Raw genomic sequence first — 57,671 nt, 5'->3', positions numbered from 1 at the left:
CTTCCCGGCCCTTGCCTGTTTACCCGCACGCGCGTGCACCACATCGCCGTCCTTCAGGTCGAGCACCGGAACGACGGCGAAGGACGCGAGAGGCTGATTCTCGGAAACTTCAGATGTCGGCGCCATGGCGAAAATGCCTTTCGAATCTCAGGGCCATCATGACGCGTATTGTCGGCATGGGAAACGTTGTCTTGTGGTTCTATGTCTTGTGAAACGATGTTCGTTCAAATGAGGTTTCAATGCCACTGTCGTTTGGGTGGGATCTGGGCGGTGTTAACCTTAAGCTGGCCCAAGCGCAGGACGGCCGGATCTTGTCGGTCGCACAAATCCCCTGCCCTGCTCTCACTGAACCCCGCAAGTTCGATCGAGCCGTCGAAGAAGCGCAAGTTTTCGTGGGTGGTCGCAATGCGACCCATGCGATCACCATGACCGGGGAACTTTCCGACGTTTTCGCCAACCGCTACGAGGGCGTGGCTTACTTGGTTGCGTTGATGCGCCAAGCGGTCGGCGAGTCGGCAAGATTTTATAGTCTTGATGGGTTCGTGGATGCACATGGCGCTGTTGCGGATTGGCAGAATGTGGCCTCAGCCAACTGGCATGCTAGCGCAGCGCTCGCAGCGACCGTTGAAGACAGTGGCCTCTTAGTCGATGTGGGCACGACGACGACAGATATCATTCCGTTCAAAGACGGTCGCGCTTGCGCCGTCGGACGCAACGACGGGGATCGCCTTACCGAAGGCGAACTCATCTATCGCGGCGTAGTCCGTACACCCGTGATGGCCGTTGCTGGCGAAGCCCCATTTAGAGGTCGTATGCAGGGGCTTGCTGCCGAGCGGTTCGCCACGATGGCCGATGTCTACCGCCTTACCGGCGAACTCCCAGACGATGCGGACCCGTTCGCAACTGCTGACAATCGGAGCAAAGACCTTGAGGACAGTGCGGCGCGTTTGGCGCGCATGCTTGGACGCGATGCCGACGATGCGTACTTCGTAGCGTGGCAAGCGCTCGCCCATTTCCTTGCACGCCGTCTTCTGGATCAAGTCGAGGCGGACGCCCGAGCGGTCATCGAGCGAGAAGCACTAAACCCGAAAGCTCAGATCGTTGGCGCTGGGTGCGGCCGGTTCTTGGCAGTCGCTCTCGCCGAGCGACTTGGTCGCCCATACCGCGATTTCGCCGACCTTATCCCTTGCTCAGACACCGCCAGGGAAATGGTCTCCCGTTGCGCGCCGGCCTCAGCCGTGGCACAGCTTGCTTGAGAGCCCGTATGCTCCCACATTGGGAGGGCTCTCGATTTTGATTCTATGGAGCCGCTATCTCGCCGTGACAGGGATAGCTGCTTGAACTGCAAAGGAATTATCGTAAACATGGCAAGCGAAAACCAGCCCGCCAACGTTCATGACGACATCATCTATCCTTCAGCGATTCCCTTTTTGTTGGTTCATCTTGCCTGTTTCGGCGCCATTTGGTCGGGCGTAACCTGGGAAGCAGCCATTCTCGGCATATCCCTCTATTGGTTGCGCATCTTCGCCATCGGGGCCGGCTATCACCGGCTTTTTTCGCACCGCGCTTACTCCACGAGCCGAGCTTTCCAGTTCGTCCTCGCCTTGCTGTGTCAAAGCACCGCACAGAAGAGCGTCTTGTGGTGGGCCGCCAAGCACCGGCATCACCACCTTCATTCGGACACCGAGCTCGACACGCACTCGCCTCGCCAGCATGGCTTTCTCTATAGCCATCTCGGGTGGATTTTCGCCAAGCAACACGACGATTTCGACAAGGATAAAGTCGCTGATCTGATGCGCTATCCGGAGCTCCGTTGGCTCGACAAATACCCGCTGGTACCTGCGTACGGTCTCGCGGCGATCTGCTTCCTTGTGGCCGGTTGGCCTGGCCTGTTCGTAGGCTTCTTTTGGAGCACCGTGGCCGTCTATCACGGCACGTTCTGCATTAACTCGCTCGCGCATGTTCACGGCAAGAAGCGCTACGTAACGGGTGACGACTCCCGCAACAACTGGCTGTTGGCGATCTTCACAATGGGCGAAGGCTGGCACAACAACCACCACGCCTTCCAAAGCAGCGTGCGGCAGGGCTTCCGCTGGTACGAGTGGGATCCGACCTACTACATCCTGAAGGCGATGTCCTGGGTGGGTCTCGTTTGGGATCTGCGAATGCCGCCGAAGAAGGTTGTGCGCAACGAGCACGGCCTCGGCGTGGGCGTCATCAATCGCGCAGCTGAGCAACTCGCGGGTCACTTCAATTCGGCCAACATTGCGAGCACGATCTCGTCGACACTGAGTGGCGTCGAGTTAGATGCCCTCCGCGATTCCTTACATCAAGCCCTAGCGCGCGCGCAGGATCGCACCCAAGGCGCTTTGGCCAATGTACATATCCCGCAAATGCCAACGCGTGAGGAACTCGAGGCTAAGGCCAACGCGATCTTCGCGCGCACGCAATCGCTCGAAGAGATCGTTGATCGCGCCTACCAGCTGCTCTTGTCGTCGGTGAATTCGTATCTGGCCGAGCCCGCAAAGGCACGCGCCTAGCCACGTGCGAGCCTTGCCGCGAAGACGCAGGAGATGCAAGCCATCGCACTAGTCGGCAGACGGTGTGCGCTTGTAGAAGTTCTCGATCTTCTCCACCAGGATTCGCCAAGCCTCGTGTTCGCGAGGGCCTGCTGTCTTCTCGACGGCAATCTGATGATAGGCTAGTTCCGTCTCGATTTTTTCACGCGGCAACATTGTGAGACGCGTGGCAAGGATCGCCGTTTCGATGACCGCCGCTTGCGCCCGGTTGAACCCCTTGAACGGCGCGTGGTTACCTTCATACACCACGTGGCAGTGAAATCGCGGCCTCAGCTCGTCTTCCTCGACGCGCTCTACCGCGAGCTCGATATGCGCCAATGCGTTTTCGAGAACGTGGCCTCGAACATGCGAGGCTAGCCTGGTTGGCCAGTTCTTGTTGCCGGTGAGACAACCCGCGAAGACCAAAACGTCGTCCGTAAAACTCGCGACGGCAAAGGGTGTGGTTCTAAGATTGTCGAGAGTCGTCGAGGGACGGAACGGCGCAATGATCCATCCCTCCCTGTCCTGAATGAGTCCTAGGGGTGCCATGTGCATCTTGCCCTCGTCACTGAGCGTGGTGACGATGGATTCACGTATCATGGGCATCCCGGCACCTCGTTCGACATTACGGCAGCTCCCGTTTCTTCTTCATTGCGAGCGTATGGCCCACCTCCTTGAGGCGCGTTCTGTCTTCCCGTGGTGCATCCGCGGCAACGCCCCAATCGAGCGGCTCATCCTGGGCATACCGCTTACCGAGACGCCAGGCGATTTCGGCCTTCGCTAGCTCTGCACCGAGATAAAATGCGTGCCCCGTGTCTCCATCAACTTCGATTTTGGGAAAGAACTCGAAAATGTCCTCCGCCGTGTGATGACCATCGCGGTTGTAGATGTGGACACCGTCTTCAGCGACCTCAATGCGAAAATTCCTGTCCCGCACGGCGGCCGCGTTGTCCGCGATTTCCTGCGGCGTTGATGAGAACGGCCGCTTCGCATGGAGTCCAAGCAGCTCATCCGTATAGCCCTTTGGCAGTTCTCCGTCCGCGCGCGACGCGTACATCAAACGGCGCGCGGCATCGTGCTCCTCATAAGTGCGACGTGTATGGGGGCTCACCTGCACCACGAGCACGTTTCGAATGTTCAACTCGGATGCGATGCCAATCAGCATGGCGGTAATGCCAGTCGTGTCCGCTTCGGTGAGTTCAGTGAGGTTCCCTGTCCCGAGCAGGATGTCCACATCAGGCCGCTCACGCCGCAGGTCGGCATATCGCTCAAGCGATGCCATAAAGCCAAAATTGATAGGATCAAGGACGGGGTCGGCCAGATACGGCAAGCCCCTGTCGTCTAGTACCGCCATAGCGCGGCGCAGCGACTCCATGTCTCCGTGAGTCGCTGGGATCAAGACGGGTACGGAGGACACTTCGTCCGCGATATGGAGGCGCGTCTCATCCAGGCTCAATAGATAATCCGCGCCGGCCCGACCGCCGCGAAGGAGCTCGTCTGGGTTGGCGGAATCAACACTGACCTTGTAGCCATAGGTCTTGAGCGCCTGGACCGTGTCTTCGAGATGGGGGAACGGCGTATCCGGCAAGCAACCGAGGTCGATCACATCAGCGCCCCGGTGGCTGTAATCCTCGGCGCGCGCCAGGATATCCTCGATACTCATGGCGGTGGCATCGATAATCTCGGCGAAAACGTTGATATCGTATTTCGACATGTCCGAGGCCCGGCGCGCACGGCCAAAAAATACCGGGATGTCCTTCACCTCATCGGGGCCACGTTCGACCGGGACCCTATAATGGGAAGACAGCTTGTCGAGATCGCCGCGGCATCTACCCGGTAATAGAATCCGATCGGCACCGTGGGCATCGGGAAGACGCCGCATGATGATGTCTTCGGTCATCAACGCTGCAACTTTCACACCGATATCGACGACGCGCCACTCGAATTCAGCGTCCATGCTCTTGAGAACAGCTTCAAGCCTCGGCTCAGCCAAATGCCCCGTGAGAAACAGGATTTTTTCGGCCATACCTGGCACGCTCACACAGTGACCGGACTCGGCACAGGCTGCTGACCTGCAAGAAACGCCGTGAGATTATTTTCGTCGCCCTGTCCGAAGACCATGGTGGCTACACCCGTTTCTCTGAGCATGGCGGGAAAGCCCTGATCGACGATGCCCTCATCACTCAGCGCCGTAGCACTCCAGCTTCGCTGCGATATAGGGGCCGATTTTACGACGCAGCAAAATGCCGCCTCTAGCCTCCCCGCCAACCAAAGCGCGAGACTATCGGAAGTCAGTCGCCAAGTCGGTTCAACATCCGGCCTGTTCGAAAGAAATGCGGACGGAGCCCAGACGGCGATGTGTCCACGCCTTAAGCTTTGGCGAAGGTCTTCTTCGGTTGTGCCCACTTCGCAACCATCACGTACACCCGCAATCGCCCAAGCGAGCTGATCCATGGCCAAGAGCGCCATTCGATGGGCCGTGACGTCACCGAAGCCCAATTGGCGCTGACAATCCCGCACCTCATCGGCTAGCGCGCCACCGCCTGGTACAAGAACGATTGGACGCTGGATACCCACCAAAGCATCGAGCCAACCTACAAGCGAGCCACTGCGCACCACGCTGCCGCCGAGCTTGACGACAACGGGCGGGGCATCAGACGAGCTTCTCTCGAATGCAGAGGCCTGCACTGCAGAGCTCATGATTGCGCCCCCTACTTCTGCCGGACAAGTCGAACCCCCACGGCGCCGGGATCCTTGTCGAGCTTCTCAACGGTCACCTCGACCCGCTGCGCGCGGGGATGGGAGACACAATGCTGCGCGACGTCTTCAGCGAGCGTCTCCACCAGGTTGATATGGCCGCGAGAGATGATCGCCTTTATGCCATTGATGACATAGTCGTAGTCCAGGGTCTGGTCTATATCGTCATCAAGTGTTTCAGGGTCCAAGGCAATGTCAATATCGACTGAGAAACGGACGCGCTGGGTGACGCCCTTTTCGTGATGGTGAACACCAATTTCTACTTCAAGCACATAATCGTGCACGAAGATCCTGTCTAACGGCTCACCTGTCCCGCTTACCGTACTCACATGTCCCAGTCGCTGTTCCATTCTGCGCTCCGGTCTCCTCCTAGCGTCTTTCCCGCGCCTCTATCTGAACTGAACCGATGCTCTAGCACATCGCTAAGGTCATACGCTCCTCGAAACGTGCAGTGCAATCGCCAAGACCGCCCGCCACGAGACGACCGATATCGGTACAGGCGGCGACGTCCAAGCCTTGGCCGCGGGAACCCTGCTCACAAAGCGCGCCGCGAAATCCCATCACGTCCGGGCGAAGCTGAAGCAGCGGCTGCACATGGCGGGCACGAAGCGAGCCGGCAAGGCCGACCTGCAATCCAGCACGGCGCGCCCGATCGACAAAACGCTCAATGTCGGCGAGCGGCATGTGATCGATCAGCGATCCGCGCGACTTGTTCGCCGTATCCAGCATCACGCCGGTTGCCCGGCTCGCCTCCGCTGCCTCTAGTGCGTCCATGTCTGGCAACGCATCTGCAAAAAAGACGAGCACGCGGTCTACATGTAGACGTAGGGCGCGTAGGGCATTGAGACAGCCCGAAACGTCGCCACCGGGCTGAATGCCGATCTTGACCGTATCGACACCGAGGCTCGCTGTGGCCGCCACAGCCTCTGCGATGGTGTCCGGTACCATTGGCAAGTCGCCCACGGTCGCGCTAACCGGCTTACGTCCCCCAACGGTCTTAAGGCAGTTCTGAATTTCGGCAGGCGCTACAGCGCCAAGCGCTCCCGCCGAGGGTTCCTTGAGGTCAACAATGTCAGCGCCCGCCGAGAGCACAAGCTCTGCCTCTTCCGCGCACCGAACGCTCGCAAGAAAATAAGTCATCCAGAATGTGTTAGCCCGGAAACCGACGTGCTGCCAGGGTCGTCTGCAAACACATCAACGGAACAGCCAGCCGAACCCGCCGCCGCTGCTTCTTCCACCGCCGCGGCGGCGTGACCGCGGGCGCTTCGGCGGACGCTGTTGCTGTGCATAACCACGGAAGCCATCGCCACGAGGACGCCGAGCCACGGGTGCCGCACGTTGGCGCTGCGGACGCAACGCCACTTCGCTGACGTTACCATCGGGGTCGGTGACGGATAGCGCGGCCGTTTGCCATTCCCAGGTCGCCGCCTTATCGCCCCAGCGCTCGGGTTCGATCGATAAAACCAACCGCTTGCGCGTATCGACGACGGCGACATATTCGAAGGCCCCATCGGACTTCGAGGCACCGGCGTCGTATCGCAGGAGTCCAATACCGGACTGCGCACCTTTGAGCGTCTTCCAGGACAAAATCTTCGGCCGCCCATCACCGAACATCTCCATCGGGACAACAACGCCGCGAATGTCAGGGTTGGTTGCCACGTAGCGGCCAGGTGATTTTTCGGAGATTACCCAGCCCTCAACTGGTTCCCCGATGCGCTGTCGATTATTGACGGGCACCGGAGCGCGAAGCTTTTCAAGGGCGGCACGCGCCTGGCTTTCGAATGGGTCCAGCGATGCGGCCCTCTGATAGTCGGAGATTGCGTTCTCAGTCCGCTTCTGGGCGCGGAAAATATCACCTCTCACGCGCAAGGCCAGGGGATAGTCGGGCTGTATGATCAGAGCGATGTTGGCGTCGATATAGCCCTGGTCTGGCTTTCGGTCGGACAGCTTGGTCTCGCCCCGAAGCGCGTACGCCTTGGGGTTCTTTGGCTCTAACTCCAGCACCTTATTGAAGTCCCGGATGGCGGCGTCGTGGCGCCTGTTCTTAGCGAGCAGGGCCCCTCGCTCCATTAAAGCATCGACTTTTTCGGGCTCGATATCGAGAACTCGGTCAAAATCCGCGACGCCCTCGCGAAATCTGTTCAGCCCCGCGTTGGCGCGAGCGCGCAGCATTAAGAGCTTCGATTTGTCTTGTTCGGGTTCAAGTTCAAGCGCCTGGGTCGCATCATCAGCGGCGGCCGCGAAGTTGCCCAACGCATAGTTGGCACTCGCGCGATTGCGGTAAGCCGCAGCGAGCTTCGGATCGAGTTTGATGGAGCGGCCAAGATCGCGCACAGCAGCGTGATACCGGTCCTTTTCAATGTGTGCCCGGCCTCGACCGTTGTAAGGTGCAGCAGTACGCGACAACAGCGCCGTCGCTTTTCGGAAGGATTGAAAGGCTGCCTCGTAATCCTTCAAAGAGGCATATGCGTTACCGCGATTGTTGAACGCTGCGCCGTAGCTGGGATCGAGCGCGATGGCGCGATCGAAATCCTTGATCGCTTCTTGCGGGTGGCCGAGATCCATCAGCGCATTGCCACGGTTGTTGAAGACAATCGCGTTGTCTGGCGCCAGCTGAATGGACTTATTGAAATCGTCGATCGCTTCCTTCGTCTTCTGCATGCGCCATTTGGCGACGCCACGATCGCTGTAAATGCTGGCTAGCACGAATTTGGAAACGTCCGGCGTACCGAGTGCCTCGTCGTACAGTGCTACGGCCTGATCGTATTGGCCGCGGAGCATTGCTGCCGTGCCTTCGCGCGCCTGAAGCAACACCTGGTCCGCAGCCTGAGCCGTGCTTACCGCAACCGCTGCGATAGCGGCGCAGAGTAGAAGCATCGTTACGGTCAGGCGGCTTTTCGAGTCGCGATTGCGGCTCATGATCGTGAGCGATCCTTCGCTAGAACGATTCCCTAGTCCCCAGAGGCACGACCAAACGTGATGCCTCACCAGCTGTCTCTCATAACCAGCGACTGTGTCAATAAACGGTCGCGAAAACAACACGATACAGCCTAACGGGCTGCTTGATATTCCTCAAGTTCTTCAAGGACTTCGGGGATCAGCTCCGGCAGGTCTTCTGCAATCAGGCCCGGACCGAACTGCTTCGCGGCCTGCCCATGCATCCAAACTGCTACGCAAGCTGCATCGAGGCCCCCAAGGCCCTGCGCCAGCATCGCAACGACCATACCCGCCATGGCGTCGCCTGACCCCGCTGTGGCGAGCCATGATGTGCCGTTGGTGTCGATGGCCGCATATCCGTCCGGTGCGGCAATCACGGTATCGGCCCCCTTCAGAACAACAGTCGCCCCGGAGCGGGAGGCGGCGGTTCGCGTTCGGTCGACTTTCGAGGCTCCGGGCACATCGCCGAAAAGCCGAGCGAACTCTCCCGCATGTGGTGTCATCACAACCGCTTGCTTTCGACGTTGAATCGCAGCGAACAAGATATCCGGTGTTTCTGCAAACGATGTCAGCGCATCAGCGTCTAATACGACCGCCGGTTCCGCCTGCAAAGCTGCCAGAACCATCTGCCGCGTTTCCTCACCCACGCCGTGGCCTGGACCCATTAGGAAGGCATTCTTGCGCGTATCTGATAGCAGCGCTGTGAGCCCCTGTGGCCCATCGGCCTCCTTCAACATCACCGCAGTTAGATGCGAGGCATTGACGGCCAGTGCATTCCGCGGGGACGCGACGGTTACAAGTCCGGCCCCTGCCCGCAAAGCACTCCGTGCTGCCAACCGGGCGGCCCCTGTCGCGTCGGTAGGACCTGACGCCACAACTGCATGGCCACGCAGATATTTATGGCCTAGTTGCGTGGGCCACGGGTACCGATCCAGCCACAGGCCAGGCTCGTTTGCGTACAGTATTGGCTTTACTGTCGCGAGGACCTCGTCTGGTATGCCGATATCGGCAAGATGAAGCTCGCCGCAGTGCAGATGACCCGGCGAGAGCAGATGCCCAGGCTTGAGTCGAAAGAAGGTGACCGAGCTCACGGCGCGTATGGCCGTTCCGAGGATCGAGCCCGTGGTGCCATCGACGCCGCTCGGCACATCGATCGCGATGATTGGTATGCCACTCTCGTTCGCGGCGTCCACAAGCGCACCCATTTTGCCATCGACAGGCCGCGACAGGCCGGCGCCGAACAAGCCGTCAACAATGACATCGGCGTTGTCCAGCAACGCGCTCTCGAGAGGATGGACTGGTCCGCTGTACCGCTCAGCCATGGCGGCAGCATCGGGCGGCAGCTTGCGCGGATCGCCATCAAAACCGACCTGAACGAAATAGCCTCGCTCGACAAGCAGGCGCGCCGCTACAAAGCCATCGCCTCCGTTATTGCCTGGTCCGCATAGTATCGCGACGGTGGAGGCATCGGGAAATCGGAGCGAGACCTCGTCGGCGACACTTCGGCCCGCATTTTCCATGAGCACAGCTCCAGCAACACCGCCCTCCATGGCGAGTTTGTCTGCCTGTCCCATCTCTTTGGCGGTTAAGAGTTCCAACATTGTCTTGATCATGTGCTAACTGGTTCGAAACACGAAGCGAGATGTCCCTGAAGTCTCGCGACACAATGCATGTGCCTTGTTTTTGTGCGTATTGCCTATTGAAACGCCACTCAGTCTTGCTTTGCCGCCTCCACAATTTGCGAAAATTCTCTAAGTTTATGATTCTACTACAGAATCGTCCGCCCATTAGATTGGCACAGCGTGTGCTAAGGCTTGTTCCTGAGCACGATCTGCAGCGCGGCGCACGAGACGGCAAGGCGCTGCAACACTAGACCGGGAGGTAGTACCTAGAATGAAAAAGATCGAAGCGATCATCAAGCCGTTCAAGCTTGATGAGGTGAAAGAAGCCCTCCAGGAGATCGGCCTTCAGGGCATCACGGTCACCGAGGCTAAGGGCTTTGGCCGCCAGAAGGGCCACACCGAGCTCTATCGTGGCGCCGAATACGTGGTGGATTTCCTACCGAAGGTAAAGCTGGAGCTCGTGCTCGTGGACCGTATGGCCGACAAGGCCGTTGAAGCCATAGTAGGGTCCGCAAAAACCGGTCGGATCGGCGACGGAAAGATTTTTGTATCCCAAGTTGAGGAAGCTGTTCGCATTCGCACTGGCGAGACTGGAGACGATGCGATCTGAGTGCAATTGGGCTAGCTCATTCGATCCATTTCACTCATAACACCCACATAAATTGAGCAACGTAGCGCTCGCCTTGTTCGGGGCTGCTACGCAACACTCTGTACACAGGAGGTCACATGGCAGACGCAAGTAGCACCGCCAAGAAGATTAAGGACGAGGAGATCAAGTTCGTCGATCTGCGCTTCACCGACCCTAGAGGCAAGATGCAGCACGTCACGATGGATGCGAACCTCATGGATGAAGAAGCTCTCGCCGAAGGCGTGATGTTCGACGGGTCTTCGATCGCCGGGTGGAAGGCAATCAACGAGTCCGACATGAAGTTGATGCCGGACTGCGACTCGGCAGTCGTCGACCCCTTCTTCGCGCAGAGCACGCTCGCTATTTTCTGCGACGTACTTGAGCCGCTGACTAACGAGCCCTACGAGCGCGACCCGCGCGGTATCGCTGGTAAGGCTCAGGCCTATATGCAGCAGACCGGCGTCGGCGACACCGCCGTGTTCGGTCCCGAAGCCGAGTTCTTTGTGTTCGACGATGTGCGTTTCACCGTCGAGCCCCATAACTGCGGTTTCCGCATCGACTCGACCGAGCTGCCGCATAATACGGGCACAGAATATGAGATGGGCAATCTCGGGCACCGCCCGCGCACTAAGGGCGGCTACTTCCCCGTTCCGCCGGTCGACTCAGCGCAGGATTTGCGTTCGGAGATGCTCTCCGTGATGGCCGAGATGGGGCTCACCACCGAGAAGCATCACCACGAGGTGGGTGCGTCTCAGCACGAGCTCGGCATCAAGTTCGGGCCCATCATCCAGACTGGCGATGCCTTGCAGGTCTACAAGTACGTGATCCACAACGTGGCCCACGTCTACGGCAAGTCCGCTACCTTCATGCCGAAGCCCGTCTTCGGTGACAACGGCTCGGGCATGCATGTGCACCAGTCGATCTGGAAAGACGGCGCGCCGACCTTTGCGGGCGACAAATACGCCGATCTGTCGGACACGGCACTGTACTACATCGCCGGCATTCTGAAGCACGCGAAGGCACTGAATGCCTTCACCAACCCGAGCACGAACTCGTACAAGCGGCTAGTTCCCGGCTACGAGGCGCCAGTGCTTCTGGCGTACTCGTCGCGCAACCGCTCGGCCTCATGCCGTATTCCGCTCGGCACGGGTCCGAAGTCGAAGCGTGTCGAGGTCCGCTTCCCTGATCCCACCGCCAATCCATACCTGGCCTTCTCGGCCATGCTTATGGCAGGTCTCGACGGGATCGAGAACAAGCTCGACCCAGGTTCGGCAATTGACAAGAACCTGTATGACCTTCCGCCGGAAGAACTGGAGAAGGTTCCGACCGTGAGCGGCTCGCTGCGCGAAGCTTGTGAGTCGTTGGATTCAGACCGCGCGTTCCTCAAGAAGGGTAATGTGTTCACTGACGATGCAATCGACGCGTATCTTGAGCTCAAGATGGAAGAAGTCGAGCGCTTCGAGATGATGCCTCACCCGGTCGAGTTCGACATGTACTACAGCGTCTAGCCCTCAACCGGCAAAACGCAATCGGAAAGAAAGTGGGGGCGGCCGCAAATTGCGGTCGCCCCCTTCTTTCGCCCGGCCTTGTCGAACCTCTGGCCTTTTTAACTTTCGCATTCCCTCGTCGGATGCGAGGCCTTTCGGTTCATACCAGGCTCCCCCAAAACTTCTCAACCGTCCCCCGGTTTCGCGCAGCGCTCACGCAAGCGCGTACACCCCCAAAACCATCAGAGCCGAGGCGGCGACCAATAGTGACATTCTTTCGCCGACCCATGCCTTCAGCGCTGGCGGAACAGTGATCGCGGCTTCGCGCCAGACCGAATAAGCCGCTGCCGCCATAAACATCGCTAGCGCCCATACGGGCACGTTGGTGCCAAACCCGCTCTGTCCTGCGTCCATAAGGATCACGCCCGTGTTCGCCGCGCCGGGAGTGATGGCGCCCAGTAGCGAGACGACGACTACCGCCGAGATCTTTGCGCAAAACATCAACATCGAGTCCGAAGTCCTCTCAAATTCGAGACGAATTTTAGGGACCCGCGAGTAAAGAAACGGGAAAGCAATACGCTTAAGTCCGGGTTAATCGGGCTGAGTTCCAGAGTCGCGGTAAGCACCCCAACATGCTCATAATCTTCGCAAATCTGTTATGTCGTCCCAGTAGCGTCTTCTATTTCAGGCAGGAGAGACAAGGGATGGGTCTTATGATCAGACGCGTTGTTGTACTGCTGGGTCTCATGGTTGCGGCGTGCTCACCGACAAACGCAGCATTTCAACTAGACAGTCGCTATCAGGACAACGATGGCGACTTGATTGCGGATATTCCGACGGACCCCTCTCAACTGGTGGACCCCTCGACGCTCATTTTCGCCTACACCCCGGTCGAGGATCCGGCTGTCTACGTAGACGTTTGGAAAGAGTTTCTTGACCACCTTTCCGACGTCACAGGAAAGCCTGTGCAGTTCTTCCCCGTTCAATCAAACGCTGCCCAGATCGAAGCCATGCGTGCCGGGAGGCTGCACGTGGCGGGAGTGAACACCGGCTCCAACCCACTCGCTGTCGCCTGCGCTGGCTATCGACCCTTCGCCATGATGGCGAGCGACGACGGCAGCTACGGCTATGAGATGGAGATCATTACCTATCCTGGCTCCGGCATCGAGAAGCCCGAGGATCTCAAGGGACGTGCACTGGCATTTACCGCGGAGACCTCCAACTCGGGATACAAGGCCCCCTCTGCCCTTCTCAAATCCGAATTCGGCTTAGAACGCGATAGAGATTTTGAGCCGCGCTTTTCTGGCGCCCATGACAACTCGATCCTTGGCGTCGCCAACAAGGACTATGACGCAGCGGCCACGGCCAATTCTGTAAAGGCCCGCATGATCGACCGCGGTGTGGTCCAGGAAGACCGCCTAAAGACGATCTACACATCGCAGACGTTCCCAACGACGAGCTTCGGCGTCGCGCACAACCTGACACCGGAGCTCCAAGACAAAATCAAGGAAGCTTTCTTCACTTTCGACTGGGAAGGCACAAAGCTCTTGGAAGAGTTCTCGAAGTCTGATGACACCAAATTTCTCCCCATCACGTTCAAAGACAATTGGGCGGTGATCCGCCAAATCGACGAAGCCAACAATGTCCGGTATTCCTGCAATTGACGTTGCCCTGTAGCCAGCCTCCAGGCATGTCTTTGCGCGGCTTTAACCTTTCTCCTACGATGGGTCGCTGTCCACGCCTCCGATGGGCGGTGCCCGGTTAGTACATGCTGCGCGTTTCCTCACTTTCCAAACAGTACAAGGGTGGCGATGTAGCGCTGGTCGACGTCTCGTTCGAGGTTCCAGCCGGTCAGGTCGTCGCCCTCATCGGCCCCTCGGGTTCTGGCAAGTCCACGCTGATCCGCTGCATCAACCGCCTTGTACGGCCGACAAACGGCTCAGTTGAGCTGAACGGCGTCGAGATCACCCGTCTTGGTAGCCGTGGTCTTCGTCGCGCACGCCGGCTTATGGGCATGATTTTTCAGGAATACGCGCTGGTCGAGCGGCTGACTGTTATGGAGAACGTTCTCTCCGGGCGCCTCGGTTACGTATCCTTCTGGCGATCCTTCCTGCGTCGCTTTCCGCAAGGTGACGTGGACAAGGCATTCGCACTACTCGACCGCGTGGGGCTATCTGACCAGGTCGACAAACGGGCGAGCTATCTTTCAGGCGGCCAGCGGCAACGGGTTGGCATAGCTCGGGCTCTTGAGCAGGACCCCACGTTGCTCTTAGTAGACGAACCAACGGCGTCGCTCGATCCAAAAACCGCTCGGCAGATCATGCGTTTGATCTGCGAAGTCTGTAGAGAGCGCAGCTTGCCTGCAATCATCAGCATGCACGATGTACCGCTCGCTAGGATGTTTGCCGATCGCATCATCGGTCTGCGCGCAGGTGAAATCGTTTTCGACGGGTCTCCAGCAAAACTCGACAAGAGCATCTTGACTGAGATCTACGGCGAGGAGGACTGGACGCAGATCCACGACGACGAAGAGGTGCCAGCTCAGGGCAATGCTGAGGACCGGCACGCCCGCGAAGAACGTATGGCCGGTCTAAGATGAGGACCGGTAGCGCTTCCGCCGGCTGGAGCCGGCCGCCACTCATTCGCAACCCATGGCTCCGCTGGAGCCTCTATGCCGGCCTCTTCGTCTATCTCATCGCTGCGGTCTCTACACTGGACGTCAATTGGGCGCGCGTTCTCGATGGAGTGAGTAACGGTTGGCGTGTACTCGAAGGTTTCTTCGCGCCCGACTTCACAGCTCGTTCACGCGACATTTGGCGGGGCATGGAAGAGAGCTTGACCATGACCCTTACATCCACAGTGGTCGGATGCCTTGTCTCCATCCCAATCGGCCTTGGCGCCGCACGCAACATCGCCCCCCTCCCCATTTATGTTGTGTGCCGATCAATCATCGCGATATCGCGCGCGTTCCAAGAAATCATCATCGCCATCCTATTTGTGGCAATGTTCGGATTTGGGCCCTTCGCCGGATTTCTCACCCTGGGCTTCGCCACGGTCGGCTTCATGGCGAAGCTGCTGGCCGAAGACATTGAGGATATCCAGGAGACACAAGCGGAAGCCGTCCGTGCCACGGGTGCATCCTGGTGGCAAGTGATCAATTACGGCATTCAGCCTCAGGTGATGCCACGGCTTATCGGCCTCTCCCTCTACCGGCTCGATATCAATTTCCGCGAAAGCGCCGTCATCGGCATTGTCGGTGCAGGTGGCATCGGGGCGACACTAAATACGGCGATGTCCCGTTACGACTACGATACCGCTGGTGCGATCCTAATCATGATCATCGCGGTGGTACTCGTCGCGGAGTACGTGTCCAGCCACTTAAGAAAGTGGGTGCAGTAATGCCGGTGACGACACTCGATGACCGCCTTGTGTGGCAAAGACGAACACCGCTCGCCCAATGGGCCATCTGGTTTGGCTGGTTAGCGCTCGCTGTCTTGTTCGTCCTGTCGTGGCAGGTCATGAACAAGAACACCATATGGCTGTTCGTAGAAGATGCTCCTCGGCAAGCGGCGGATCTGTTGTCGCGCGCGTGGCCGCCCCGCTGGTCCTATCTTGAGACTCTCTGGGTTCCACTCTGGGACACGATCAATATCGCAACACTCGGTACGGGGTTGGGAATTGTCCTCGCGACGCCGATTGCGTTCCTGGCGGCCCGGAACACGACGCCAAGCGTGGCGGTCCTTAGGCCACTTGCGCTGCTTATCATCGTCACATCGCGATCCATCAACTCGCTTATCTGGGCGCTGCTGCTGGTGGCCATTATCGGCCCGGGCTTGTTGGCAGGGATCGTCGCCATAGCGCTCCGATCGATTGGTTTCATCGGCAAGTTGCTCTACGAGGCCATCGAGGAGATCGATGAGGCCCAAGTCGAGGCGGTACGCGCTACAGGAGCTTCGCGATGGCAGATCATGGATTATGCCGTATGGCCTCAGATCGCCCCTGCTTTCGCCGGAATCTCCGTATTTCGTTGGGATATCAATATCCGCGAGTCAACGATCCTCGGACTTGTGGGCGCAGGAGGTATTGGGCTGCAGCTTCAGTCGTCGCTAGCGCGCCTGGCCTGGGCCGAGGTGACAGTGATCTTCCTTGTAATCTTGGCAACCGTCGCCGTATCCGAGTGGGTATCGGCAAGGGTCCGAGCTGCAATAATCTGAGAGAGTTTGATGGCAAAAATGACATCTGACGCGGGCAAGCTGACGCAAGTAATTTGGTTGTGCCCTGCGAGCTAACGATGTCCAGCCCCCGCGATTATCCGAAACGCAACAGCGCGCCGAGACGCCCGGGCGGCGAAACCATCGGTGACGTCATCGCGCGGCGTTACAACCGGCGGGACATCATGAAAGGTGCTCTCGGTGTCGGCGCCGTTGCCGCGCTGTTTGGGACGACGTCTCTTGCAGGATGCAGTTCCGAAGAGGTGATCGAGAGCAACCCAACGACTTTCACGCCCTCGGGCTTTTCGTTCAAGGAAGTGAAGGCCGGTGTCGATCAAACACACCACGCAGCCGAAGGATACGAAACGCAGTACCTTCTGCGATGGGGAGACCCGATTGTCGACGAGGCGCCAACATTTGATCCCTATCGGCAGACTGCTGGGGCTCAAAACCGACAGTTCGGCTACAACAACGACTACATCGCCTACTTCCCGATGGACCGAAACGGCAACTTCATCGAGGGCGAGCAGACGGCAGACGGCAATGAGCGCGGTCTCCTTTGCGTCAATCACGAATATGCATTGAGTACGATGATGTTCCCTGGCGTGCTGCACAAGGATGACAGTGTTGACTTCGCCTCAATCCGAGACTGGATGGTTGACGTTGAGATGTCCGCCGTCGGCGTCACCGTCGTCGAAATCGAAAAGGACGGAGATAGCTGGCGCGTCGTCGAAGACAGCCCCTACAATCGTCGCATCACCGCAAGTACGCCAATGAGCGTCGACGGCCCTGTTATCGACAAAGGCAACGAAGAAGGCCTCGATCGTTTGAAGACGAGCTACGACAAAACGGGCAAGAGGCTCCGAGGTACATACGCAAACTGCGCAGGCGGAATAACGCCATGGGGTACCTACCTCACCGCAGAAGAGAATATTCAGTTTGCATTCTATACGGAGCACACGGACTCCGAGGGGCAGCCTGCCCTCAGTGGCGAACACAACGTCCGAAAGGACAAGTTCGATGCTTATCAGATCCCGATCCGAGGATATGTCTGGGGGCGCGAGTACGACCGGTTCAATCTGGATAAGGAACCCAACGAACCAAATAGATTTGGCTGGATTATTGAAATCGACCCTTTCGATCCGAAGCCCATGCCCGTCAAGCACACAGCTCTAGGCCGCTTCTTCCATGAGGGCGCGGAGACATATCTCAGCGAAAATAATCGCGCTGTCGTCTTTAGCGGAGACGACTCCAGGTTTGAGTACGTCTATCGTTTTGTCAGCGACGGCATCTACAAGCCTGGCGACAAGCAGGCCAACATGACGCTCCTCTCCAAAGGGACGCTGTCCGTGGCAAAGTTCAATGACGACGGCACGGGGGAGTGGATACCGCTCGAGTACGGGAAGGGTGAACTTGCCGAGGCCAGTGCTGCAGGTAAGTTCAAAAACCAAGCAGACGTGGTCATCGATGCTCGTCTTGCGGCTGATGAGGTAGGCGCCACGAAGATGGATCGGCCGGAGGACGTTCAGCCGAACATCAAGACGAAGCGCGTCTACGTTATGCTCACAAATAATACGAGTCGTTCTCCCGACCATCCGGCAGCTGCGGCCAATCCGAGAGCGAACAATAAGTTCGGCCACATCATCGAAATCACCCCTGACGGCCTCGACTTCGCTGCCGACTCCTTTCAGTGGAAGATCCTCGTTCTATGCGGCGATCCGAACAGACCCTCGCTCAAAACCAATTGGAATCCGGAGACTTCCGAAGACGGCTGGTTCGTCACGCCAGATAACGCTGCCGTTGACGATCAGGGGCGGCTCTGGGTCGCGACAGATCAGGGGCGCAATTGGCCCCGCACGATGCGAGCTGACGGCCTTTATGCTTTGGACACGGACAGCGTTGGCGGCCCCACGCCGCATCTGTTCTTTCGCGTTCCCGTTGGTGCGGAGCTTTGCGGCCCCTGCTTCACACCGAATGGAGAGACGCTGTTTGTCGCCGTACAGCATCCCGGCACAGACGGCGTCAAGAACTTCCACGGGATCGACGCTGACGCGAAAGACGAAGACAATGCGAGCGTTACCGGCGAAGGCGCTTTCGATCCCAGCAAGCCGGTGAGCTTCAACAATCCCGCGACGCGCTGGCCTGACTTCAAAGAAGACATTCCGCCCAGGCCGTCCATTGTCGTTATCACCCGGAAGGGCGGCGGCAAAATCGGTGGCTGATGCGGAACCGGTGAGCCGCGGACCCAGACTTGCTCCCTGCCCCTTGAAAACAGACGGGCTCCGTGTCAGCTAGAATCGCGGCCAGAACTCTACTGATTCTTTGCCTTTTTAGGGCCGTTGCGCTCTGCCTGGAGGAATAGACCGATCGCACCGAGACGAAAATCCTCAGCCACGAACGACCTGTTCGACGCCCCGCCACGCAAACCCGCGCGTGCAAAACCCGCTAAAGCACAGCCCACGAAAAGCGGGAGAAGCGGCAGTGCGGAGGCCGGCTACACCGCCGCGGATATTGAGGTGCTCGAGGGACTCGAGCCCGTCCGCAAGCGGCCCGGCATGTATATCGGCGGGACCGATGAGAAGGCGATGCACCACCTTTTCGCCGAAGTGCTCGATAACGCGATGGACGAGGCTGTTGCGGGCCATGCGAGCCGGATCGAAGTGTCCCTCGACAAAGACGGTCTTCTGACCGTCGCGGACAATGGTCGCGGCATACCAATCGACCCGCACCCAAAGTTCAAAAAGAAGTCCGCTCTCGAAGTCATCATGACCACGCTTCATGCGGGCGGAAAATTCGACTCAAAGGTTTATGCCACCAGTGGCGGCCTTCACGGCGTTGGCGTGTCCGTGGCCAATGCCCTCTCCGAAACGCTAGAGGTAGAAGTCGCTCGCGGTCAGAAGCTCTATCGGCAGAGCTATACGCGTGGCGTTCCCGATGGCCCGCTGCAGAAGCTGGGGCCTATCAAAAATCGGCGAGGCACCAAGGTCCGGTTCCGTCCCGACCCAAACATCTTCGGCAAGGGCGCCGCGTTCAAGCCAGCGCGCCTTTTCCGGATGTCGCGCTCCAAGGCCTATCTCTTCCGGGGCGTCGAGATCCGCTGGTCCTGCGACAAGAGCTTGATCTCCGCAGGCAGCGACGTACCCGAGAAGGCTGAGCTCCACTTTCCCGGTGGCCTTAAGGACTTTCTCGCCGACAGCATCAACGGCCAGACAACCGTGACGAACGACATCTTTACCGGCCGCGTTGAAAAGTCGGAAGGTCATGGCTCGGTGGAATGGGCCATCTCTTGGGTCGCGAGCGCCGACGGTTTCATGAGTTCCTATTGCAACACCGTGCCCACGCCCGATGGCGGTACACATGAAGCGGGCCTGCGCGCAGCCTTGACCAAGGGTTTGCGGGCCTACGGAGAACTGACCGGCGTCAAACGCGTTTCTCAGGTCACTGGCGACGATGTGCTTGGAACCGCCGCCGCCATGCTGTCCGTCTTCATTCGCGAGCCGGAGTTTCAAGGCCAAACGAAGGACCGCTTGGCGACCCAAGAGGCCGCCAAGATTGTCGAAAGTGCCGTCCGAGATGCCTTCGACCATTGGCTCACTGGGCACCCCAACCAAGCTGGAAAGCTCCTCGACTGGGTTGTGGATCGTTCCGAGGAACGCCTTCGCCGCCGAAAAGAAAAAGAAGTCAGCCGGCAAACGGCCACGCGACGCCTCCGGCTTCCGGGCAAACTTGCCGACTGCTCGTCGACAGGATCGAAGGGCACAGAGATCTTTATTGTTGAAGGCGACTCGGCTGGCGGGTCCGCCAAGCAGGCCCGCGATCGGGCCACGCAGGCAGTCCTGCCGTTGCGCGGAAAAATCCTCAATGTCGCCAGCGCAAGCTCGTCAAAGCTGGCCGACAATCAGCTCCTCAGCGATCTGACACAGGCTCTTGGTTGCGGCACCCGAACTCGGTATCGCGACGATGACCTACGCTACGAAAAGGTTGTTGTGATGACCGATGCCGATGTGGACGGGGCCCATATCGCGTCGCTTCTCATTACTTTTTTTTACCAAGAGATGAAGGGGCTTATCGAAAACGGCCACCTTTACCTTGCCGTGCCCCCGCTCTACCGGCTGAGCCAGGGCGCGAAAACGGCCTATGCGCGTGACGACGCTCACAAAGACGCGCTCACGAAAGAGGTCTTCAATGGCCGTGGCAAGATTGATGTGAGCCGTTTCAAGGGCTTGGGCGAGATGCTGCCCAAGCAATTGAAAGAGACCACCATGAACCCCACCACCCGAACGCTGCTGCGCGTAGAGATTGACGAGGACGACCGCCCCGGCACGACCAAGACTGTGGATCAGCTGATGGGAAACAAGCCTGATGCGCGCTTCAAGTTCATCCAGGAGCGGGCGGCCTTCGCCGAAGCTGACGATCTGGATATCTAAAGCGGCGTGCAGGTGGCGCGACCCAACCCTTCAGAGCCATCGCGGAACTTGTCTTACATAGTAGCGATAGTCTTCGCCGAACTTCCAGTCGAGGTAGTCTTCTTCGCGTTTCACCACACCCCGGTGGAGGACAATGACGGCTGGAACGAGCAACAACAGCATCCAAACACTCGTCAGAACAATGCTCAGGCCGAAATACAACAAGATCAGCCCGATATAGATTGGGTTTCGCGTGACCCTATACAGCCCATCTCGGACGAGCACGGTCGACGCTTCGCCAGGCATAACGCTAGTACCAGCCCTTTGAAATCGCCGGGCGGGGAAGATCGCAAGGCCAAAGCCCAGCACCACGAACGATAGCCCAACAGCCAGTCCCAACCCATTTGGCTGGGCGATGCCAGGACCGATGGGGAACCAGACCGTCAGAAGGCAGCCAAGCAATAGCGCGCCTAGAAAAAGGATCGGTGGCTTGATGGCCACGTCCGCGTAGTCCTTTGTCCTCATCCACTCAACTACCCTGTTAAAAGCACTCTTTACCGCTGCACCATTCTAACGCTCGGATCTAGTGCGAACTTTTGCCTCTTGCGCCGGGCGGCAATGCCGCCTATGTCATTTAGGCATTATCCACGGTCATTTGGCCGTAATGTTTGGGTGCTGTGTTGATCGCACCCAGCGAATCGTAACAGCTAATCTTTGTAGCGGTAGAACAAGACGCAGAGCTAGCGCCCGCGTCGCATTTTTTCTAACTCATGAGCTTTTCTAATCTTGGCTTAAGCCCAAAAGTCGAATCTGCGGTCGAAGCGGCCGGGTTCGAGACGCCGACCCCTATTCAAGCACAAGCAATACCAGTGGCCGTCGCAGGCCGGGATGTCCTCGGGATCGCACAGACGGGGACCGGCAAAACAGCCTCCTTCGTGCTGCCAATGCTGACGCGGCTGGAACGTGGACGCGCCCGGGCGCGCATGCCCCGGACATTGATCCTTGAGCCGACACGCGAACTTGCAGCACAGGTCGCAGAAGCCTTCGAACTTCTGGGCAAGAACCACAAGCTCACGGTCGCACTACTGATCGGCGGTGTATCCTACGAGGAGCAAAACAAGAAGTTGGACCGCGGGGCCGATGTTGTGATTGCCACTCCCGGACGCCTGCTAGACCACCTAGAGCGCGGCAAACTCTTGCTCAACAGCATCGAGATCCTCGTCGTTGACGAAGCGGACCGAATGCTGGACATGGGCTTCATTCCCGACATCGAACGAATTTGCAAAGTTCTTCCCTTCACACGCCAAACTCTCTTCTTCTCGGCTACCATGCCGCCCGAGATTCAACGTCTCGCCGACAATTTCCTTCATACGCCAGAGCGCATTGAAGTCGCACGCCCGGCAACAGCTGCCGCGACGATCACACAGCGCCTCAAGAAGACAGCCGATCACCCTGCCGAGAAGCGGGAAGCCTTGCGTGGGTTGATCCGCGAGCATGAGATCAAGAACGCCATCATTTTCTGCAATCGCAAGAAGGACGTGGGCGTCGTTTACCGGTCTTTGCAGCGCCACGGTTTCAACGTTGGCGCGCTGCATGGGGATATGGATCAGCGTCAGCGCATGGCGACGCTAGATGCGTTTCGTAATGGGGAAATCTCCTTGCTGGCCGCCAGTGATGTCGCGGCACGTGGGCTCGATATTCCAGACGTGAGCCACGTCTTCAATTACGACGTGCCGGTTCATCCGGAGGATTATGTGCATCGGATCGGGCGCACGGGTCGGGCTGGACGGGAAGGATACGCTGCTATGCTGGTCTCGCCGAAAGACCACAAAGCTTTGAAGGCCATCGAGTCCATGCTACGGGAGGAAATCTCGTGGGTGGGCGATGCGCCAGACCCCGAAGAAATCGAAGAAGCAAAAAGCGCCGCCCGCCAGAACGGGCGTGGACGCCGCCGTGGCACTCGCAATCGGCGTAATGGACAGAAGAACACTGAGACGGCCGAGACTTCCGCACAATCGCGCACCAACGGGAAAGCAGCGGATAGTGAAACTACCGGTAGGGCCAAGGGAAAACCGCCCAGCAAGCCACCACCAGATTCGATTCCGACACCCGCGAGCAAAGGTCGGTCCAATCAGAGCCGGAACAAACAAACCGTCGGCATGGGCGACCATGTCCCCGCCTTCATGATGCGGCCGGTGCGCGCAGGCTAGGCTATCAGATCGATTGACCGGCTAATCGACGTTGGCAGGCGCTGCATCCGACTGGTCTGCTGGCTTCAGCATGACGGACTCGCCGCAACCGCAGGCGCTTGTCTGGTTCGGATTATTGAACACGAAGCCCGAACGCAGCTGGCTTACCTGGTAGTCCATCTCAGTCCCAAGCAAGAACATGATGGCTGTGGGGTCGATTAGGATCGTCACGCCCTTGTCCTCGATGACTTCGTCATGAGGACCCCGTTCGGCCGCGTACTCCATCGTGTATTCCATGCCGGCGCAGCCGCCGTTCTTGACTCCGATGCGAACGGCTTCCATCTCAGGGCCCGATTTGGCCGCGAGTTCGCGAAGGCGGTTGGCAGCCGCTTCCGTTAGGCTCATAGCTTGTGGTCGTGGACGATTGCTCATAACCCGAAAATGATACGAATTGGCTGGCGCTTCAAGAGCCTAGAACATGTTGAGTGCAAGCCGCGCCTCGTCCGACATGCGGGACATATCCCAAGGGGGCTCAAAAACGAGCTTCACATCGACTTGCCCAACGCCCGGCACCGACGCCACAGCATTCTCCACCCAACCGGGCATTTCGCCCGCGACGGGACATCCTGGCGCCGTCAGGGTCATCTCAATTCCGATATTGCGATCGTCATCGACATCGATCTTGTAAATGAGCCCGAGTTCATAGATATCGACCGGGATTTCAGGATCGAAGACCGTTTTGAGCGCGCTAACGAGGTCGCCGTGAAGTCGCTCCAGCTCATCTGGCGGAATCGAAGACGGCGCCTCTTCGTCAACGGCAGCCGGCGTTGGCGACGCGCCGGGTTCGCCAGCATCTGGCGCCTCCACGGCAGATTGAATGTGCCCCGGAACAGACTGCGGCAGGCCCGGAGACATCTCGGTCTGGACCTCGCTATCTTCGCCTCGCTGAGTCTTTTCCACCATCGGGGACGCCCTTCTATCCCGCCCATCATAAACTAAATTCGCGCTAGGCAAACATAGACCGCGCCTTGTACAGCGCCTCAACTAGGCGGTCGACGTCGCCTCGATCATTATACATACCGAACGAGGCACGGCACGTGGACGTGACACCGAAGCGCGCCATGAGCGGCTCACAACAATGGGTGCCGGCCCGAACAGCAACACCGGACCGGTCGAGAACGGTGCTTATGTCGTGTGGATGTGCGCCATCGACGTCAAACGACATGATCCCGCCCTTGCCCTTGGCTCGACCGAAAATGCGCACCCAATTGAGCGCGCCCAACTGGTCCATGGCGTATGTCGCAACATCGTGCTCATGGGCGGCAATCTTCTCCCGCCCAATGGCCTCCACATAGTCTATCGCTGCACCCAGCCCAATGGCCTGTACGATGGCTGGCGTTCCTGCCTCGAACCTATGCGGTGGCGTCGCGTACGTCACTTCGTCCGTGGTGACATAGCCGATCATTTCACCGCCGCCTTGGTAGGGCCGCATGGCTTCCAATAACGCCTTCTTACCGTACAAGACGCCGATGCCCGTTGGACCGTAGAGTTTGTGCCCCGTGAAGGTGTAGAAGTCGCAGTCAAGATCTTGCACATCGACAGGAAGATGTACGGCGCCTTGTGCGCCGTCGACGAGCACGGGAACACCGTGGTCGTGTGCGATACGGACAATGTCCTTAATGGGTAGGATTGTACCCAGCACATTCGACATCTGTGTGAGCGCAATCATCTTCGTGCGAGGGGATATCAGCTTCTCGAACTCGTCGAGCAAGAACGTCCCATCGTCGGCGACCGGCGCCCACTTCAGCACAGCGCCTTGACGCTCCCGCAAGAAATGCCACGGCACGATATTGGAGTGATGCTCCATGATCGTGATGAGGATCTCGTCTCCCGCTTCTATGCGCGGGGCTCCGAACGATGAGGCAACGAGATTTACCGCTTCGGTTGCATTCCTCGTGAAGATGATCTCTTCATCGTGAGCAGCATTGAGAAATGCCCGCACCTTCCCGCGCGCCTTCTCAAAGTTCTCAGTTGCGAGGTTCGACAGATGATGGAGTCCACGATGCACGTTTGCGTATTCGGCCGAATAAGCGCGCGTAATCGCCTCAATCACTTGCGTTGGCTTTTGCGCGGATGCGCCATTGTCGAGATAGACGAGAGGCTTACCGTGCACCGTCTCCGACAAAATCGGAAAGTCAGCGCGAACCCGCTCCACATCAAAGGAGGCTGATTCAGCGGTCGCAGTGGATGGGGCCATAACGTTCATCGCGTAACCCTAGTCCAGCTTTACGCCGAGCCAGTCGGCGGCAACTTCGGCGAACGCGTCTCCTATCACCTCATCGTCTAAGGCCTCGAATGTCTCGCCAACAAAGGCCTGAATCAGCAGTGCCCGGGCTTGCGCCTCCGGAAGGCCTCGGGCTCGCAAATAGAACAACAGATCCTCGTCGATCTGTCCGGACGTCGCGCCATGCCCGCAGACAACGTCGTCAGCATAGATCTCTAGCTCCGGCTTCGAGTCGAACTCTGCCGTCTCCGAGAGGAGCAGAGCCTGTGACATCTGCTTACCATCGGTCTTCTGCGCATCCGGTGTGACGATAATCTTTCCTTGGAATACGCCGCGTGCCTCGTCGTTGAGGACCAGCTTGAAAAGCTCGCGGCTCTCACAGGCCGGAACGTTGTGCTCGACCACAAGGGTCGTATCGCAATGCTGCGACCCTTGCGCCAATGTAGCACCGGAGATATCGGTCGCGGCCCCCTCACCATCGAAGCGGACATAGATCTGGTTGCGCGCAAGCGCGGCGCCCGTGTTCACCTGAAAGGCGTTGTAGCGGGCTTCCGCACCGACGTTCGCCGCCCAGACGGTCAAGTGAGTCGCTTCAAGAGCTTCGCGCTGTAGCTTGATGTGATGTATCGCCGAACGCTCAGCCGCGGAGACCGTCGTCACGCTGTTCCGCTGGAGGTCCGTCGCCCCGAGGGTTCCAAAGCTCTCAATCAATGTCGCGGAGGCGCCTGGCTCTGCAACAACAGCATTGCGCGTAAAGATCGAGCCCGATGCACCAGGCATATCCAAGTGGATCAGGTGTATCGGCTTCTGCAAGGTCAATTCCTCTGGAAGTCGCAACGCTACGCCGGCCGTCATCAAGGCGGTATTCAGCGCGATAATCACATCATCATCACGGCGCCCAGCTTCATCGAAGCTCGCAGTTAGCCAAGCAGGCGGAGATTCGAGCATCTGGCCCAATGACCCAACTTCAACACCTGCATCTCGCAGCGCGCCAATATCAGATAGGTCCCCACGGAACTCACCAGCCGCAATGACGACGCGATAGGCCGGCAAAGCCAGGAAGGCCTGCCCCAGGGCAGCGCCAATTTCGGACTCGCCAACCTGTACATCGACTTCGGCCAGGAGCGGCGGCACATTCTTCAGTGCAACGCGCAGATCCGTATACTTCCAAGCCTCCACGCGGCGATGCGGCAACCCCGCGGCAGCATAGGTTCTGATCGCCTTTTGCCGCAGGGCCGTGACAGCAGCGTCGCCAGGCAAGGCGTCTGCGGAAAGTTCGAAGAGATCAAGCAGGTCTTGCTCTACTTCGGTCCTGAATTGCTGGACAGGTGCGTTCATCGACATGCCCCTTCACGCCGCCGACGCTTCTTCGCCGTATTCGGCATAACCGGACTCCTCAAGCTCCAAGGCCAGCTCAGGACCGCCGGAACGCGCAACACGGCCGTTCGATAGCACGTGGACCCTATCCGGTACGATATAGTTGAGCAGCCGCTGATAGTGCGTGATGACCAGCATGGAGCGCTCAGGCGACCGCAGTGCGTTCACGCCCGCCGAGACGACGCGCAGGGCATCGATGTCGAGCCCTGAATCGGTTTCGTCGAGAACGCAAAGCCCAGGCTCCAGTAGCGACATTTGTAAGATTTCGTTGCGCTTTTTCTCACCGCCGGAAAAGCCCACGTTGAGCGGCCGGCGCAGCATCTCGATGTCGATATTCAAGTGCTTCGCTTTTTCTTTCACAGTGCGCAGGAAATCGGGCGTCGAAAGCTCTTCTTCGCCGCGCGCTTTTCGTACCGCGTTCACGGCGCTGCGCAGGAACGTCATGGTCGCCACGCCGGGGATCTCCATGGGATATTGGAATGCAAGAAATACGCCCGCGGCGGCGCGCTCGTCCGGCTGCATGTCGAGCAGGTCCTCGCCCTTCCACGTCACCGAACCGTCGGTAACTTCGTAGTCCTCTTTGCCCGCAAGGACGTAGGACAGCGTCGATTTTCCGGAGCCGTTAGGGCCCATAATCGCGTGGACTTCGCCGGCGGGGATCGTCAAGTCGAGGCCATTCAGTATTTCACGCCCATCGACTTTGGCGTGCAGGTTTTTGATCTTAAGCATTAGAGGGTCTCTCAAAAATCGTGTTGTTTGTTCGCTTCATACTGCTGTCGGCGGCGCCCAATCGTCAGTTCATTAGTTCGGCGCCAAAGCCGTATCGTTTAGGCCGAGGCAAGAAGCCTCCGTCTCTCCATCAGCCAACGCTCCCTTCCAACGAAATGCCGATGAGTTTCTGCGTCTCTGCCATGAACTCCATCGGCAATTGCTGCAACACGTCGCGAACAAATCCGTTCACGATGAGCGCGACAGCTTCTTCCTCCGAGAGACCGCGGCTCAAGCAGTAGAAAAGCTGATCGTCCGAGATCTTCGAGGTCGTTGCCTCGTGTTCGAAAGTGGCCGACGCATTCTTGGCCTCAATGTACGGCACAGTATGCGCGCCGCACTTATTGCCGATTAAGAGCGAGTCACAGCATGTGAAGTTCCGCGCGTTCGTTGCCCTACGATGCGCAGAGACGAGACCACGATACGTGTTATCCGAGAATCCCGCCGCAATGCCCTTGGAAATAATGCGGCTGGATGTGTCGCGGCCCAGATGGATCATCTTTGTACCGCTATCGACTTGCTGATAGCCGTTCGAGATCGCGATGGAGTAGAACTCACCACGGCTGCCATGGCCGCGCAGGATACAAGACGGATACTTCCAGGTGATTGCCGAACCAGTCTCGACCTGCGTCCAAGAGATTTTGGAACGATCGCCGCGGCAGTCGCCCCGCTTGGTCACAAAGTTGTAGACGCCGCCCTTACCTTCGGCGTCGCCGGGATACCAATTCTGCACGGTCGAGTACTTGATCTCGGCATCCTCCAACGCGACCAGCTCCACGACCGCGGCGTGCAACTGGTTCTCGTCGCGCATTGGTGCCGTGCAGCCTTCCAGATAACTGACATACGAGCCCTTGTCCGCGATGATGAGCGTCCGCTCAAACTGACCTGTGTTCTCCGCATTGATCCGGAAGTAGGTCGACAACTCCATCGGACAACGCACGCCTTCCGGCACATACACAAACGACCCATCCGAGAAAACGGCCGAGTTCAGGGTCGCATAAAAGTTGTCCGTCACCGGGACGACCGAACCGAGATACTTTCTGACAAGTTCGGGGTGCGTTTTTACGGCCTCGGAAATGGAGCAGAAGATTACGCCTGCTTTGGCGAGCTCTTCACGGAAGGTGGTCACCACAGAAACGCTGTCGAAGACTGCATCGACGGCGACCTTCGGGGCGCCCTGAACGCCAGCAAGCACTTCCTGCTCTTTCAGCGGAATACCAAGTTTCTCGTAAGTGCGGAGGAGTTCCGGATCGACCTCGTCGAGACTCTTGGGACCTTCGGTGCTTTTCGGCGCGGCATAGTAGTACAGGTCATCGAAGTCGATCTTTGGGTAGTGCACCTTGGCCCACGTGGGCTCTTGCATTGTGCGCCAGCGCTTGTAGGCCTCGAGCCGCCATTCAAGCAGCCACTCGGGTTCATCCTTCTTGTCGGAGATGAAGCGGACGATGTCTTCGTTCAGGCCCTTTGGGGCTTTGACCGATTCAATGTCGGTCGAAAAGCCGTACTTGTACTTGTCGACATCAATCTCTTTTACACGTTCGACAGTTTCTTCGACTGCAGGCATCGTCTCTTTTCCAATCTCGTTCAGGATCCCATTTACCGAAACGGCAAATGGTCCTTAGGCCGCCTCTCTCTCACTCTTCCGAAGCCGCTTGACGAGGTCGCCAAACGCACCCAGGAAGCCCTGGATATCGTCGCTACTGGTCTCAAAACCAAGACTCATGCGGATTGCAGCTCGGGCTACCTCAGGCTGAGCACCCATCGCCATAAGAACATGCGATGTTTCGACCTTCCCCGAGGAGCAAGCGCTACCAGCACTAATGGATACGCCGGCAAGGTCGAGACCGATCACCAGCGTCTCCGCTTTTAGGCCTGGGACGGCGATGCAGGACGTATTCGGCAGGCGCGCCGCGGCCTGCGCGAACACGACAGCATCGGGCGCAATGCGCCTTACCCCTTCCTCTAATTCATCGCGAAGTTGTGCCACGCCCTGCATGCTCGCCAGATCATAGCTCGCCAGCTTCGCGGCCACGCCAAAACCGACAATGCCTGCCACGTTCTCGGTTCCAGGACGGCGGCGGCTCTCCTGCCCGCCCCCGGTCATAAGGGGACGAATGTCAGCGCCTTCCGCCAAAATAAGCGCACCAACGCCTTTCGGTCCGCCGGTCTTATGCGCCGAGAGCGTCAGTAGATCCGCCCCGAGTCCCCTAATGTCGATCGGGAGCCGTCCAGCCATCTGTACTGCGTCTGTATGGAGTACCCCACCCGCTTCGTGAACGATGGCCGCCGCCTCGGCAATCGGCTGAAGTGCGCCTGTCTCGTTGTTCGCCGCCATCAGCGACACGAACGGACGGCACCCATCGGGCACATCGTCCTCCAACATCCCAGCCAATATCTCTAGGTCGACCACACCATCGCCGGTGACAGGCAGCACGGCGAACCCGTCTGGGTCAAAGCGACCGCCCGACAGGACGGACGGGTGTTCTATGCCCGACAGAAAAGCCTTCCAATTTCCGCCGGACGCTGGCGCTGCCAACGCAATCGCATTCGCCTCGGTCCCGCCGCTCGTGAAGATCACGTCTTCAGCACTTGCACCGACGAGCCCAGCAACGCTGGCTCGCGCCTCCTCGACGGCTGCGCGTGCGGCACGCCCTTCCGCGTGGACGGACGACGGGTTACCGACGAGGTCGAGCGCAGCCTGGACTGCCTCACGGACTTCGGGCCGTATTGGAGCTGTAGCGTTGTAGTCGAGATAGGCGCGCTGGTTCATGTTCGGTCACAAGCCAAGGAGCTGGTGTCAGCTCTGCAGGCCCTTTCTCGCCAGTTATCGCTTGCACGCGCCCCGGTGGCCCGTGCTAAGAAGCCCGCCCTGACAGTCGGCTCGTTCCTAGCGCCCAGCTAAATCGGAACGACCTTGTTTGGAACAGTTCTAATCTCGTATTTTTATAGGATTCGGAGGGGCCCAAGTCAAGCAAGGCTGCTGTGGCGTACCTGCTGCAGAGCCTGAAAAGACAAAAAAACCGCCCCATATACGAAGAACTAGTCTAATCGCTTACGAGACCAGTCGAGGCCCAATCTTTCATGCCTGAAGTCAATATTAGCGGCCCTGCCGGCCGGATCGAAGCCCGCTATCATCATCAGCCGGCCGCCAATTCGCCAGTTGCCCTGATTCTTCATCCCCACCCGCAGTTCGGAGGGACGATGAACAATCAGGTCGTCTACCACATGTACTACGCCTTCCAGAGACGTGGCTTTTCGGTCCTGCGCTTCAATTTTCGGGGCGTCGGCCGAAGCGAGGGCTTGTTCGATAACGGCCCCGGCGAACTCGCAGACGCAGCAACGGCGCTCGATTGGCTCCAGGCATACAATACAGACGCGCCGTCATGCTGGATCGCAGGCGCCTCGTTCGGCTCTTGGATCGCTATGCAGCTCTTGATGCGGCGGCCTGAGATCGAGGGCTTCATTTGCATTGCGCCGCCAGCAAACCTCTACGACTTCTCGTTTTTGGCTCCGTGCCCCTCATCAGGTCTTATGGTCAACGGCGCCAAGGATCGCGTCGTTACAACGGACTCCGTACGCGGGCTTGTCGAACGGCTGAAGACACAGAAGGACGCGATTGTCGATCACGCGACAGTTCCCGACGCCAACCACTTCTTCGAGGAACAGATGGAAGGTCTGATGGAAGTCGTTGATGCCTATCTCGACAAGCGACTTGGGCAAGCAAAGCCGCAAAAGGGCAAGGCCAAGAAAGAATCCGCGGCGTAGGTAAAGCTACGGACCTCCATCGCGCGTTGCTGGCCCTCTGGATCGGGACCGTGCAATCGACAGCCAAACCTGTTAGACGCTCCGTCAGGCGTAACTTGCGCCGAAGATCGCCAGACCACACTCATACGCCCGACAATGAGCACCGCCAAGTCCGACCTCCTTCACGAGCTTTATACGCGCGGCTATGTCCACCAGTGCACCGACGAGGCCTCGGTCGACGATCTAGCGCGTAACGAGATTGTCACGGGTTACATCGGCTTCGACTGCACGGCCCCCAGCCTGCATGTGGGCAACCTTGTCAGCATCATGCTTCTTAGGAAGCTTCAGCAGACGGGCCACAGACCGATTGTATTGATTGGCGGCGGCACCACGAAGGTGGGAGATCCCTCAGGCAAAGACGAGTCGCGCAAGCTGCTCGACGAGGCCACGATCGCCTCCAACATCGACGGTATTCAGCGCGTGTTCTCGAAGTTTCTGGATTTTGGGACAGGGAATAGGGATGCAGTGCTCCTGAACAACGCCGAATGGCTGGAGCAACTGAACTACATCTCATTCCTTCGCGATTACGGGCGCCACTTCAGCGTCAACCGCATGCTCAGCCAAGACTCGGTTAAGCTGCGGCTGGACCGTCAGCAGAACCTCAGCTTCATCGAATTCAACTACATGGTCCTCCAAGCCTACGACTTTGTAGAGCTTCATCGCCGAACGGGATGCCGCCTGCAAATGGGCGGTTCCGACCAGTGGGGCAATATCGTCGCCGGCATTGAGCTTGGCCGGCGGACAGAGGGTGTCGAGCTCTTCGGCGTCACAACGCCATTACTCATGACCGCATCCGGCACCAAGATGGGCAAGACAGCCGAAGGCGCGGTCTGGCTGAACCCAGACATGCTTTCGCCCTACGACTATTGGCAATTCTGGCGGAACGCCGAGGACGCGGACGTCCCGCGCTTTCTCAAGCTGTTCACTGAACTGCCGCTCGACGAGATCGAAAAGTTGGCTTCCCTTGAAGGCGCCGAAATCAACGAAGCCAAAAAGATACTCGCGACAGAAGCCACTGCGCTTGTCCATGGTCGCGAGACAGCGGACCAAGCGGCAGAAACGGCCCGGGCGACTTTCGAGCAGGGGCAGCTTGCTTCCGAACTTCCCACCATCGAAGTGCCGCGAGCGGACCTCGAAACCGGTTTTGGCGTGCTCTCGGCCAGTGTTCAGGCTGGGTTCGTAAAGTCCACCGGCGAAGCGCGACGCCAAGTCAAAGGCGGTGGGATCAAGGTCAACGACGTCGCCGTGCTTGACGAACGGCAGGTCCTTACACCTGCAGACCTCACATCGGATGGCGTAATCAAACTGTCGCTCGGCAAAAAGCGGCACGCGTTGATACGGCCGATTTAGTTCAAGCCACGGCGCTCTCTGGCGTTTTGAAGTGGACGCAAGCGCCGCTTCTTGCGGGGCCGATCGGTGACTTTATTCCCGCTTGAGGTCTCATCGCCTGATATCGTCGTTCCCTCCGGCAAACCACCGTGGAAATCGAAAATCTGACGAAAGATGCCAGGTGTCATGACGGACATCGGGTTGACGAGCACGGTGGGATCGTCGAGCTGACCTTTGATCGCGAAGGTAATTCCGACAAGCCCTTCTCCTTGTCGCCCGACAAGGACTCGCCCGAGAACAGGGACCGCACCGAGCGCGGAGTTGAGCCCATAAAGCGGCACGTAGGTTCCGCCGAGATCGAGAGTCTGGTCGTTGAAATCGATCGTACCGCGCAGCGTGGCCCCAAGTTCAGGTCCGTTCATGTATGCATCGTCTAGGAGGAACTTGCCGCCGCCAGCCGCGAATGGTGCGCGCAATCGACGAAACGCAATTTGACGCTTGATGCTCTGCTGCTGACCCAACGCCGAGGTGGAGCTGGGATCGGTAAGAACGTCGGCGACAACCTGATCCCCGACGATAACAAAATCACGAACACGCAGCGTACCGGTCTTATTGACACCGCCGGCATCCAAGTTGACGCGAAGCGACGCCGCGCCCCCTTCTATGTTTCGATAGAATCCTACCAGGCGAAATGCCGTGCCCGCATCGTCGGCTTTTGCCGTGAGAATTCGGCCGCTATCGCTGTTCTGCAAGTCAACCGTTACCAGTTTCTGACCACTCAATAACCCGCGTCCTTGCACGGCGACCAACTCACCGGAACGTTTCGACATAGTTAGATCTACGTCTGTCGCGTAGCTCTCGTCATATCCAACCAGTTTTCCAATCTTCGCCGTTAGATCGATGTTGCTACCGTCATCGGCATCCGCGTCGGCGTTATTGGTAAGTTGGTCTGCCGATATCAGGGTCTGAAAGAAATCCCGCGCATCGTAGGATGGTCCTTCCGCATGAACCTGCATCACTCCGTCGTCGCGTCGCTGTGCGCTGATGGACAGATTTGTCAGCGCGCCAAGGCCGACCTCGTCGAATGTCAGCGCTTCAAGCTCGTTGGCGCTGTCCAGTGCGACCTGACCGGAAACTGATAGACTGGGACCGGCGATCTGAAGGTTCTCCAAGTCCGTGGAGCCATCCGGCTTCTTGTTCACGATGAAGCTAAGCTGCGCCGGCTCGCCGGGGAGCTTCCTCCAACCAAAGGCAGGAACAAGCAATTCCGCATTCGTCAGATCACCGACGATACTCATCCGAGTTGTATCTGGCTGGCCGGTCCCCTCCCCTAAACCGCTGAGATACAGCGTTGTGGGCATTGGGCCTTTGACAATGTCATTGACTTTAAGGCCGATCTTCTCTCGCCCTGCTGCGTCAAGAGTCGATGTGACGGCGATCGGTGGCTGCTCGTTATCAGGCGCATAGAATAGCCTTTCCCAACGTACAGTCGCCGGAACATCCTTAATTGTCACATTGCCCGATGCGCTGATGCCCTTGCTCGTCAAGTTCACATCGATCACGCCTCCCTCGATCCCCAAATCTCCGACGAGCCCTGGGGTGATCGCATCTTCAAGGCGCGCCACACCTGCAATTGCCATGTCTTGGAATTCGACGTACTTCCTGAGCGGGATTCTGAAACTGAACTCGCCAGTCGCCGACCCGCCCAAGAAGTCAGGTTTCAGCCCCACCCCGGAGATAAACCGGAAGGGTTCGTAGTCGAGAAGGGTCGTAACCGCAGGTGTGGGAGCGGCAGCACGGAACGTAACGAAGCCGTATTGAGGATCATCGCGGAGATCGGCAATCGAGTAGAGCCCTTGGCTCACGTCAATCACCATGCCATTGTCAACCATGACTTTGCCGGCCGGGATCCGAACGGAGAGTTGCGTGCCTGCGAGCGTCACAGTCCCCTCTCCCGTGCGCGCAGGTGGGAGTTCTTTGATGTAGGCGATGGAGGTGTCTGTGAACTTCACATCCATCTTAACGGCGTCGTCCGGGATAGGCTTTCGCTGCTGATAGTCCTCGAGCATCCCGGGCTCGAGCGCCACTTTGAACGAGCCGCCGAGAATCTGCCCGCCTGTGACGTGCTCCAGGACCCATTGACGCGCTTGGCCGGCTAGAAACTTCGGCCAAAGCTGCTTGAACGCCGCCATCGACATCGGACTGATGGAGCCGGACAGTTGGACCGCCGGGTCGCCATAGCGATCCGTAATCTTGCCCTTGGCAACGATCTTTGCGTCGCCCGTCCGAATGACCAAACGCGACAGCTCTAAGCTGCCATCTGCCTCCGAAATCTTTCCCTTCGCCCTCCACTCGTCGACCTTCGTCGGTCCCAAACCGAATTCCTCGACACCTAAAACGGCGTCTTCTGCTTTGATGTCGAAGTCCCACGACTGAATCTTGTTCTTCGCTCCGCGTTCCGGCACGAATTTGCCGCTGAAGGTCGCATAGGATGATGTGCCCCATCGCAACGTGGACGGCGCAAGCTCAATAACGCCTGTCTCTTGGATGTAGCGAATTGTGAGATCACCACGCTCGATCCGCACAGGTGTATCCGGATCCCATGGGGGCGTGATTTGGCCCGTTGCCAGTCGAACCTTCGCCTCGCCGCCGATGAACTCTCCGTTGGGCGCCAAGTTGGCAACAGCCTCGCCATCCACGGCCATATCGAGCGCTCGCAGCAAGCCGATTGTGGGGAAATTCCCGGCGATCCCAGACGGCACCAAGTCCTCGACCAGGATCTGTGTTTCCAGTCCCTTGGCATTCGCCTTTTGAGCCGTGCGAACCTCAAGCTGCCAATCGCCACGGCTCGAGGCTACGTTGGCGTCGCCGATAAGTACACTTCGGTGATCGTGATGCTCCAAATTGAGCGCGAAGTCCGGGACCTGCCACAGGGTCTGCATCCCATCTTTGTAGAGAACCACGATCGAGTCCTTCAGGCCAAAGCGGGTCAAGTAGGACGTGTCGGAGCGCCGTACGCGCCGAAACGCTTCGTTGACGGCATTGGTCAGGTTGAAGCGTTTAGTGCTCTTGACCGGCGGCGCGACAGGCTCGGCATCAGCGGCCTGCGGCGGTGAGATCACCTCACTTGGCGCGAACCCGCCCGCATTTTCGTCGGGCTTGGAAAAAGCCAGAGAGAGCCCGTTTTGTTCGTTGTAGTTCATCAGCAGCCTCGAGCCGATGAAGTCGACGCTTCCGGCGGCGAACTTACCTGAAAGCAGCGCCGAACCGCTGAGACCCACCGCCGCGAGTGGTGCCTGGGCCACGACCTCGTTATCCGGATCCATGAGGCGTATATTGCGCAAACGCAAAACCACACCCGGGCCATGGTCCCCGCGTTGCAATACGGCGTCTTCTATCTTGACCGTGAGATCTGAGAACTGGTCGTTGATTGCGCGTTCTATCGGCGGCACGAGGCCCGGCAGCGAAATGGGTCCGCGCGACAAATGCCCATAGCCCAAAACGACGGCGATAAGGCCCAAGACGAAGATCCCCGCAAAAATCTCCCTGCAGAGATGAGCACTGCGCGACGACAGCCTCGCGAGCTGGATCTGCACTGGCGGCGGGACGCTGTTGACGAGTTGACGTCCCTGCTCGGGTAGCGCCCTGAGCGCCCTACCGCCTTGCTCGGTAATCTTCGCCAGAGCCCCTTGGATTGGTTCGTCCATTCAGCGCTGGACCCTAGTGGCATGCACAGGCATCGCCGCGGCGTTCTTCGAATGAGGAACGCAGTGTTGCATGAATGGCCTCCGCAAGATCGCAATAGTCGCATGGCAAGCGCCCGAGCGACGCAGCCGAGGCGATCTCTGCTGCGACGTTCTTAGAAATCCGGTACTGGGAAACGTATCCGGCACACGCTGCACCCCACTTATCTCGTTAACACGCGCGCGAGGCTACGCTAAGCCCTTGTTGAATTAAGATGGTTCAAAATCGGCTAAACCAAGGCGAATCAAGCAGTAAGCGACACCAGCAAAGGGCCGTCGCGCGCAATGACAACCAGCATGACAAGGCAAGCGGGAAGCGATAATGTTGGTCGCGCAACAGGATATCTCGCCTTATTCGCTTCGCGACCATAGCAATTCGCTATGCACGTAGCTTTATTGGCGGCGACTATACGTTGGCGGGGGTGTAGTTCGCCCAGTATGTGGTGTTTTGAGGGAGAGGATCTAGTTATGTTTACGAAGAAACCCGAGCCAAGCGAATCTAAGGCCAAGCTGGGCGGCGAACGCCCGCGCTCCGCTTCCGAATCGAAGTCGTCTCCATTCACCGAACGGCCTTCGCCTCAGCCGAAGCCGGCCGGCCCGGCCATGGGGAAGATGATCCCATCCATCATTGGCGAGGACCTCACCATCGAAGGCAATGTCTCATCGAAGGGCGAGATCCAGGTCGATGGCCAGATCAAGGGCGATGTCAATTGCGGCTCGCTGCTGCTGGGTGACAAAGCCATGGTCGACGGATCGGTAACCGCAGAAGACGTCGTCATCCGCGGAAAGGTGATGGGATCGATCCGGGGCCTGCGGGTTACTCTTCAGGCGCAGTCGCATGTCGAAGGCGACATCGAACATCAGAGCCTGGCGATCGAGCAAGGTGCGTACTTCGAAGGAAAATCGCGCCGGTCGGACAACCCGTTGGCCGCCGAGCCTACAGGGTCCGGGCGCAGTTCATCCTCAGCATCCTCGGGCAATCCGTTTTCGAGCAACGCGGCCGAGTAGCACTCCCCGCGACACGCGGCAGGCATGACTTTGAACCCATGGCTAAGGATGGGAGCCTGGGCTTGACGCTTTAGGCACTCGCCTTGGCGTCGGCGCTGATCCGTTCCGCCAATGCCGCTTCGATGAAGCCGTCGATATCGCCATCAAGCACGGCCGTCGGATTCGTGTTTTCGACACCCGTTCGCAGGTCCTTGACGAGCTGATAAGGCTGCAGGACGTATGACCGGATTTGATGTCCCCAACCAATTTCGGACTTGGAAGCGGCCGACGCCATGGCTTCTTCTTCACGACGCTTTAGTTCGGCTTCATAGAGGCGAGCACGGAGCATCGACCAAGCGGTAGCACGGTTTTTGTGCTGCGACCGTTCGTTTTGGCACTGCACGACAATGCCTGTTGGGATGTGTGTAATGCGGACAGCGCTGTCGGTCGTATTGACGTGCTGGCCCCCTGCGCCCGAGGCGCGATACGTATCAATACGAACGTCTTTGTCTTCGATCTCAATCTCTATCGCATCGTCGATCGCTGGGTATACCCAAACGGATGCAAAGCTCGTGTGGCGGCGCGCGCTCGAGTCGAATGGCGAAATGCGCACAAGCCTATGTACGCCCGATTCCGTTTTGAGCCAGCCATAGGCATTGAGCCCCTTAATCAAGATCGTTGCTGACTTGATACCCGCTTCTTCGCCGGCGCTTTCGCCGATCAGCTCAACCTTATAGCCGCGAGCCTCTGCCCAGCGCACATACATGCGCTCAAGCATTTGCGCCCAATCCTGACTCTCGGTGCCGCCTGCTCCGGCGTGGATCTCCGCGTATGCATCGTTTGCGTCTGCCTCGCCCGAAAGCAAAGCTTCAACCTCGCGCTTATGCACGTCTTGACGCAGCGCCTGCAAGGCCAGCTCGGCCTCGGCAACGATACTCTCGTCACCTTCCTCTTCGCCAAGATCGAGAAGCGTGAGATGGTCATCGAGTTCGGCATGAAGGCGATCGTAAGCGCCGAGCGCAACCTCAACCTGCTGCCGCTCACGCATGAGGCCTTGAGCCCGCGCGGCATCGTTCCAGAAGTTTGGGTCTTCGGCTTCTCGGTCCAGTGCCTTTAGGCGCGCGCGCGCTTCCTCCGGGTCAAAGATGCCTCCGCAACAAAGACAGCGACTCTTTGATTTCGCTCACAAGCGCCTCGGTCTCGGCTCGCATTGAAACCTCTTTACGTGTTTTGGTTCGTGTAACAATCGTCCACGCGGACAGGCTACGCTCCGGAGATATCTTCCACTACCAGTACGGTGCTGAAGCGCTTAGGCGGGATTAGAAGCGCCCAAAGAACCCGCGTCTCTCACGGCGGCGCTGGGGTGGCGGCGACGCTGCTCGCGGCGGCCTCGCGACCTGTCGACGCGGCGCCGCAGCAGGTGCGGCGGCCGCGGTCGGATAGCCTTGCGCGGATTGTCCTTGCGCAACCGCACCGCCCGGCTGTGCTTGAGCAGCAGCGGCAGCCTCGGGCGTAACTTGCTCGGGCTTGAATGCTTCCATGACTGTTCCAGCCTGCCCTTTTCGCGCGGGAAGTCCGGTCTTGTGACTCACAGGAAGCATTACCGTTCCCTCCGGCGCCCGGAAAGGTTGTGGCGGCACGTCCTTGAGAGCCTCGGCGAAGAATTCTTTTACGATTGGCGCTGCAAGGCCGCCGCCCGTCGCACTTCTACCCATCGGCTTCGGCTGGTCATAACCGACATAGGACCCGACAACCAGGTCAGGCGTATAACCAATGAACCAAGCGTCCTTGTAATTGTTGGTCGTACCAGTCTTGCCTGCGATGGGCCGGTTGAGAGAAAGCAGACGACGCGCCGTTCCCGATGTTACGACGCCTTCCATGATCCCAACCATCTGGTATGCGGCGATAGGATCAACAATTTGCTCGTTGACCTCGACGAGTTCTGGCTCTTCCTGACTCGCCCATTCCCGAGCAGCACACCCGCTGCAATCCCGCTTGTCATGCCTCCAGATGGTACGACCGTAGCGGTTCTGGATACGATCGATGAACGTTGCGTCGACCTTGCGGCCGCCGTTTGCAATCATCGAATAAGCCGTCACCATACGGATCAGTGTGGTCTCGCCAGCGCCGAGAGACATGGACAGCGCAGGCATCAAATTATCGTAGACGCCAAAGCGCTTCGAATACTCGGCAATAACCGGCATCCCGATGTCTCGCGACAGGCGAACGGTCATCAGATTACGCGATTTCTCGATACCTCGGCGTAGTGTCGAGGGACCCGCTCCGCCGCCCGAGTAGTTCTTCGGGCACCAAGGCGGCATGCCGCGCCCTTGGCTCACGCAGATACGGCCGTCGAGGACGACACTGTTTGGCGCGTAGCCGTTGTCCAACGCCGTCAAATAGATCAGCGGCTTGAACGAGGAACCCGGTTGGCGCAGGGCCTGGGTCGCACGGTCGAATTGGCTCTGATGGAAACTAAATCCGCCGGCAATTGCAACGACGCGGCCCGTATGTGGATCCATCGCTACCAGCGCGCCGCTAACTTTTGGAACCTGCTGAAGCGACCACAACCCGGCCACCGACTCGGGCGACTCTACCTCGCCGTCTTTGTTCTTCTTCGGCTTGACTGGTGCGACGTAGATCACGTCACCGGGCTTCAAAGCCGACCTGATGGATTTTCTGGTCCAACGTACCTGCGCCGCAGGGATCTTACCCGTTTCCCGATCTGTGACCAGTTGGCCTTGCTTATCGCGGCCCGGACGAAGTCCAATTTTCGCCTCAGTCCCGCCGACTTCGAGCACGACCGCAAGCTTCCACGGCTCGATATCCTTCCAGACCGGAATATCCGCCAGGGTCTTTCCCCAGTCGCCAGAGATTTCGATCTTCTTTTCCGAACCACGCCAGCCACGGGATCGATCGTACTTTGTAAGTCCATTCACCAGCGCCTCGCGTGCAATTGCCTGCATGCGGGGGTCCAATGAAGTCCGGACCGAGAAGCCGCCGCCGTAGAGCTTATCTTCGCCGAAGCGGTCCAAAATGTCGCGGCGCACTTCCTCGGCAAAATACTCCGATGCGTAAATGCGCGGGCCAAATCTCTTGGCGAGGACCGTAAGCGGTTTAGCCTTCGCAGCCTCGCCTTCCTCCGGAGTGGCAAAACCATTATCAACCATCCGGTCGAGCACCCAGTTCCGCCGTTCGAGAGCGCGCTCCCGATGCTTGATCGGATGGTATCGGCTGGGAGCCTTCGGCAGGACGGCAAGGTAGGCTACCTCTTCCAATGTGAGCTCGTTGAGTGCCTTGTCCCAATAACGTTGTGCTGCAGCCGCGACACCATAGGCACCGCCACCGAGATAAATCTCGTTGAGGTAAAGCTCGAGGATTTGGTCCTTGGTGAAGGCGCGCTCAATGCGGATGGCAAGGATCGCCTCCTTGAGCTTGCGCTCGATGTTCCGATCGCTCGTTAGTAGGAAGTTCTTCGCAACCTGCTGGGTGATCGTCGACGCACCCTGTTTACCGCCGCCGCCACTCAAGTTGGCGACCACGGCTCGCACAATGCCTTGCATGTCCAAGCCGCCGTGCTGATAAAAGTTCTTGTCCTCTGCTGAAAGGTACGCGTCGATGACGAGCTTCGGAACCGCTGAGATCGGCACGTAGATCCGCCGCTGTCGCGAATACTCGGCGATCAGGCGCCCGTCATTGGCATGAATGCGCGTCATGACCGGCGGCTCGTAGCGAGCAAGATTTTCGTAGTCCGGCAGCTCTTGGGACACTTTCCACAGGACGAAGGCGACCGCACCTGCGACAGCAATGGATAGGATCATGCATGCCGCAACGACAAAGCCCAGGAACCGTAAGAAAAACCCGCCGCGCTTCTTTTTCCGTCCCTGTTTAGGAGACTTTACTGGTGCTGTGATGTCCATGTGATCTCTGCTTATCCACCCGCCAGACGCGAAGTCCAAATACCCAGGTTTAAACTAATCAAGAATATGGCAACAAAACGCAATAGTCGCTGGGAATCTTGGCATTTCAGCTGCGCAGCCAGCTGTTCTCAGCCCTAGGAACCGCTAGAATGGCGCCCTGGCCAGGCGTTCCTTGAAATAGCTTTCGACGGCATCGCGTATAGCCCCTGCCATGCGATCCCTCCAGGCCTCAGACGTCAGTTGTTTCTCATCCTCCTCGTTCGACAAAAATCCAAGCTCCAAGAGGACTGAGGGGACATCCGGCGCCTTCAGCACACGAAAGCCTGCGGAGCGCAACTGCCTGGTATGAAGCCGGCCCTTTGCAGCCAACTCTCCCACGATAGAGCGGGCCATCACGACCGATCTGTTGTTGGTCTCCCGTTGAGCGAGATCGATCAGGATATTCGTCACAACCTCATCTGAGTCGTCCGGGAGTTCGACGCCCGCAATTGCATCTGAGAGGTTCTCCTTCGCGGCCAGTGCCCGCGCCTCGTCATCGCTTGCCTTTTCCGAGAGTGTGAAAACCGTGGCGCCCCGCGCATCGTCGATCTCAGTCGGAAAATAGTCAGCGTGAAGCGATATGAATAACCCTGCCCCCTTCTCCCGTGCGAATCTCACCCGCTCTTTGAGCGGCAGAAACGTATCGTCATCGCGCGTCATGTGGACCTGGTAACGCCCCGAGGCCTCGAGCTTCTGCCTTAGCCGCTTTGCGAAGGCCAAAACGACGTTCTTCTCTAGAACGCCGTTTGCGCTCTTGGCCCCCGAGTCAACACCACCGTGACCAGGATCCAGAACCACAATGGGCTTTTCCCCGCTTGGTGCCGAGGCGGCGAGCGGAATTGGCTCCTTAGCCTCCTCTTTAGTCTTGCTGCTCTGCTCCCTCTGTTTCGCAAGAAAGGTCTTTTCGTCGGTCGGCACGAGATCGATCACGAGCCTTGCCGGCTGGTCGTCCCGCGCCCCGAGCACGAAGGAATGATCAATAAGGAAGGGTCCGCCTATATCCAAGACGATGCGTGACTTGCCTGGCGCAAACAGTCCAAACCGAAAAGCTTTCACGAGCCCACGTTGCTCGTTCCCAATCCCGTCAGGCATCTGAAAACTGACATCGGCCGCGTCAACGATGACCCGGTAGGGATCGCCCAGTGCGAAGACCTTCACCTCCACCTTCTTCGAGAGGTCAGCGATAAATCGTGTGCGTTCGCGATCACCGGCCAGGCGTGCGTCTTTGGCGACAACGCCGTCTGTGGCCAAAGCAGGCTTTGGCGGCGCCAAAAGCAAAAGTAATCCGAGAGAGAGCGTCAGGAACAGCGCCAGCGCTCGCATCTCCCTTCGACCCAACATGCACGTCTCGCCCTTCTTGATTAGGTGTACTTCCCCTTTGCCCAGCAAAACGCAGCGCACGCCGTTTCGTTCATGCTGAACGTCGGTCAGGACCATTTGCGGCCAGCTCTTGACCCAAATCGCTGGTCGGCATGCTCAAAGTATTAACCACGTGAGGTTAAGCGTCCGTTTTGAACAATTGCCTGGATGATGCTCGGCACTTGCCAAAACTCCCAGCAACACACTAATACTGGGGAACTCACAGTCATGAGTCTCAAGCCCTTGGACGCCTACCGGCGGGACGGGCGGATGAAATTCTAGCGCGTCTGGCCCTTGGAAAACGGCCCTGACGCAGGAATGCGGCGGCGATTAGAGATTTTCGTCGCCCTAGCAAAAAAGGGTCTGCAGCTTCGCGCTCGCGGCCAGTAGGAAATCGCGATGCAGGGCCAGGAGCGTCTAAAAAACTACCAAAATCAAGGTAGTTGTTCGTTGCACCTATACGCCCGGCGGCTGAAACCGGCCGCTCGCCGCAACCCAGAAAACAGTCTAACGGCAAGGCATCGCATGCGTTTATGGACGACTGAATTTATGTCCGCACGGCCGTCAGGCTCAGGCCCGGCGGAACGGCTTATGCCGTTCATCGCTGAATCCCGTGCGGCGGAGAACAAAAACTATGGCAAACAAGATGCTTATCGATGCGGCGCACCCGGAGGAGACCCGGGTCGTCGTAAAAGGAAATCGTGTCGAAGAATTTGATTACGAGTCGGCAAGTAAAAAACAGCTAAGAGGCAATATATACCTCGCAAAAGTGACGCGAGTTGAGCCATCACTCCAGGCGGCCTTTGTCGATTACGGCGGCAATAGGCATGGTTTCTTAGCTTTTACTGAAATTCATCCTGATTACTACCAGATCCCGGTCGCGGATCGTCAGGCGCTCCTCGAAGAAGAAGCGGCAGAGCAAAGCCGCGCTTCAGCGGAAGAGGCTGCAGAGGATGATGCCGCCTCTAGCGGAGGCAGGCGCCGCCGACCTGGCCGTCGCGGTCGTGGTCGCGGCGGGTCGCGCAGGGACGCCCGCAAGCAGGCTCCGGCGGTAGAGGAAGACTTGCCGTCAACTGAGGCACTCCCCATCGCGACATTCGAGCTCGACGAAGTCGACGAAATCGATACAACACCCCGTGACGAAGACGACGAACCCGACATCCAACTGGAGGCATCCGACCTCACGAATAAAGTGTCCGAGGCCGCAGAGCCCACGTCAGAGCCATCCGAAGACGACGATGCCGACGCTGACGACTTGGAAGATGTCGCGCCTGCCGAAGACGAGCAAGAATTGGCCGTCGCGGATGCGCCAGAGTCCGTCGCCCACGGAGACACCGCAGGCACTACGGAGATCGCAGACGAACTCGACGTTACCCAGGAATACGCCGACGACGAAGACGATTCAGACGACGATGAGGACTCTGACGATGATGGGGACGACGAGAACGGCGCTGGATCAACGTCATCCAAAGAAAGCGTTGAGTCGGTCGGCTCGGAGGATGCTCTAGAGGAGTTACCCGAGCGTGCGCGTCGCCGCCGTGGAAGGCCCTACAAGATTCAAGAGGTGATCCGCCGGCGCCAAATCATTCTGGTCCAGGTGGTGAAGGAGGAGCGAGGCAACAAGGGCGCCGCTCTGACCACTTACCTGTCCCTGGCTGGCCGCTACACCGTCCTGATGCCGAACACGGCACGCGGAGGCGGCATATCCCGCAAAATCACGCAGCCCACGGACCGAAAGCGGCTTCGCGAGATTGCTGACGAACTAGAAGTCCCCGAGGGGATGGGCTTGATCATTCGTACTGCAGGCGCTCAGCGGACCAAGACCGAGATTAAGCGAGACTACGACTATCTTCTGCGACTGTGGGAGACGGTGCGTGATCTCACGCTCAGCTCAACGGCCCCTGCTCTTGTTTACGAGGAAGGAAGCCTTATCAAGCGCTCCATACGCGACCTATATAATAAGGACATCGACGAGGTCCTGGTTGCAGGTGACGACGCGTACCGGGAAGCCAAGGACTTCATGCGCATGCTCATGCCGAGCCATGCCAAGAATGTGAAGCCTTACAAGGAGCCCGAACCGATATTCATCCGGTATCAGGTCGAACGACAACTTGCGGCGATGTTCTCGCCGCAAATGACGCTCAAGTCTGGAGGCTACATCGTCATCAACCAGACCGAAGCGTTAGTCTCCGTAGACGTGAACTCGGGCAAAGCGACGCGCGAGCACAATATCGAAGACACTGCGCTTAAGACAAACTTGGAAGCGGCTGACGAGATCTCAAGGCAGTTGCGCTTGCGCGACCTGGCTGGGCTCATCGTGATTGACTTCATCGATATGGATGAGCGGCGCAATAACCGTCAGGTTGAGCGGCGTCTGAAAGAAGCGCTTAGAAGCGATCGTGCACGTATCCAGGTTGGACGCATCAGCGCTTTTGGCCTCTTGGAGATGTCGCGTCAACGCTTGCGTACCGGCGTTTTGGAGGGATCGACCAATGCCTGCCCTATGTGCCAAGGAACGGGCATCGTGCGTTCGGTCGAATCTGTCGCTCTCGATATCCTACGTTCCATAGAAGACCGTCTGATTACTGATGGTGTTATGCCGCTGAATGCAACAACCGCGGTTGAGGTTGCTATCTACATTCTCAATCAGAAGCGCGCGCACTTGAAGGATATCGAAGTGCGCTACGAGGTTCCAATCACCATCGAAGCCAGCCAAGACTTGCACACCCCACAGTTCGTCATTGAACGGGCGACAGACGGCGGACAGGCCTCAGGTGACGGCGCAGTGGTGCATATGGATTGGGCACATCATCGGGAAGACGCCGCTCCATCGAAAGATGACGACGGAGAGTCCGGCAAGAGGCGCTCTCGCCGCCGGAGACGCGGACGCGGACGCGGCGAAATTAGCGGTGAAGCTGAAACGGAAAAGAGCGAGGCTCCAGCCTCCAGCGAGGATGTAGCGACGGCTGAAGCAAATACCGAGACTGCGGACGACGACGGTGTATCACAGCCCCGAAAATCACGTCGGAGAGGCCGGCGTGGCGGCCGCCGCGGTCGGGGACGTGGTCAGCGTAATGCCGCTGAACAGACGGCCGAGCAGCAAGAGGGCCAGCGCGACGAGGCCGTTGCCGAGTGGGACACCTCTGCCCCCGAGATGGAAACCGCTGAGGAGCCCGGCGCCGCTGTCGGTACACCAGACTTGCATGTGGAGGACGACGTTTCGTCCACTGGCGCAACCATTGCGGAAGACATCCCTGTCCGCGAAGTTTCGGTCAGCGAGTATGTTGCCGATGAGAATGCGGCGGAACCTACTGAGGAGACGGCTGACGAGACAGCCGGCAGCGGTTCTGAAAACACTGAGGACGCGCCCGCACCACGCAGCAAGGAGCCTGCCCTCAGCATAGCTTCATCTCGCGACGAACCCGTAGTTCCGGCTGCCAAACCAGAAATTCGGATCGAGAGCGAGAGCGACAAAGAGCCTGTGAGACAGCGTAAGGGCTGGTGGTCCCGCGGCTAATTCCGGATTAGTGGGAAGTTTCTAAAGACACCAGGCACTTCGCCGGGGCGTCTCGTTCCGGAGCGGCCCTGGCAACCTTATTGCTATCGTGATCGGAGCCACGTGCCGATCCGCCGGACCGCTTCGCTCATTTCGTGCTCCGCGCCTGCATAGCTTAGCCGAAGATAGGAATGTCCGCGCAACGAATCGAAATCGATACCTGGTGTGGCGGCTACGCCAATCTCCCGCAACATTGTTTGCGCGAACGCCTCGCTATCCTCGGTCAAGTCACGAATGTCCGCATACAGATAGAATGCGCCATCCGCTGGCAGGATATTCGTCAGACCTGCGGCCGGAAGTTCGTTCAGCAGGAGTGACCGGTTTCGTGCGTAACGGCTCTTGATCTCTTCGAGTTCCTCAATGCCATCGAAAGCACCGAGCGCCGCGACTTGGGAGACAGTGGGCGGTGCGATGTAGAGATTTTGCGCCAACCTCTCAATCGTACGCGTCAAAGCTTCGGGGACGACAAGCCAACCGACGCGCCAGCCAGTCATGCTGAAATACTTCGAAAAACTATTAACCACGATGGCGGCATTCGAATACGCAAGGGCTGTCTCCGCTTCGACGTCGTATTCCAGCCCGTGGTAAATCTCATCGGATATGAGCCACAGACCATGCTGAGCGCATCTGTCGGCCAGTTCCTTCAAACGTGGCGCCTGCGCCATGGTTCCTGTTGGGTTGTTTGGGCTCGCAAGCAACAAGCCAGCGGCGCCACTCGCGGCTAGTGCTTCGACATCTGTCGTCGTCGGCATCCAGCGGCCATCCTCGGATGTCTCAATTAGATGAGGGCTAAATCCGAGAGCCTTCAGTATCTGTCGGTAACACGGGTAGCCAGGACTCGGCAGTCCGAAGCCTTCGCCGTGTTCTAGAATGGCAAGAAATGCCAGCACAAAGCCTGCGGACGACCCCGCTGTGACGACAACACGGTCTGCTGCAACGGTCACGCCATAGCGCGTCGAGATATAGTCGGCTATGCGCTCGCGCAATTCAGGGAGACCAAGGGACAACGTGTAGCCGAGATTCTCTTCGGACATCGCCCGCGCTACACGCTCGCGGGCTGCGCGCGGCGCAGGGGTTGCGGGTTGCCCGACTTCCATATGGATGATGTCTTCGCCAGCGGTTTCGCGTCGGTGCGCCTCACGCATGACGTCCATGACAATGAAGGGATCGATCGCGCGGCTCGCGGCCGGTTTCCGGGGCAACGACTCATATTTTGACAGACTGTTCAGAAGCTGCGCCTCTCGCGTTTTGTTGATGGACGCCGTTCTTTGGGTGTCACGTTGTCGCCGTAATCAGGTCCCAAGCAAATTAGACGTGGCAGTGGCGGGGGCCATAAAACGGCGTGCCAACGTAGCCTCCTTGAGAGGCAAAAGAAAACAGCGTCTTTGCGCAACAACGCCGAGCCAATACGATTACGTCCATCATGCCGATCCTGGCCAAATCAATGGCACAGCCCACGCTCCAGCGGTTGCCGCGGGCAACGCACACGGCACTCGTGGCGACATTGATATCCGGTCTCCTCGCGGGACTACTGGCGTCGAGCGCGGCCCATGCCCGAGGCCTGATCCGCGATGCGGAAACTGAGTCGCTCATCCGCGAGTACGCCAGGCCTATTTTCAGCGCTGCAGGCCTCGGCTCTCAGAACATCAAGATCCACCTAGTCAACGATAAGAGTTTCAACGCGTTCGTCGTGGATGGACAGAACATGTTCATGCACGCCGGAACGTTAATGAACTCGAAGACACCTAATCAGGTGATCGGTGTCATCGCTCACGAAGCCGGCCATATCACCGGCGGCCACTTGGCCCGTTTGCGCTCGCAGGTCGCTCAGATGAAATCGACAGCGCTTGCGCTCCAGGTTCTAGGACTTGCCGCTGCAATCGGTGGCAGTCTCGCGGGCGTTCCGAATGCTGGGCAGCTCGGCATGGGGGCTATCGCCGGCGGCTCTGATGTGGCCATGCGCAGTTTTATGGCATATCGCCAGACGGAAGAATCCGCGGCCGACCAAGCGGGCATGAGCTTCCTCAATTCCACACGCCAGTCAGGGCGCGGCATGCTTGAGACCTTTGAGGTGCTTGCCAATCAGCTGCGGGGCATCAAAGGGATCAATCCATATTTGATGAGCCATCCGCTGCCGCAGACGCGCATCTCGCAGCTTCGAGCTCTGGTCGAATCCAGCCCCTACTATGATGCCGAGGATCCACCGGAGCTTCAATACCGGCACGATTTGATGCGCGCTAAGCTATCAGGCTTCTTGGAAAAGCCCGAAGCGTCCCTGAACCGCTACCGGGAGGACGATACCCTCGCAGGCACATATGCGCGTGCGATCGCTACCTATCGCAAGTCCGGTGTCGATGCGGCCATGCCCTACCTCAATCGACTTATCGAAGCGCAACCGCGATGGCCCTATTTCTACGAAACTAAGGGCCAGTTCTTGTTTGAGAGTGGCCGAGGCCGGGAGGCAATTGGTCCTTTGCGGAAGGCCGTGGAACTCGCGCCTCACGAAGCACTAATCCAAATAATGCTGTCGCAGGCGATGCTCAGCACCGAGGAAAATCAATATCTCGACGAAGTGATCCGCAATTTGAAGAAAGCCTTGGTGCAGGAGCCGCAATCGGCTATGGGCTACCGACAACTTGCAATGGCCTACGGTCGCAAGGGCGACATGGCCAAAGCTTCCGGCGCGCGGCGCAGTTTTTTGGCTCGTGCGTCGCTTGCGTCGGCCGAAGCCTATTTTTACGAAGGGCGCCTGCGCGAGGCGAAGATGATGGCCAAAAGAGCACAAGACGGCTTACCGGGCGGCACGCCGCAGTGGCTTCGCGCCCAAGACATCTTGGATTTCAAATTGCCAGAACGCAAAAAATGATTGCGTACAAATCACGCAAACTCTCGGAGACCTCAGGATGAATCTCAAGACTGGCCTTGCCACCGCACTAGTTGCCGCTGTCGTAGCTGCCATCGTAAGCGCAGCCACGGTGCTGACTGTCTGGCGCGACGGCGTCGCGACCACGGGGCTTCAGGATGGAGCCCCGGGTAAAGCAGTAATCGAGGAGGTCGTAGAAGAGTACCTCAAGAAGAATCCGGAGATTCTTGTTGCGATGACCACGGAGCTTGATCGGCGGCAACAGGAAGAACAGGAACAGCAGCAGGCCAAAGCAATCAGCGAAAACGCCGATGCGTTGTTCCGCTCAGAAAATTCCTTCGCGGCCGGTAATCCCGACGGCGACGTTACCGTCGTTGAGTTCTTCGACTACAACTGCGGTTATTGCCGGCGCGCCATGCCGGATGTGCTGAAGCTCACGGAGACTGACGAGAACGTTCGCGTCGTATTCAAGGAGCTCCCGATATTTGGCGAGGACTCAGAGGCTGCGGCTAAGGGCGCTATCGCTGCCAAGAAGCAAGGCAAATACCTCGAAATGCATCAGAAGTTGTTCACGGCATCGGGCAAGGCGAACAAAGAGAAAGTTCTTCGCGTTGCCAATGAGCTCGGGCTTAATGTTCCTCAGCTCGAGGAAGACATGGAGAGCAAGGAGACCGCCGCCGCCCTCGCAGAGACTTTCGAACTTGCTCAAAAGCTCGGCCTGCAGGGCACCCCGCTTTATCTGATCGGGGACCGTACCATTCCGGGTGCTCCGGACGATCTTTACGACCAACTCGTAGAGAACGTCGCCACGATCCGGAAAGAAGGTTGCAAGGTAAGCTGCTGAGGCTTGGCTCTCGACCGAGCCTCAATTCTCTCCGCATCGAGGTGCTTCTCTGGAGCTCTCGGCTTTTGCTCAAGACCGAAAAAGCTGATAAACGGCGCTGCCGCTCTGTTTTCAGCCGATTTCGCGCGGTTGTGTCTGAATTTGCAGGGGGGGCTGCGCAAGCCTCGGATCGCCGACCGGGATGTAACCATGGCCAAGCCGATCTTCATTATCAATGGACCGAACCTGAACCTACTGGGGTCTCGTGAACCAGAGGTTTACGGGACGGAGACATTGGCCGATCTGGAACAGCGATGTGCTCGCAAGGCGGATGCGCTCGGCCTTGCCGTCGACTTCCGACAGAGCAACGCCGAAGGAGAGCTGGTTGCTTGGATCCAAGAGGCACGGTCAAACGGGGACGGCATCATAGTCAATGCGGGCGCGTACTCCCACACCTCGATAGCGATGCTCGATGCGCTGCTTGCCTGCGACGTGCCCGTTGTTGAGGTACATCTCTCCAATATCTTCACGCGCGAACCGTTCCGCCATCACTCCTATGTGTCTGCCGCTGCGAAGGGAGTAATCTGTGGTTTCGGTGGCCTCGGTTACGAACTCGCCATCGAGGCGTTGGCCTCGTCGATTTCCAATGCTTAGGGGCAGGACGACAATGAAAGGACGCCAATGACAAAAGACGGGGGAAGTCTCGACACGGATCTCATTAGGGAGCTTGCCGCGCTTCTCGATGAGACCAGTCTCACCGAAATCGAGATCGAACTTGAGGGTCGCCGTTTCCGGGTGGCGCGCACCGTAAATGTGACGGCAGCCCCTGCCGCCGCGGTCCCCTCACCTGCTGCGCCGGCACCTCAGGAGCCAAAACGGCGCGCTGCATCGGAGGAAACCGGCCCGCACCCCGGTGCTGTGAGCTCGCCCATGGTCGGCACGGCTTACCGTTCTCCCGAACCAGGAGCCGCGGCGTTTGTCGAAGTCGGTAGCACCGTCACGTCTGGCCAAACGCTTCTCATTATCGAAGCGATGAAAACGATGAATCACATTCCCTCGCCCCAGTCTGGGACGGTCACGGCGATTCTTGTCGAGGACGGTCAGCCGGTCGAGTACGGCGAGCCCCTCGTGGTCATCGAGTAGGAATAGCCAGCCCCCATGTTCGACAAGATTCTGATCGCTAACCGGGGAGAGATCGCGCTTCGCATAGAACGGGCCTGCAAGGAGCTCGGCATTGCCACCGTTGCGATCCATTCGACCGCCGACGCCCACGCGATGCACGTGCGGCTCGCGGACGAAAGCGTTTGTATTGGGCCACCTCCGGCCAAGGATAGCTATCTCAACATCCCCGCTATCGTCGCCGCCTGCGAGATTACAGGGGCGGACGCTGTTCACCCCGGTTACGGATTCTTGGCGGAGAACGCACGGTTTGCCGAGATCCTTGAAGAGCATGGCATCACGTTCATTGGACCGACCGCAGAGCATGTTCGGATTATGGGCGACAAGATTAAAGCCAAGGAGACAGCAAAGGAGCTCGGCATTCCTGTCGTGCCCGGATCGGACGGGCCGGTATCGGATCTTGCGGCAGCGAAAGTCATCGCCGAAGAAATCGGCTACCCTGTCATGGTCAAGGCCTCCGCCGGCGGCGGCGGGCGCGGCATGAAGCTCGCGCACTTCGACTACGAACTTGAAGCCGCTCTCAGCACAGCCCGCACGGAAGCCGGCGCAGCTTTTGGTGACGACACGGTCTACCTCGAGAAGTATCTCGGGAAACCACGCCACATCGAAGTGCAGGTTCTTGCCGATGGCAACGGGAACGCCATCCACCTCGGCGAGCGCGATTGCTCCATTCAGCGGAGGCACCAAAAGCTCTGGGAAGAAGCTCCATCTCCGGCTCTGAATGAGAATGAGCGCGTGCGCATTGGCGAGATCGTTGCCGAGGCGATGCGCAAACTCAAATATCGTGGCGTGGGGACCGTTGAGTTTCTCTACGAAAACAACGAGTTCTACTTCATTGAAATGAATACACGCTTGCAGGTGGAGCACACCGTAACCGAGATGGTCACCGGTCTTGATCTGGTGATCGAGCAGATCCGCATTGCCTCTGGCGCGCCGCTGTCAATTCGTCAGGAAGATGTTCGCTTCGACGGGCACGCAATCGAGTGCCGAATCAACGCGGAGAATCCGCTCACTTTCCGACCCTCCCCAGGCACGATCACCCATTTCCACCCACCCGGCGGCCTTGGGGTCCGTGTCGATTCCGGTGCATATGCGGGCTACACCATCCCTCCGTATTATGACAGTCTGATCGGGAAGCTCATTGTGCATGCGCGCAATCGCAACGAATGCCTTATGCGTCTCAAGCGGGCCCTTGGAGAGTTCGTGGTCGATGGAATCGAGACAACCATTCCTTTGTTCTCGTCGCTCATTCAAGAGCCCGACATCGTTGATGGCCACTACGATATTCATTGGCTCGAAGACCACCTGGCACCCAGCGGCGAACGTTAGCGCTCGATCCACCCGCCAGACACATCGCGGGGCGATGCTCGACCCGGACCTGCCAGTTCATCGCCGGCCAGAGGGCCTTGCGCGATGAGTTCTCTCGACGACGTCACGATCGAGATTACGCCGCAAGTCCTTCTGAAAGCCTATTCGTGCGGCATCTTTCCAATGGCGGAAAGCGCCGAAAACAATGCGCTCTATTGGATAGAGCCCGAACGGCGAGGCATCTTGCCGCTGGATGCGGTCCACATCCCTCGAAGCCTTGCGCGCACGATCCGGCGCGGCGGTTTTGAAATCAAGATAGACAACGATTTTGACGCGGTTATCGACGGCTGCGCAGAACCGCGGATTGGCCGCCGCAGTACGTGGATCAACGACCGCATACGCACGCTCTATGGCGAACTCTTCAGGCTAGGCTACTGCCATACGGTCGAAGTCTGGCAGGATGGTGCGCTGACAGGCGGCCTTTACGGCGTTCATCTTGGACGCGCTTTCTTCGGAGAAAGCATGTTTTCAAGGGCGAGGGACACAAGCAAAGTCGCGCTCGTCTATCTCGTCGCGCGACTGAAATATGGCGGCTTCTCCCTGCTAGACACCCAGTTCATTACCGACCATCTCGCACAGTTCGGTGCTATCGAGATTAGCCGCCAGGCCTTTCAACAGTTTTTGGAGAAGGCACTCGATGGCCGCCAGCCGCGACGCGGCGCAGAACGCCTCGTTGGCGACGAAGTCGCTTCCTCCAAAACCTCTGTAGAGAAGTCCCATACAGCGTTTGCTGCGCTGCCCGCCGATGCACCTGCAGCCGACATCCTCAAGCTGGTCAGCACACCCTCAGGAACCAGCCGACCTGCAATCTAAAAGTCTAATGGTCGACGAGCCCCATGCCGGCACGGGAATGCCAGGATCTCAGCGGTCAGCCTGTATTTTCTGGCTTAGCGCTGCAGCCACGGAAGGACGGGGCGCGCGGGCCGAGCAGCAGCGGGTGGCGGCGCAGCTGGGCGTGCAGGTGGAGCAGCAGCGGGCGGCGGGGCTGGAGCCGGAGCCGGTTCCGCCGCAACGGCCTCTTCGGGCGACCCCTCCTCTTCAGTTTCCGCACTTTCGACGGGGGGACCGCCAATCGGTTCTTTGCAGCTCGTCAGCCAGACGTCGAACACAGGGTGTTCAACTGCGTTAAGCCCAGGGCTCTCGGCAAACATCCACCCAGTAAAGATACGCTGCTGTTCACCCGTCAGCTTCACCTCGTCAACTTCGACAAAGGATGCTGTATCGGGTTTCTCAGTGGGTGGCCGCGAGTTGCAGATTCTCGGCGTAACGCGCAAGGCGCCAAAGTCCACCGTCTGATTGATCGGTATCTCGAGTTGCTTAATCCGCCCTGTGACCTTGTCCAAAGCGGCGAATACGGCAATCTCATTCTTCATAGGCGCAGCCACCGCGGGCACGCTGGCGAGAAGCACCGTGGCCAAGCCGAGCGCGGCCAAAACGGCACGCCCAGCCGATTGCTTTGTAGTCTTGCACTCCTGAATGTGCATCTCGTCGCCCGCTTCAGCTCCTCAGAACGGCGCTCATCAACGCTGTTTGCCCTGCTCAACCAGCAAGATCCCACCTGCCACAAGACACGCGTGAGCGATCAATGAGGCAACGGTGTGACACAGATGCCTCAGTATTCCTAGGCGTTTATTAAGCCGTGCTGCGTTCTGCACTGAAGCGAAGCCGGATGTGGTTCACAGCCCAGAGGCCTTGTGTATCGCACAAGGACGGCTTGAGAAGCGCCACGACCTCTTTAAGCACATCGCTGCGCTCCGGTTCCTCGAACCTGTCGAAAAAGAAGCGACAGAACGTTCTGAGCCATCCTTCCATGTCCGCCTTGATTGGCGTTGACCGGGGCACAACAGCCAATTCATGAACGGCAAATCCAAACTCAGACAGGAGAGTCTCGAACTCTTCCGTCGTCGGGAAGTACCAGCTCACCGCCCTCTCCGGCTCACCGCCACGCGCCTTCTCGACAGCACGCAAGGCGGTAGCGACGGCGGCAATGTTGCCGTGGCCACCAAGCTCTCCCACAAACCGCCCCCCGGGCCGGAGCGCGCGGGCAACGCCTTCAACGACAAGCTCGGGCGATTGCATCCAATGCAACGCGGCGTTGGAGAACACAGCATCGAACTCTTGAACGTAATCGAGAGCGTGGGCGTCGGCTTGCTGGACGGAAAGCCCCTTCATGCGCGCGACAGCCAATAGTTCCGCACTGATGTCGAGGCCGAGAACGTCTGCACCTGCTGCTTCGATTTCAGCGGTTAGGGTGCCGTCACCGCACCCCAGATCGAGGATTCGCTCTCCGGGCTTGGGTGCAAGCAGAGCAAAAATGGGGGCCGCCATGTCATGGATGAAGCGCCCATTTTTTGCAAAGTCGGAAGCCGACCAGCGCTGGGTAGCAGTTGGTCCGGAGTCGTCGTTCGGAAGATCGGATAGTGGTCCGTGCATAGCGTTGCGAGGCTTACGATGACCCAGGAGACCACGGTTCGTAGTCAAGAGGCTGTTGCGAAACCCGAGGCCGCATCACCGAGCCAGGTGGCCGGTAGGCTTCATATGTACCCGTCAAATTGGGCCGATGCGCCTCCTCCCAAGACCGGGGCTTGTAGTCCTCGGCCGTGGGCGGTTCGTCCGTGATGAAATGTATCCAGGCATGCCACTCGGGTGGGATCTGAGAGGCCTCGGAGAAATTCTTATAGATGACCCAGCGGCGCGTGCCTTTCCGCTCCTTGTAGTAGACGTTGCCAAGGGCATCCTCGCCGACGCGCTCGCCCTTGCGCCAGGTATAAAGGCGCGTACCCAACGTGTCGCCGTGCCACCAGGTGAACAAGTCTTGAAAGAGCCCCATGAAAAGCCTTCAACTCAGGATGTGTTTGTAATGGCCGCGGATTTGTGCGCCGCATTATGTCCAACTATGGCCCGGTCGTATAGCCCAAGTCCAGCGGCGGAAAGTCGAATGGCGGAGCGGGGTTCTTACCCGCCCGTCTGCCAAGATCTCAGGGTGGCCAACGCCTGTCTTGGCTTCGTCAACACGTTATGCACGGATGCCGAAGACCTGGGGCGCCTGGGGCCACGCCGCATGCTGCCCGAGTAAGCAACTGATTCCTAGTGTTTTTCTGGACGCTCACCCACCGCCCATCCGCCAGCTGTCCACAGTCTTTGCATCTCAACACCCACAGGGTTTAGTATATTTTAGCTTCTAACCCTCAAGATGTTGATGCTCGCTGTTGAGGGGGCGTTCGAATCGGATCACTCTTCGAGGTTCGCACAGAACACACGATTCGGGGTCTAAATTTTAAGAAGGGGCATGAGCTAGGATGCGGATTCAACGACGTTTTACAGAAAGAGGACAATCTCCATACACCGGCATCGAGTTTCGCGAGAGCGCCAGCGAGATTAAGAACCCGGATGGATCGGTTGTTTTCGCACTCGAGAAGTTCTCTGTACCGGCCCAGTGGAGCCAGGTGGCGGCGGATATTCTGGCTCAGAAATACTTCCGTAAGGCGGGCGTAGCCGCGAAGCTCAAACGCGTTGAGGAGAATTCGGTCCCGTCCTGGCTTTGGCGCTCGGTACCCGATGAAGACGCGATGGCCGCGCTCCCAGAGGCCGAACGGTTTGGCAGCGAGACGGACGCGCGCCAGGTCTTCGATCGACTGGCCGGAACCTGGACCTATTGGGGCTGGAAAGGCGACTACTTTTCGTCTGAGGACGATGCGCAAGCCTTCTTCGACGAAATGCGCTTCATGCTGGCCAAGCAGATGGGCGCGCCCAACAGTCCGCAATGGTTCAACACGGGTCTGCACTGGGCATACGGGATCGATGGTCCAAGCCAGGGCCACTTCTATGTCGACTTTGAGACCGGCCAACTGAAGGCATCGGAGTCCGCCTACGAACATCCCCAACCTCATGCGTGCTTCATCCAGTCGATCGCAGACGATCTCGTCAACGAAAACGGCATAATGGATCTGTGGGTGCGCGAGGCTCGGTTGTTCAAATACGGTTCGGGAACAGGCACGAACTTTTCGTCGCTGCGCGGCGAGAACGAGCCCCTATCGGGCGGCGGCAAGTCCTCTGGACTGATGAGCTTTCTGAAAATTGGCGACCGAGCGGCTGGCGCGATCAAGTCCGGCGGGACGACGCGTCGTGCGGCCAAGATGGTCGTGGTCGACATGGATCACCCCGACATCGAGTCCTACATCAACTGGAAGGTCCTGGAAGAGCAGAAAGTTGCGGCGCTTGTGACTGGCTCCATGGTTCTTTCGGAGCGGCTGAACGCTGTCCTGCGGGCTTGTGTCAACTGCGATAGCGACAACGACGGGTGCTTCGACCCGAAGCAGAACCCGGCTCTGAAGCGCGAGGTCAAGGCGGCCCGCAAAGCCAAGGTGCCGGACAACATGATCCAGCGTATTATCCAATTCGCGCGGCAGGGCTATACCTCGATAGAGATTCCCATCTACGACACGGACTGGGACTCCGAGGCCTATCGCACGGTGGCCGGCCAGAACTCCAATAACTCTGTCCGCGTTACCGACGAGTTTCTGACCGCCGTCGAGGAAGATGGCGATTGGGACCTGATCCTCCGCAAGACCGGGGGCGTTGCGAAGACGCTCAAGGCCCGGGACTTGTGGGACAAAGTCGGCTACGCGGCGTGGTCGTGCGCCGATCCTGGCATCCAGTTCCATACGACCATCAACGACTGGCATACATGCCCGAGCGCGGGACAAATCAACGCCTCGAACCCGTGTTCGGAGTACATGTTCCTCGACGATACGGCCTGCAACCTCGCATCGCTCAATCTTATGGCGTTTCGGGCGAAGGACGGCAGCTTTGAGGTCGAGAGCTACGAGCATGCAGTGCGGCTATGGACCGTCGTGCTGGAAATTGCCGTCACGATGGCTCAGTTCCCATCGCGTCAGATCGCACGGCTCTCCTACGAGTATCGAACACTCGGGTTGGGCTACGCCAATATTGGCGGGCTGCTGATGGCGTCAGGGATTCCGTATGACAGCGACGAAGGTCGCGCGCTCGGCGGCGCTCTGACCGCGATCTTGACCGGCGTGTCCTACGCCACAAGTGCAGAGATGGCACGCGAACTCGGGGCGTTCCCGGGTTACGAGGCCAACCGCGAACATATGCTGCGGGTTATCCGAAACCACGCTCGGGCATCACGCGGCGAACAGCACGGCTATGAGGACCTCTCCATGCCGCCTGTGCCGCTTGACCATGCGTCATGCCCTGATCCGCGGCTGCTGGCACATGCGATGCGGGCTTGGGATCAGGCGCTGGAACTGGGCCGCCAGTATGGCTATCGGAACGCGCAGGCCTCCGTGATCGCACCGACGGGCACAATTGGCCTCGTTATGGACTGCGACACCACCGGCATCGAGCCAGACTTCGCGCTGGTGAAGTTCAAGAAGCTTGCTGGTGGCGGGTACTTCAAGATCATCAACCGTATGGTGCCCCAGGCTCTTGAGGCCCTCGGATACGACGAGGCC

At 58.6% G+C, this 57,671-nt stretch carries 47 protein-coding genes (1 of these 47 running past the window's edge); 22 read left to right on the top strand and 25 right to left on the bottom strand.

The window, feature by feature from the left end; translation table 11 throughout:
- On the bottom strand, positions 1-126 hold the 5' end (the start) of the coding sequence (locus tag AC33YF_RS02370; protein ID WP_491775591.1) for a HisA/HisF-related TIM barrel protein. Its footprint begins 657 nt before the window's first position; the window shows 126 of its 783 coding nt (coding positions 1-126); its start codon is at positions 124-126; its stop codon lies beyond the left edge, outside the window.
- 113 nt (positions 127-239) lie between these two features.
- Here AC33YF_RS02370 and AC33YF_RS02365 point away from each other — a divergent pair, with 113 nt between their 5' ends.
- Positions 240-1,256, top strand: a complete 1,017-nt coding sequence (locus AC33YF_RS02365) for a hydantoinase/oxoprolinase family protein (RefSeq protein WP_491775590.1) — start codon at positions 240-242, stop codon at positions 1,254-1,256.
- A 108-nt stretch (positions 1,257-1,364) separates the two neighbouring features.
- Positions 1,365-2,540, top strand: a complete 1,176-nt coding sequence (locus AC33YF_RS02360; protein ID WP_491775589.1) for a fatty acid desaturase — start codon at positions 1,365-1,367, stop codon at positions 2,538-2,540.
- 48 nt (positions 2,541-2,588) lie between these two features.
- Here AC33YF_RS02360 and AC33YF_RS02355 read toward each other — a convergent pair whose 3' ends face one another.
- The 7 genes from AC33YF_RS02355 to AC33YF_RS02325 form a co-directional block, all read right to left on the bottom strand.
- The gene (locus AC33YF_RS02355; RefSeq protein ID WP_491775588.1) at positions 2,589-3,164 is read right to left on the bottom strand and encodes a DUF447 domain-containing protein; all 576 of its coding nucleotides are present in this window, start codon (positions 3,162-3,164) and stop codon (positions 2,589-2,591) included.
- Positions 3,165-3,183: 19 nt separating this feature from the next.
- A complete protein-coding gene (locus AC33YF_RS02350; protein ID WP_491775587.1) occupies positions 3,184-4,584 on the bottom strand; it encodes a DUF6513 domain-containing protein in 1,401 nt (466 codons plus the stop codon).
- Between the two features lie 11 nt (positions 4,585-4,595).
- Positions 4,596-5,258: an amino acid kinase family protein gene (locus AC33YF_RS02345; RefSeq protein WP_491775586.1), complete on the bottom strand. Its 663-nt coding sequence runs from the start codon at positions 5,256-5,258 to the stop codon at positions 4,596-4,598.
- An 11-nt stretch (positions 5,259-5,269) separates the two neighbouring features.
- Positions 5,270-5,665 (bottom strand): dihydroneopterin aldolase, encoded by a 396-nt coding sequence (locus AC33YF_RS02340; RefSeq protein ID WP_491775585.1) that lies wholly within the window; start codon positions 5,663-5,665, stop codon positions 5,270-5,272.
- A 61-nt stretch (positions 5,666-5,726) separates the two neighbouring features.
- Positions 5,727-6,455 carry a (5-formylfuran-3-yl)methyl phosphate synthase gene (locus tag AC33YF_RS02335; protein WP_491775584.1) on the bottom strand — a complete coding sequence of 243 codons (729 nt, stop codon included), beginning with the start codon at positions 6,453-6,455 and terminating at the stop codon, positions 5,727-5,729.
- Positions 6,456-6,509: 54 nt separating this feature from the next.
- Complete coding sequence (locus tag AC33YF_RS02330) at positions 6,510-8,234, bottom strand: tetratricopeptide repeat protein (protein WP_491775583.1); 1,725 nt, start codon at positions 8,232-8,234, stop codon at positions 6,510-6,512.
- A 131-nt stretch (positions 8,235-8,365) separates the two neighbouring features.
- Positions 8,366-9,865 (bottom strand): NAD(P)H-hydrate dehydratase, encoded by a 1,500-nt coding sequence (locus AC33YF_RS02325; RefSeq protein ID WP_491775582.1) that lies wholly within the window; start codon positions 9,863-9,865, stop codon positions 8,366-8,368.
- A gap of 280 nt (positions 9,866-10,145) precedes the next feature.
- On the opposite strand from AC33YF_RS02325, the gene AC33YF_RS02320 reads away from it, so the two are divergent.
- Entirely contained in the window at positions 10,146-10,484 is a 339-nt protein-coding gene (locus tag AC33YF_RS02320) for a P-II family nitrogen regulator (RefSeq protein ID WP_491775581.1), read from the top strand.
- Between the two features lie 116 nt (positions 10,485-10,600).
- Positions 10,601-12,010: a type I glutamate--ammonia ligase gene (gene glnA / locus AC33YF_RS02315; RefSeq protein WP_491775580.1), complete on the top strand. Its 1,410-nt coding sequence runs from the start codon at positions 10,601-10,603 to the stop codon at positions 12,008-12,010.
- A gap of 192 nt (positions 12,011-12,202) precedes the next feature.
- On the opposite strand, the gene AC33YF_RS02310 is transcribed toward glnA, so the two are convergent.
- Positions 12,203-12,496, bottom strand: coding sequence for a hypothetical protein (locus AC33YF_RS02310; protein ID WP_491775579.1), 294 nt, complete (start codon positions 12,494-12,496; stop codon positions 12,203-12,205).
- A 206-nt stretch (positions 12,497-12,702) separates the two neighbouring features.
- On the opposite strand from AC33YF_RS02310, the gene phnD reads away from it, so the two are divergent.
- From phnD to parE, 6 genes are all read left to right on the top strand, one after another.
- Positions 12,703-13,653 (top strand): phosphate/phosphite/phosphonate ABC transporter substrate-binding protein, encoded by a 951-nt coding sequence (phnD, locus tag AC33YF_RS02305; RefSeq protein WP_491775578.1) that lies wholly within the window; start codon positions 12,703-12,705, stop codon positions 13,651-13,653.
- A 104-nt stretch (positions 13,654-13,757) separates the two neighbouring features.
- Positions 13,758-14,588, top strand: a complete 831-nt coding sequence (gene phnC / locus AC33YF_RS02300; RefSeq protein ID WP_491775577.1) for a phosphonate ABC transporter ATP-binding protein — start codon at positions 13,758-13,760, stop codon at positions 14,586-14,588.
- Entirely contained in the window at positions 14,585-15,388 is an 804-nt protein-coding gene (gene phnE, locus AC33YF_RS02295; RefSeq protein WP_491775576.1) for a phosphonate ABC transporter, permease protein PhnE, read from the top strand. Before phnC ends, phnE (AC33YF_RS02295) begins: the two co-directional genes overlap by 4 nt.
- On the top strand, positions 15,388-16,203 hold the full coding sequence (gene phnE / locus AC33YF_RS02290) for a phosphonate ABC transporter, permease protein PhnE (protein WP_491775575.1): 816 nt from the start codon (positions 15,388-15,390) through the stop codon (positions 16,201-16,203). Before phnE (AC33YF_RS02295) ends, phnE (AC33YF_RS02290) begins: the two co-directional genes overlap by 1 nt.
- Before the next feature lie 77 nt (positions 16,204-16,280).
- A complete protein-coding gene (locus tag AC33YF_RS02285) occupies positions 16,281-18,422 on the top strand; it encodes a PhoX family protein (protein ID WP_491775574.1) in 2,142 nt (713 codons plus the stop codon).
- Between the two features lie 144 nt (positions 18,423-18,566).
- Positions 18,567-20,627, top strand: a complete 2,061-nt coding sequence (gene parE, locus AC33YF_RS02280; RefSeq protein ID WP_491775609.1) for a DNA topoisomerase IV subunit B — start codon at positions 18,567-18,569, stop codon at positions 20,625-20,627.
- 30 nt (positions 20,628-20,657) lie between these two features.
- Here parE and AC33YF_RS02275 read toward each other — a convergent pair whose 3' ends face one another.
- Positions 20,658-21,131, bottom strand: coding sequence for a methyltransferase family protein (locus tag AC33YF_RS02275; RefSeq protein ID WP_491775573.1), 474 nt, complete (start codon positions 21,129-21,131; stop codon positions 20,658-20,660).
- 245 nt (positions 21,132-21,376) lie between these two features.
- Between AC33YF_RS02275 and AC33YF_RS02270 the strand changes: the two genes are divergently transcribed.
- Positions 21,377-22,816 carry a DEAD/DEAH box helicase gene (locus AC33YF_RS02270; RefSeq protein ID WP_491775572.1) on the top strand — a complete coding sequence of 480 codons (1,440 nt, stop codon included), beginning with the start codon at positions 21,377-21,379 and terminating at the stop codon, positions 22,814-22,816.
- 21 nt (positions 22,817-22,837) lie between these two features.
- Here AC33YF_RS02270 and AC33YF_RS02265 read toward each other — a convergent pair whose 3' ends face one another.
- The 7 genes from AC33YF_RS02265 to AC33YF_RS02235 all read right to left on the bottom strand — a co-directional run bounded on the left by AC33YF_RS02265 (position 22,838) and on the right by AC33YF_RS02235 (position 29,994).
- The gene (locus tag AC33YF_RS02265; protein ID WP_491775571.1) at positions 22,838-23,227 is read right to left on the bottom strand and encodes a HesB/IscA family protein; all 390 of its coding nucleotides are present in this window, start codon (positions 23,225-23,227) and stop codon (positions 22,838-22,840) included.
- A gap of 39 nt (positions 23,228-23,266) precedes the next feature.
- Positions 23,267-23,710 carry an SUF system Fe-S cluster assembly protein gene (locus tag AC33YF_RS02260; protein WP_491775608.1) on the bottom strand — a complete coding sequence of 148 codons (444 nt, stop codon included), beginning with the start codon at positions 23,708-23,710 and terminating at the stop codon, positions 23,267-23,269.
- A gap of 91 nt (positions 23,711-23,801) precedes the next feature.
- The gene (locus tag AC33YF_RS02255; RefSeq protein ID WP_491775607.1) at positions 23,802-25,052 is read right to left on the bottom strand and encodes a cysteine desulfurase; all 1,251 of its coding nucleotides are present in this window, start codon (positions 25,050-25,052) and stop codon (positions 23,802-23,804) included.
- A gap of 18 nt (positions 25,053-25,070) precedes the next feature.
- Positions 25,071-26,417, bottom strand: coding sequence for a Fe-S cluster assembly protein SufD (sufD, locus tag AC33YF_RS02250; RefSeq protein WP_491775570.1), 1,347 nt, complete (start codon positions 26,415-26,417; stop codon positions 25,071-25,073).
- Between the two features lie 12 nt (positions 26,418-26,429).
- The gene (gene sufC, locus AC33YF_RS02245) at positions 26,430-27,185 is read right to left on the bottom strand and encodes a Fe-S cluster assembly ATPase SufC (protein ID WP_491775569.1); all 756 of its coding nucleotides are present in this window, start codon (positions 27,183-27,185) and stop codon (positions 26,430-26,432) included.
- Between the two features lie 130 nt (positions 27,186-27,315).
- Positions 27,316-28,788 carry a Fe-S cluster assembly protein SufB gene (sufB, locus tag AC33YF_RS02240; RefSeq protein WP_491775568.1) on the bottom strand — a complete coding sequence of 491 codons (1,473 nt, stop codon included), beginning with the start codon at positions 28,786-28,788 and terminating at the stop codon, positions 27,316-27,318.
- Between the two features lie 54 nt (positions 28,789-28,842).
- Complete coding sequence (locus AC33YF_RS02235) at positions 28,843-29,994, bottom strand: cysteine desulfurase family protein (RefSeq protein WP_491775567.1); 1,152 nt, start codon at positions 29,992-29,994, stop codon at positions 28,843-28,845.
- A gap of 311 nt (positions 29,995-30,305) precedes the next feature.
- On the opposite strand from AC33YF_RS02235, the gene AC33YF_RS02230 reads away from it, so the two are divergent.
- Complete coding sequence (locus AC33YF_RS02230) at positions 30,306-30,989, top strand: alpha/beta hydrolase (RefSeq protein WP_491775566.1); 684 nt, start codon at positions 30,306-30,308, stop codon at positions 30,987-30,989.
- Between the two features lie 135 nt (positions 30,990-31,124).
- Positions 31,125-32,378, top strand: coding sequence for a tyrosine--tRNA ligase (gene tyrS, locus AC33YF_RS02225; protein ID WP_491775565.1), 1,254 nt, complete (start codon positions 31,125-31,127; stop codon positions 32,376-32,378).
- Here the strand turns inward: tyrS and AC33YF_RS02220 are convergent.
- Positions 32,375-36,064 carry a hypothetical protein gene (locus tag AC33YF_RS02220; RefSeq protein ID WP_491775564.1) on the bottom strand — a complete coding sequence of 1,230 codons (3,690 nt, stop codon included), beginning with the start codon at positions 36,062-36,064 and terminating at the stop codon, positions 32,375-32,377. The two genes, tyrS and AC33YF_RS02220, sit on opposite strands and share 4 nt — an antisense overlap.
- Positions 36,065-36,568: 504 nt before the next feature.
- Between AC33YF_RS02220 and AC33YF_RS02215 the strand changes: the two genes are divergently transcribed.
- Positions 36,569-37,108 carry a bactofilin family protein gene (locus tag AC33YF_RS02215; protein ID WP_491775563.1) on the top strand — a complete coding sequence of 180 codons (540 nt, stop codon included), beginning with the start codon at positions 36,569-36,571 and terminating at the stop codon, positions 37,106-37,108.
- Positions 37,109-37,178: 70 nt separating this feature from the next.
- Here AC33YF_RS02215 and prfB read toward each other — a convergent pair.
- The 3 genes from prfB to AC33YF_RS02200 all read right to left on the bottom strand — a co-directional run bounded on the left by prfB (position 37,179) and on the right by AC33YF_RS02200 (position 42,483).
- A protein-coding gene (prfB, locus tag AC33YF_RS02210; RefSeq protein ID WP_491775562.1) for a peptide chain release factor 2 occupies positions 37,179-38,298 on the bottom strand; the annotation gives its coding sequence in 2 pieces (ribosomal slippage) (positions 37,179-38,231 and positions 38,233-38,298; 1,119 coding nt in all).
- Between the two features lie 108 nt (positions 38,299-38,406).
- Entirely contained in the window at positions 38,407-41,007 is a 2,601-nt protein-coding gene (locus AC33YF_RS02205) for a penicillin-binding protein 1A (protein WP_491775561.1), read from the bottom strand.
- 144 nt (positions 41,008-41,151) lie between these two features.
- Complete coding sequence (locus AC33YF_RS02200) at positions 41,152-42,483, bottom strand: N-acetylmuramoyl-L-alanine amidase (protein WP_491775560.1); 1,332 nt, start codon at positions 42,481-42,483, stop codon at positions 41,152-41,154.
- Between the two features lie 556 nt (positions 42,484-43,039).
- Between AC33YF_RS02200 and AC33YF_RS02195 the strand changes: the two genes are divergently transcribed.
- The gene (locus AC33YF_RS02195) at positions 43,040-45,922 is read left to right on the top strand and encodes an Rne/Rng family ribonuclease (protein WP_491775559.1); all 2,883 of its coding nucleotides are present in this window, start codon (positions 43,040-43,042) and stop codon (positions 45,920-45,922) included.
- 83 nt (positions 45,923-46,005) lie between these two features.
- Here the strand turns inward: AC33YF_RS02195 and AC33YF_RS02190 are convergent, their stop codons facing one another.
- On the bottom strand, positions 46,006-47,115 hold the full coding sequence (locus tag AC33YF_RS02190; RefSeq protein WP_491775558.1) for a pyridoxal phosphate-dependent aminotransferase: 1,110 nt from the start codon (positions 47,113-47,115) through the stop codon (positions 46,006-46,008).
- 290 nt (positions 47,116-47,405) lie between these two features.
- Between AC33YF_RS02190 and AC33YF_RS02185 the strand changes: the two genes are divergently transcribed.
- The 6 genes from AC33YF_RS02185 (at position 47,406) to aat (ending at position 53,007) form a co-directional block, all read left to right on the top strand.
- A complete protein-coding gene (locus AC33YF_RS02185) occupies positions 47,406-48,827 on the top strand; it encodes a M48 family metalloprotease (protein WP_491775557.1) in 1,422 nt (473 codons plus the stop codon).
- Between the two features lie 37 nt (positions 48,828-48,864).
- Positions 48,865-49,668: a DsbA family protein gene (locus AC33YF_RS02180; protein WP_491775556.1), complete on the top strand. Its 804-nt coding sequence runs from the start codon at positions 48,865-48,867 to the stop codon at positions 49,666-49,668.
- 189 nt (positions 49,669-49,857) lie between these two features.
- A complete protein-coding gene (gene aroQ, locus AC33YF_RS02175) occupies positions 49,858-50,301 on the top strand; it encodes a type II 3-dehydroquinate dehydratase (RefSeq protein ID WP_491775555.1) in 444 nt (147 codons plus the stop codon).
- Positions 50,302-50,328: 27 nt separating this feature from the next.
- Positions 50,329-50,790: an acetyl-CoA carboxylase biotin carboxyl carrier protein gene (accB, locus tag AC33YF_RS02170; RefSeq protein ID WP_491775554.1), complete on the top strand. Its 462-nt coding sequence runs from the start codon at positions 50,329-50,331 to the stop codon at positions 50,788-50,790.
- Between the two features lie 15 nt (positions 50,791-50,805).
- Positions 50,806-52,155: an acetyl-CoA carboxylase biotin carboxylase subunit gene (gene accC, locus AC33YF_RS02165; protein WP_491775553.1), complete on the top strand. Its 1,350-nt coding sequence runs from the start codon at positions 50,806-50,808 to the stop codon at positions 52,153-52,155.
- An 84-nt stretch (positions 52,156-52,239) separates the two neighbouring features.
- Positions 52,240-53,007, top strand: coding sequence for a leucyl/phenylalanyl-tRNA--protein transferase (gene aat, locus AC33YF_RS02160; RefSeq protein WP_491775552.1), 768 nt, complete (start codon positions 52,240-52,242; stop codon positions 53,005-53,007).
- A 74-nt stretch (positions 53,008-53,081) separates the two neighbouring features.
- Here aat and AC33YF_RS02155 read toward each other — a convergent pair whose 3' ends face one another.
- The 3 genes from AC33YF_RS02155 to AC33YF_RS02145 all read right to left on the bottom strand — a co-directional run bounded on the left by AC33YF_RS02155 (position 53,082) and on the right by AC33YF_RS02145 (position 55,024).
- Positions 53,082-53,678, bottom strand: a complete 597-nt coding sequence (locus AC33YF_RS02155) for a DUF2155 domain-containing protein (protein WP_491775551.1) — start codon at positions 53,676-53,678, stop codon at positions 53,082-53,084.
- 148 nt (positions 53,679-53,826) lie between these two features.
- Positions 53,827-54,522 (bottom strand): class I SAM-dependent methyltransferase, encoded by a 696-nt coding sequence (locus AC33YF_RS02150; RefSeq protein WP_491775550.1) that lies wholly within the window; start codon positions 54,520-54,522, stop codon positions 53,827-53,829.
- A gap of 118 nt (positions 54,523-54,640) precedes the next feature.
- Positions 54,641-55,024, bottom strand: a complete 384-nt coding sequence (locus AC33YF_RS02145; RefSeq protein WP_491775549.1) for an NADH:ubiquinone oxidoreductase subunit NDUFA12 — start codon at positions 55,022-55,024, stop codon at positions 54,641-54,643.
- Between the two features lie 469 nt (positions 55,025-55,493).
- Between AC33YF_RS02145 and AC33YF_RS02140 the strand changes: the two genes are divergently transcribed.
- Positions 55,494-57,671: adenosylcobalamin-dependent ribonucleoside-diphosphate reductase (locus AC33YF_RS02140; RefSeq protein WP_491775548.1), on the top strand; the 2,178-nt coding region annotated here is incomplete at its 3' end.

This window comes from Methyloceanibacter sp. (assembly GCF_058506495.1).
This window is presented reverse-complemented; position numbering and strand designations above follow the sequence as displayed.

What these genes read in the sequence shown, in the direction of transcription:
- AC33YF_RS02190 (WP_491775558.1), bottom strand. Translation starts at nt 47,115, where the DNA reads ATGGACGTCATGCGTGAGGCGCACCGACGCGAAACCGCTGGCGAAGAC.
- AC33YF_RS02340 (WP_491775585.1), bottom strand. Translation starts at nt 5,665, where the DNA reads ATGGAACAGCGACTGGGACATGTGAGTACGGTAAGCGGGACAGGTGAG.
- sufB (WP_491775568.1), bottom strand. Translation starts at nt 28,788, where the DNA reads ATGCCTGCAGTCGAAGAAACTGTCGAACGTGTAAAAGAGATTGATGTC.
- sufC (WP_491775569.1), bottom strand. Translation starts at nt 27,185, where the DNA reads ATGCTTAAGATCAAAAACCTGCACGCCAAAGTCGATGGGCGTGAAATA.
- AC33YF_RS02185 (WP_491775557.1), top strand. Translation starts at nt 47,406, where the DNA reads ATGGCACAGCCCACGCTCCAGCGGTTGCCGCGGGCAACGCACACGGCA.
- aroQ (WP_491775555.1), top strand. Translation starts at nt 49,858, where the DNA reads ATGGCCAAGCCGATCTTCATTATCAATGGACCGAACCTGAACCTACTG.
- AC33YF_RS02275 (WP_491775573.1), bottom strand. Translation starts at nt 21,131, where the DNA reads ATGAGGACAAAGGACTACGCGGACGTGGCCATCAAGCCACCGATCCTT.
- AC33YF_RS02150 (WP_491775550.1), bottom strand. Translation starts at nt 54,522, where the DNA reads ATGGCGGCCCCCATTTTTGCTCTGCTTGCACCCAAGCCCGGAGAGCGA.
- AC33YF_RS02260 (WP_491775608.1), bottom strand. Translation starts at nt 23,710, where the DNA reads ATGTCTCCGGGCCTGCCGCAGTCTGTTCCGGGGCACATTCAATCTGCC.
- AC33YF_RS02235 (WP_491775567.1), bottom strand. Translation starts at nt 29,994, where the DNA reads ATGAACCAGCGCGCCTATCTCGACTACAACGCTACAGCTCCAATACGG.
- AC33YF_RS02255 (WP_491775607.1), bottom strand. Translation starts at nt 25,052, where the DNA reads ATGGCCCCATCCACTGCGACCGCTGAATCAGCCTCCTTTGATGTGGAG.
- AC33YF_RS02200 (WP_491775560.1), bottom strand. Translation starts at nt 42,483, where the DNA reads ATGGTCCTGACCGACGTTCAGCATGAACGAAACGGCGTGCGCTGCGTT.
- accC (WP_491775553.1), top strand. Translation starts at nt 50,806, where the DNA reads ATGTTCGACAAGATTCTGATCGCTAACCGGGGAGAGATCGCGCTTCGC.
- tyrS (WP_491775565.1), top strand. Translation starts at nt 31,125, where the DNA reads ATGAGCACCGCCAAGTCCGACCTCCTTCACGAGCTTTATACGCGCGGC.
- AC33YF_RS02325 (WP_491775582.1), bottom strand. Translation starts at nt 9,865, where the DNA reads ATGATCAAGACAATGTTGGAACTCTTAACCGCCAAAGAGATGGGACAG.
- AC33YF_RS02265 (WP_491775571.1), bottom strand. Translation starts at nt 23,227, where the DNA reads ATGAGCAATCGTCCACGACCACAAGCTATGAGCCTAACGGAAGCGGCT.
- aat (WP_491775552.1), top strand. Translation starts at nt 52,240, where the DNA reads ATGAGTTCTCTCGACGACGTCACGATCGAGATTACGCCGCAAGTCCTT.
- phnE (WP_491775576.1), top strand. Translation starts at nt 14,585, where the DNA reads ATGAGGACCGGTAGCGCTTCCGCCGGCTGGAGCCGGCCGCCACTCATT.
- AC33YF_RS02220 (WP_491775564.1), bottom strand. Translation starts at nt 36,064, where the DNA reads ATGGACGAACCAATCCAAGGGGCTCTGGCGAAGATTACCGAGCAAGGC.
- AC33YF_RS02310 (WP_491775579.1), bottom strand. Translation starts at nt 12,496, where the DNA reads ATGTTGATGTTTTGCGCAAAGATCTCGGCGGTAGTCGTCGTCTCGCTA.
- AC33YF_RS02330 (WP_491775583.1), bottom strand. Translation starts at nt 8,234, where the DNA reads ATGAGCCGCAATCGCGACTCGAAAAGCCGCCTGACCGTAACGATGCTT.
- phnE (WP_491775575.1), top strand. Translation starts at nt 15,388, where the DNA reads ATGCCGGTGACGACACTCGATGACCGCCTTGTGTGGCAAAGACGAACA.
- glnA (WP_491775580.1), top strand. Translation starts at nt 10,601, where the DNA reads ATGGCAGACGCAAGTAGCACCGCCAAGAAGATTAAGGACGAGGAGATC.
- AC33YF_RS02355 (WP_491775588.1), bottom strand. Translation starts at nt 3,164, where the DNA reads ATGCCCATGATACGTGAATCCATCGTCACCACGCTCAGTGACGAGGGC.
- AC33YF_RS02145 (WP_491775549.1), bottom strand. Translation starts at nt 55,024, where the DNA reads ATGGGGCTCTTTCAAGACTTGTTCACCTGGTGGCACGGCGACACGTTG.
- AC33YF_RS02335 (WP_491775584.1), bottom strand. Translation starts at nt 6,455, where the DNA reads ATGACTTATTTTCTTGCGAGCGTTCGGTGCGCGGAAGAGGCAGAGCTT.
- phnD (WP_491775578.1), top strand. Translation starts at nt 12,703, where the DNA reads ATGATCAGACGCGTTGTTGTACTGCTGGGTCTCATGGTTGCGGCGTGC.
- AC33YF_RS02285 (WP_491775574.1), top strand. Translation starts at nt 16,281, where the DNA reads ATGTCCAGCCCCCGCGATTATCCGAAACGCAACAGCGCGCCGAGACGC.
- AC33YF_RS02180 (WP_491775556.1), top strand. Translation starts at nt 48,865, where the DNA reads ATGAATCTCAAGACTGGCCTTGCCACCGCACTAGTTGCCGCTGTCGTA.
- AC33YF_RS02230 (WP_491775566.1), top strand. Translation starts at nt 30,306, where the DNA reads ATGCCTGAAGTCAATATTAGCGGCCCTGCCGGCCGGATCGAAGCCCGC.
- AC33YF_RS02350 (WP_491775587.1), bottom strand. Translation starts at nt 4,584, where the DNA reads ATGGCCGAAAAAATCCTGTTTCTCACGGGGCATTTGGCTGAGCCGAGG.
- AC33YF_RS02215 (WP_491775563.1), top strand. Translation starts at nt 36,569, where the DNA reads ATGTTTACGAAGAAACCCGAGCCAAGCGAATCTAAGGCCAAGCTGGGC.
- AC33YF_RS02345 (WP_491775586.1), bottom strand. Translation starts at nt 5,258, where the DNA reads ATGAGCTCTGCAGTGCAGGCCTCTGCATTCGAGAGAAGCTCGTCTGAT.
- sufD (WP_491775570.1), bottom strand. Translation starts at nt 26,417, where the DNA reads ATGAACGCACCTGTCCAGCAATTCAGGACCGAAGTAGAGCAAGACCTG.
- AC33YF_RS02360 (WP_491775589.1), top strand. Translation starts at nt 1,365, where the DNA reads ATGGCAAGCGAAAACCAGCCCGCCAACGTTCATGACGACATCATCTAT.
- phnC (WP_491775577.1), top strand. Translation starts at nt 13,758, where the DNA reads ATGCTGCGCGTTTCCTCACTTTCCAAACAGTACAAGGGTGGCGATGTA.
- AC33YF_RS02205 (WP_491775561.1), bottom strand. Translation starts at nt 41,007, where the DNA reads ATGGACATCACAGCACCAGTAAAGTCTCCTAAACAGGGACGGAAAAAG.
- AC33YF_RS02320 (WP_491775581.1), top strand. Translation starts at nt 10,146, where the DNA reads ATGAAAAAGATCGAAGCGATCATCAAGCCGTTCAAGCTTGATGAGGTG.
- AC33YF_RS02195 (WP_491775559.1), top strand. Translation starts at nt 43,040, where the DNA reads ATGGCAAACAAGATGCTTATCGATGCGGCGCACCCGGAGGAGACCCGG.
- AC33YF_RS02155 (WP_491775551.1), bottom strand. Translation starts at nt 53,678, where the DNA reads ATGCACATTCAGGAGTGCAAGACTACAAAGCAATCGGCTGGGCGTGCC.
- AC33YF_RS02270 (WP_491775572.1), top strand. Translation starts at nt 21,377, where the DNA reads ATGAGCTTTTCTAATCTTGGCTTAAGCCCAAAAGTCGAATCTGCGGTC.
- AC33YF_RS02365 (WP_491775590.1), top strand. Translation starts at nt 240, where the DNA reads ATGCCACTGTCGTTTGGGTGGGATCTGGGCGGTGTTAACCTTAAGCTG.
- accB (WP_491775554.1), top strand. Translation starts at nt 50,329, where the DNA reads ATGACAAAAGACGGGGGAAGTCTCGACACGGATCTCATTAGGGAGCTT.